This window comes from Pseudomonas sp. MNR3A, assembly GCF_009650575.1.
Classification (GTDB): domain Bacteria; phylum Pseudomonadota; class Gammaproteobacteria; order Pseudomonadales; family Pseudomonadaceae; genus Aquipseudomonas; species Aquipseudomonas machongensis.
Window position 1 is genome coordinate 170,864 of record NZ_VZZS01000016.1, and the last position, 57,671, is coordinate 228,534.

Genomic DNA, 57,671 nt, shown 5'->3' on the forward strand with positions numbered 1-57,671 from the left:
CGGTGTGGCGGTGCCATCCAGGCCACGCGCTTGCAGGCCGTACACCGGCCAGTCGCCGCCCAGGGCCTCGGCCAGGCCGATGAAGCTGGTCACGCTATCGCCGGCCCCCGGCACGCAGAACAGCGGCGCATGACCGCCTTGCCCGCTCTGGATCGCCACCAGCGGCTGATACGCCGCCTGCGGTTTCTCGCCGATACCCGCGCGGGCCGCCTGCAGCGCCGTGCCGAGCGCGCGGCCCAGCACCTGCACGTGCGGCGCCTGCATCATGCTCAGGTGATCGCCCGGCACCTCGATGCACTGCACCAGACCGGCCGGCACCGTGCGCTCCCAACCAAGCAATAGCTGATCACCGTGACGCTGCGCGCCTTGTTCGGCGCGCAACAAGTGGATGGCGATGCCCAGCGGTTCGGGACGGTAATGGGCCATGGCATGGCCGTGGGCAATTTCGCGTTCGAAGAACAGCTTCAGCTCCTCATCGCTTGCAGCGGCAAGTTCCGCATACAGCAAGCCCTGTTCACGGCAGGCCGCGAGCAAGGTGGTGAAGTCGGCCTGGCCATCGTCCAGGGCATTGACCCTGGCCAGTTGCTGCGCGCCTGCCGCGCCGAGCCCCTGCCAGTGTCCGGCACAGTGCAGCAGCAGTTGCTGTTGCAACAGGCGCGCGCCTTGCCAGCGTGCCTTGCCCTGGTCGACCAGACGCGGCTGCCAGGTGTCGATCAAGCCCAGGAACTCCACCTGCTCGTCCGCCCCCAGCAGTTGCGCGGCGATCTCATAGGCCAGCAAGCCGCCGAACGACCAGCCGGCAAGCCGGTAAGGCCCGTGAGGCTGAACCCGGCGGATGCGCTCCAGTTGCGCCCGGGCCAGGGCCTCCAGGGTGTCCGGCTGCGCCTCGCCCAGGGCCAGGCCCGGCACGCCATAGATCGGGAAGTCACCCTCCAGTTGCTGGCCCAGTACCGGGAAGTAGAAGTCCATGCCGCTGAACTCGTGGATCAGGAACAGTGCCGGTGCGTCGCCCTCCGCGCGCACGCACACCAAGTCCGTTTGCGGTGTCGCCGCCTGCAGATGCTCGGCCAATGCCGCCACGCTGGCATGCTGGAACAGCTCGGCGAGCGAGACCTGCAGCCCCTGTTCGCGCAACAGGCCCACCAGGCGAATGGCCAATAGCGAATGACCGCCCAGGGCGAAAAAGCTGTCATGCCGCCCCACCTGCCCGATCTCCAGCACCTGCGCCCAGAGCGCCGCGAGCTGTTGTTCCAGCGCGGTGGCTGGTGCCTCGTAACGGCTCTCGGCAAGGTCCTGCATCGCCGGACGCGGCAGCGCCTTGCGGTCGATCTTGCCATTGTTGGTCAGCGGCAGCGCATCGAGCACGATGCAGGCCGACGGCACCATGTACGGTGGCAACCGTCCCTGTAGCCAACCCCGCACAGCGACGGCATCGAGGGTCGGGTCTGTGCGGGTGAACCAGGCCACCAGCCGAGCCGGCCCCTGCGTCAGGGTCAGCGCCATGACCACCACTTCGCCAATGCCCGGGCACAGCGCCAGGTGCTGCTCGACTTCGCCCAGCTCGATACGGAAACCGCGGATCTTCACCTGGTCGTCGTTGCGCCCCAGGCACTCCAGCTGGCCGTCGTCGCGCCAGCGGCCCAGATCGCCGGTACGGTACAGGCGTGCGCCAGGCTGCGGGCTGAACGGGTCGTCGATAAAGCGCTCGGCGGTGAGTTCCGGGCGATTGAGGTAGCCCAGCGCCACGCCGTCGCCACCGATGTACAACTCACCTACCGCCCCCAGCGGCAGCGGGCGCAGGTGCGCGTCCAGCACATGCACCTGGGTACTGCCGACCGGTCCCCCGATCGGCACCAGCTCGGCGTCGGCCGGCACATGGCGAACCTGCCCGGCGGTGGCATAGGTGGTGGTTTCGGTCGGCCCATAGCAGTGCACCAGGCGCAAGTCCGGTGCCTGCGCCAGCAAGCTGCGGAACGCCGCCGGATCGGCTCGCTCGCCACCGCACAGCAGCACGCGCAACCCTGCCAGCACGTCGGGGATCATCTGCACATACTGGTTGAACAGCGCGGTGGTGACGAACAGCACCGTCGCGCCCCCTTCACGCAGGGCCACGCCCAGACGCACAGGGTCGAGCAAGGTGTCATGGTCGATCACCAGCACCTGCCCGCCATTGAGCAGCGCACCCCAGACATCCATGGTGCTGGCGTCGAACGCGGGGTTGGAGGCGAAAGCGATACGGTCCTGGGCGCTGAAGTCGGCGTAGCCATCGTTGAGCACCAGGCGAGCGATGCCACGATGGGGCACGCGCACGCCCTTGGGCGTGCCGGTGGAGCCGGAGGTGTACATCACGTAGGCGACCGTATCCCCACCCTGGGCCAGCCCTGGGTTATGACCGGGCTGACGGTTAAGGTCCAGGCGATCGAGATCGATGCGGCGCGCGCGGTAGCTCAGGGTCGCCGAGCTGTCGCAGATCAGCGCTACGGCCTGGCAGTCCTGCACCATGAAGCCCTGTCGCTCGGCCGGCGCATGGATGTCCAGCGGCACGTAGGCCGCACCGCATTTGGCGACGGCCAGCTGAGCCTGGAGCAGTGCCAACGAACGCGGCAGCAGGATCGCCACATGATCGCCCGGCGCTACGCCTTGCTCGATCAGGTGGTGGGCCAGGCGGTTGGCCTGCTCGTTGAGCTCGCCGTAGGTCAGGCTGTGCGCCCCGTCACGGGCGGCGATGGACAATGGATGCCGTGCTACCTGTTGTTCGAACAGGCGATGCACTGGCAAGTCGCGCGGATAGTCGCGGGTGGTGGTGTTGAAGGCCTCGTGCAACTGCCGAGCCTCGGCCAGCGGCACCACGCTCAGGCGCTCGAGCCCTTCGCAGGCGCCGGTCTCAAGCGCCTGCAGCAGCAGTTGCAGGGCATGCTCCACGTAGCTGCAGATCCGCCGGGCGTCGATGCCCTGTGCGGTTTGCGCGGTCAGCTCGAACGCCAGGCCCAGGTCATCGACGCTCAACGCCAGCGGGTAATTGCTGCGCTCGTGCGCCTCGACCAGCTCGATGCCCTCCCAGGCCTGGCGCGCCGCCTCGCCCTGCCCGGCCAGCGAGCCATGGCGATAGTTGAGCAATGCATCGAACAGCGCAGCCCCCGTAGGCAAGCCACTGCAGCGCTGGGCTAGCGCCAGGCGAGCGTGCTCATGGGCCAGCAGGCCGGTCAGGCGTTGGTGGGCTTGCTGCAAGGCTGCCAACACGGGCTGTCCGGCAAGGTCCAGGCGCAGTGGCAAGGTATTGATGTAGACGCCCAACGCGCGCTCGGCGCCCTCGCCACCCTGCAGCCGACCGAGCAGCACGGTGCCGAATACCACGCTGTCGCGCCCGCTCAGTTGCCCGAGCACCTGGGCCCAGGCCAGGTGCATCAGGCTGGCAGCGTTGACGTTATGGCGTCGCGCCTGTTCGCGGATCCGCAGGTTCAGCGCATGGTCGAGGCGCTGATGGTGCTGCGCCACGGCATCCTGGTGTGGCGTTGCATAACCGCCGTAAGGCAGGGTCGGTTCGTCGATGTCGGCCAGTTGCTCACGGAAGAAGGCTTCATGGGCCGCCTCGCCCGCCCCGCGCTGCAGTTGGGCGATGTAGTTGCGGTAAGGCACCGCCGCTGGCAGGGCATGGGCCTGCTCTAGCAGGCAGGCTTGCAGTTCGCTGCGCAACACCTCGAGCGCCACGTGATCCATGACCAGATGGTGGAACAGCAGCGTGGCGCTGATTCGGCCGGTGCTCGGCTCGGTACGGTGTACCAGGCGCAGCAGCGGTGCGCGGGCCAGGTCGAAGCGGCGAGGCTCGATGGCATCGCCCTCCTGCACGACATCCAGCGGAGCACGGCGCCAGACCACCTGCACAGGCTCAGCCAGGCCATCCCAGTGGAAGGCGCTGCGCAGGATATCGTTGCGCGCGATCACCTGGTCCAAGGCGCGGTGCAGCGCCTGCAAACGACCCCGATCGGCGAGCAGGAAACGCACCTCCAGCACGTAGGCCGCCTCACCTTCACCGGCCAGATGGTGATAGAGCATGCCGGCCTGCAGCGGCCCGAGCGGATAGATGTCCTGGACATTGGCGGTACCGCCAGCCACCTGGCCGACGATACGATCGATCGCCTCTTGCGTCAGCGTCACCAGCGGCAGCAGCTCAGGCGTGATGTGCGGGCAGTCGGCGGTGATGCGGTTGGCAGGCACCTGCACCTGGTCGAGGGTCTCGACCGTCGCGGCCAGGGCCGCCAGGTTCGGCTCGGTGAACAGCCCCTGGATATCCAAGGCCAACCCGCGGGCGCGCAGGCGAGCGACCAGTGTCACGGCCAGCAGCGAATGGCCGCCCAATTCGAAGAAGTTGTCGTGTCGCCCTACCCGCTCCACACCCAGCAACTCGCCCCACAACTCGGCGAGCAGGCGCTCGTTATCACTTTCGGGGGCCTGGTAGGCCTGGCCTTGCAAGGCTTCGACGGCGGGAATCGGCAGGGCCTTGCGGTCCAGCTTGCCGTTGGGGCTCAGCGGCAGGGCCGGCAGATGCACGAACTGTGCAGGCACCATGAACTCGGGTAGTTGAGCCAGCAACTGCCCCTTCAATGTGTCTGCCGTGTGCACAGCTCCGGTGTAGTACGCCACCAGCCGCTTGCCGGCGGGCGGCAAGTCCAGGGCCAGCACAGCGGCCTCCTTGATGCCTTCTATGCGGGTCAGGCAGGCCTGGATCTCGCCCAGTTCGATGCGCAGGCCGCGGATTTTCACCTGGTCGTCGTTGCGCCCCAGGTACTCCAGGGTGCCGTCGGCCAGGTGCCGGGCCAGATCCCCGGTGCGGTACAGGCGTGCGCCGGGACGGGTGCTGAACGGATCTTCGATGAAGCGCTCGGCACTCAGCTGCTCGCGGTTCAGATAGCCACGAGCAACCTGCACGCCGCCGATGTACAGCTCGCCGGCAACGCCCTGCGGCACTGGCTGGCCCTGGGCGTCGAGCACGTACAGCGTAGTGTTGGCGATCGGTTTGCCGATCGGGGTGTTGTCCGGGGTCTGTTCCAGTGGCTCGGCGCAGTGCCAGGCACTGACGTCAACTGCAGCTTCGGTCGGGCCATACAAGTTGTGCAGCTCGACGCTGGGCAACTGCGCCTTGAAGCGCCGCACCAGGCTGCCGGGCAACGCTTCGCCGCTGCACAGCACCCGGCGTAGCGCTGCAGGCTCGGCATCACCATAGGCGAGGAACACATCGAGCATCGAAGGGACGAAATGCAGGGTCGTTACCGATTCGGCTGCGATCACCTGGCGCAGGTAGCCCGGGTCACGGTGCCCGCCTGGGCGGGCCATCATCAGTTGTGCACCGGTCTGCAAAGGCCAGAAGAACTCCCATACCGACACGTCGAAGCTGAACGGGGTTTTCTGCAGCACTACGTCATCAGCGCCCAGGCCATAGGCGTCCTGGGTCCAGAGCAGGCGATTGACCACCCCGGCGTGCTCGTTCATCACGCCTTTGGGCAGGCCGGTGGAGCCGGAGGTGTAGATCACGTAGGCCAGATGTTGCGGGGTAAGGCCCGCAACCTGGGGGTTGTCGCTGGAAAGCGCTTGCCACACCGGCTCATCCAGATCGACCTGCGGCACGTCGAACGCCGCCAGCATCTCGCGAGTGGCCGCATGCCCCAACACCGCCACCGGCGCGCTGTCGGTGAGCATATGGCGGATACGATCGGCCGGGTAATCCGGGTCGACCGGCACATAGGCGCCGCCCGCCTTGAGGATCGCCAGCAAGCCGATGACCATCGAAGCGCTGCGCTCTACGCAGATCGCCACGCGATCGTCCGGCTGCACCCCGAGTGCAATCAGGTGATGGGCCAGACGGTTGGCCTCGGCGTTCAGTGCACGATAGGTCAACTGTCCGGTTTCGGCACGCAGGGCGATGCGCTCGGGCGTGCGTTCGACCTGGGCCTCGATCATCCCGTGCACCGTCTGCTCCAGGTCGTAGCCTACGGCGGTGTCGTTGTAGTCGACCAACAGTCGACGACGCTCCTGCGCATCCGGCAGGGCAACGCTTGCCAGCACCGCGCCGTCGCTGCCGGCCATGGCCCACAGCAGTTGCTCCAGATAGCCGCAGTAGCGCTCTATCGTGGCCCGGTCGAACAACGCGGTGGCATAGTTCAATGCGCCGCCGAAGCCATCTGCGGTCTCGCCCAGGCTCAGGCTCAGGTCGAACTTGGCAAAGCCCTGCCCTTGGCCGAGGTTGCGCAGGCTCAAGCCGTCCAGCCCGGCGGCGAAATCATGACCGCCCTCCCACTCCAGCGACACCTGGTACAGCGGCGTGTGGGCCAGGCTGCGCGATGGTTTGATCAGGTCCACCACCTGCTCGAACGGCAGGTCCTGATGCTCCTGTGCGGCCAGTACCTGGGCCTTGACCCGCGCCAGCAAGGTGCCGACATCCGGCGCATCGGCCAGGTCCAGGCGGATGGCCAGGGAGTTCACGAACAGCCCGATCACCCCTTCGACCTCAGCCTGCCGACGCCCGGCCACCGGCGTACCGATCACCACCTCGCCCTGCCCCGACAAACGAGCCAGCAGCACCGACCAGGCGCCCATGAACAGCATGAACGGCGTGACCTGGTGGCGCTTGCACAGGGCCTTGAGATCGTCTGCCAGTCGGGCGTCGAGGTGGATACGCACGCTGTCGCCTGCATAATCCTGGCGCACCGGACGCGGCCGGTCGGTCGGCAGGCTCAGCAGCGCAGGTGCACCGGCCAGGTTGTTGCGCCAGAACTCGCCTTGGCGCTGCAGCGCCTCGCCCTGCAGCCAACGGTGCTGCCACATCGCGTAATCGCCATACTGGATCGGCAACGGCGCAAGCCGCGCCTCGCGGCCTTCACGCAAGGCCTGGTACAGCGCGCTCAGCTCACGGGTCAGCACGCCCATCGACCAGCCATCGGCGACGATATGGTGCAGTGTCAGCAGCAGTACATGATGCTGTGGCGCCACCTGCAGCAGGCGAGCGCGAAGCGGCAATGCCTCGCCGAGCGCGAACGGCCGTGCAGCTTCTTCACGCACCAGCGCACGCAGGCGCTGTTCATCGGGCCCAGGCACCTGCTCGCGCTGCACCACCAGGCGCTGCGCCGACAGCCGCACCCGCGGCTCGCCATCGACCTCGAAGAACTCGCTGCGCAGCGCCTCGTGACGCTCGACCAGTGCCACCAGGGCCTGCGCCAAGGCGTCGGCATCCAGCTCGCCGCACAGCTCCAGTGCCAGGGGAATGTTGTAGGCCTGGCTGGCTCCGTTCATCTGTGCCAGGAACCACAGGCGCTGCTGGGCGAACGACAACGGCAGCGCCTGCTCGCGTGCCACCGCCAGCACCGGCGGCAGCTCACTGCGCGCAGCCCCCGCCACCACCTCGGCCATCGCCGCCAGCTCGGCCTGGGCGAACAGTGTCCCCAGCGTCAGTTCCACACCGAGTCGCTGACGAACCTGGGCAACCAGGCGCATGGCCAGCAACGAGTGACCGCCCAGCTCGAAGAAGTGGTCATGCCGCCCGACCCGCTCGACCTGCAGCAACCCCTGCCAGATCTGCGCCAGTGTCTGCTCCAGCTCACCCTGGGGCGCCTCGAAGCGACGCTCGAACAGGTCGGCGCGGGTGGGTGCCGGCAGCGCCCTGCGATCGAGCTTGCCGTTGGCCGTCAGCGGCAGCGACTCGAGCCGCACGAAGGCCACCGGCACCATGTAATCGGGCAAGTGCGCCTGCAGCTGTGTACGCAGTTGTGCCGGCGCGGCCACCTCGACGCTGTCCTGGCCAGTGAAGTAGGCCACCAGCCGCGGCTGCCCCGGCTGGTCCTCGCGGGCCAGCACCACGGCTTCATTGATGCCTGGCAGGGCTGCCAGGCGGCTTTCGATCTCACCCAGCTCGATGCGCACGCCACGGATCTTCACCTGGTCGTCGTTGCGCCCGAGGTAGTCGAGGGTGCCGTCATCCAGCCAGCGCACCAGGTCGCCAGTACGGTACATGCGGGCGCCCGGTTGCGCGCTGAACGGGTCATCGAGAAAACGCTCGGCCGTCATCTGCGCGCGGTTCAGGTAACCCCGGGCAACCCCGGCGCCACCAATGTACAGCTCGCCGGCCACCCCCTGCGCCACCGGCTGGTGGTGCGCATCGAGCACGTAGAGCCGGGCGTTATCGACCGGTGCGCCGATGTGCAGCACGCCGCCAGGCACCATCGCCCCGGAGCTTGCGACCACCGTGGCTTCGGTGGGCCCGTAATTGTTGATCACGGCAAATCCGGGGTGACGGGTGAACTGCCGCAGGCGGTCACCACCGATCAGCAGGGTGCGTAGGGTCGGATGGTCGATCTGGTGGCTGAAGGCGTATTCGGCCACCGGCGTCGGCAGGAAACTGACATCCAGCGGGCAGCCGCGCCACCAGGCGAGCAAGGCGTCGATGTCCTCGCCCTGTTCGCTTGGCGGCGCGATATGCAGGGTCGCGCCGGCGCACAGGGCCGGCCAGACTTCCCAGGCCATGGCATCGAAGCCGAAGCCGGCCAGGCTCGAGGTGTGGCGCCCCTGGCACAGGTCGAAGGCGCGGCAATGCCAGTCGATCAGGTTGTTGAGGGTCCGATGTTCGACCATCACGCCCTTGGGCAGACCGGTGGAACCGGAGGTGTAGATCACGTAGGCAAGGTTGCTAACAGCCAGGCCATTGACCTGCGGGGCGTGCTCGCTCGACGGCCAGTCCGCGCGATCGAGTTCGACCACCGGTGCCGGGCATTGGCCCAGGCGCGCGCGCAGATCGTGCTGGGTCAGCACCACCCTCGGGGCGCTGTCATCGAGCAGGTAGGCGATACGCTCGTCGGGATGCGCGGGGTCGATCGGCACGTAACCCGCGCCGGCCTTGAGGATCGCCACCAGGCCGACCAGGGTGTCCAGACCTCGCCGGGCCAGAATCGCCACGCGGTCTTCAGGCTGCACACCGAGCATGACCAGGCGTTGAGCCAGTGCATTGGCACGCAGTTCCAGCTCACCGTAGCTCAGCGCGATGCCTGCGCAGGTGGCGGCTACGGCATCGGGCTGCTGGCGGGCCTGGAGCTGGATGCGCTGGTGCACCGTGAGCACGGTTTCGGTGGCACCCGGGCGGTCGTTGAAGGTCTCGAGCACTCGAACGCGCTCGACAGCGGGCAGCATGTCCAGCCGATCGACATTCAGCCCTGGGTTCTGTGCCAAGGCTTGTACCAGGCTCTCGAGGGTTTTCTCAAGATAGGCGCAGACCCGCTGTTTCGGCACCTCGGCCGTGGCCAGCAAGGTCAGGCGCAGAGCATCGCCCAGGTCGTCGACACTCAGGGTCAGCGGATAGTTGGTGCGTTCTTCGCTGGTCAGTACGTCGATGCCCTCCCACGCCGCACGGGCCTGGCCATCGGCAACCGGCGCACTGTGCCGGTAGTTGAGCAAGGCGTTGAACAATGGCGTCGGCGCGGCCACGCCGCTGCACCGCTGGGCCAAGGCCAGCGGCGCGTGCTCGTGGCGCATCAGGGTGGTTAGGCGCTGGTGAGTGGCCTTGACTGCCGTGATCAGGTCCAGGCCAGCCAGGTCCACCCGCAGTGGCAAGGTATTGATGAAAATGCCCAGTGCACGGTCGTTGGCCTCCGCGCCCATCAGGCGGCCCATCAAAACCGTGCCGAACACCACCTGCTCGCGCCCGGTCAGGCCACCCAGCACCCGCGCCCAGGCCAGGTGGAACAGGCTTGCCAGGCTCACGCCCAGCGCCCGTGCCTGGCTGCGCAGGCCGTCGCACAGGGCCGGCGCCAGGCTCAGGCTTTCTTCGTGCGGCGCGCTGCCGTCACCCTGCACGTCCTGCAGGCCGTAGGCCAGCGTCGGCTCGACGATATCCCCCAGTTGCTCGCGGAAAAACGCCTCGTGCTGCGCCTGGCTGACGCCCAGCAGGGCCTGGCCGACGTAATTGCGAAACGGTACTGCCGCGCCCAACAGGTGGCCATCGCCGCGCAACACGGCCTGCATTTCGTGACGCACCACCTCGAGGGCGCTGTGGTCCATGGCGATATGGTGGAACTGCAGCGTGGCCTGCACGCGACCGTCGCTGGCCGCAGGCTCGCAGTGCAGGCGGATCAGCGGTGCCTGGCCGAGGTCGATACGCTCGTCCAGGGGCAGGCCGCGGGACACCTGCAGCCGGGCCTCGCGCCAGACCACCTGCAGCGGCGCCTCGAGCCCCTGCCAGTGCACCGAGGTGCGCAGGATATCGTGGCGGTCGATCACCGCCTGCAGCGCCTCGACGAACGCCTGCAGATGGGCCTGGCTGGCAAAGGCGAAGCGCGACTGCATCACGTAAGGGTCGCTGCCCTCTGCGCTGGCGTGATGATAGAGAATGCCCTGCTGCAGGGGCGCCAGCGGGTAGATGTCCTGCACGTTGGCATGGCCGCCGGGAATCTGCCCGACCAGCGCATCGATGGCCGCCTGGTCGAGCTCGACCAGGTTGAGCAGTGCCGGGGTGATCCGCGTGCAGTCGGCCGGGATGGCGTTGGCCGGAGCGCCGACATTGCCGGCCCTGGCCACGTACTCACCGCGCTCGAGCAGCGCGATCAGCGCCGGTTTGTGTTCACGCAGGCGCGCCACCAGGCTCGCATCGGTCAGCGCCTGGCGGTTGCCCTGGACCACCAGCTGGCCATCCTTGAGCGCCAGCTGGATATCGTTGGCTGACAATGTCGCCAGTAGGTCGTTGATGCTCACAGGACGATCTCCATTCTGTCTGTGATGGCGGCATAGCCTGCCAAGGTCGGTTGTTCGAACAGCGCGCGCACATCGGCCTCCAGGCCCTCCTGGCGCAGGCGGGCGGTCAGGGTCACCGCCAGCAGCGAGTGGCCACCCAGTTCGAAGAAGTTGTCGTGCCGCCCTACTCGCTCCACACCCAATAGCTCACCCCAGAGCGCGGCCAGCAACTGCTCGGTATCGCCCTGTGGCGCCTCGTAGGGACGCGCATCGGCCACGGCGGCAGTCGGCAGCGCCTTTCGGTCGAGCTTGCCGTTGGGGCTCAGCGGCAAGGCGTCCAGGTGCATGAACAGCGCCGGAACCATGAATTCCGGCAGTTGCGCCGACAGCTGCTGGCGCATGCCCTCGACGGGCTGCACGGCACCGGTGTAATAGGCGACCAGGCGCTGATCCACCGCCAGCACCACCGCCTCCTTGATCCCCGCAATGCGGGTCAGGCAGGCCTGGATCTCGCCCAGTTCGATGCGCAGGCCACGGATCTTCACTTGGTCGTCGTTGCGCCCCAGGTACTCCAGGGTGCCGTCGGCCAGGTGCCGGGCCAGATCCCCGGTGCGGTACAAACGTGCGCCAGGGCGGGTGCTGAACGGGTCTTCGAGGAAGCGCTCGGCGCTCAGTTGCTCGCGGTTCAGGTAGCCGCGGGCAACCTGTACACCGCCGATGTACAGCTCACCGGCAACGCCCTGCGGCACTGGCTGGCCCTGGGCGTCGAGCACGTACAGCGTGGTGTTGGCGATCGGTTTGCCGATCGGGGTATTGTCCGGGGTCTGTTCCAGTGGCTCGGCGCAATGCCAGGCACTGACGTCCACTGCAGCTTCGGTCGGGCCGTACAGGTTGTGTAACTCGACGCCCGGCAACTGCGCCTTGAAGCGCCGCACCAGGCTGCCGGGCAGCGCTTCGCCGCTGCACAGCACGCGCTTGAGGCGTGCGACCTGCTGGTCGCCGTGGGCGAGGAAGACATCGAGCATCGACGGCACGAAGTGCAGGGTCGTGATGCCACGCTCGGCGATGACGTCGGCCAGGTACTGCGGATCGCGATGGCCGCCCGGGCACGCCATCACCAGTTGTGCGCCGGTTTGCAGCGGCCAGAAGAACTCCCATACCGACACGTCGAAGCTGAATGGGGTTTTCTGCAGCACTACGTCATCGGCGCCCAGGCCGTAGGCGTCCTGGGTCCAGAGCAGACGGTTGACCACCCCGGCGTGCTCGTTCATCACGCCCTTGGGCAGGCCGGTGGAGCCGGAGGTGTAGATCACGTAGGCCAGGTGTCGCGGCGTAAGGTCCGCAACCTGGGGGTTGTCGCTGGAAAGCGCTTGCCACACCGGCATATCCAGATCGACCTGCGGCACCTCGAACGCCGCCAGCATCTCGCGAGTCGCCGCATGCCCCAGCACCGCCACTGGCGCGCTGTCGGTGAGCATATGACGGATACGATCGGCCGGATAATCCGGATCGACCGGCACGTAGGCGCCGCCCGCCTTGAGGATCGCCAGCAAGCCGATGACCATCGCCGGGCTGCGCTCGACGCAGATCGCCACGCGATCATCCGGCTGCACCCCGAGTGCAATCAGGTGATGGGCCAGACGGTTGGCCTCGGTGTTCAACGTGCGGTAGCTCAGTTGGCGTTGCTCGGCGATCAGGGCGATGCGCTCGGGCGTGCGTTCGACCTGGGCCTCGATCATTCCGTGAACCGTCTGCTCCAGGTCGTAGCCTACGGCGGTGTCGTTGAAGCCAACCAGCAGGCGCTGGTGCTCTTCATGTTCCAGCACCGGCAGCTGGTTCAGCGGCAGGTCGGGCTGACGCTCGAGGGTATCCACCAGACCCGCCAGTACCTGCTGCAGCTGCCCGCAGACCCGCTCGGCCCCTACCGCAGGCATTACCTGCACGGTCAGGCGCAGGCCATCGCCCAGGTCATCCACGTTCAGGCTCAAGGGGTAGTTGGTGCGTTCTTCGCTGGCCAGTGTCTCGATACCCTGCCAGGCCTGACGCTGGATTTCGGTCTGCGCAGCGCCGGCGCTGTGCCGGTAGTTGAGCATGGCGCTGAACAGCGGCATGGGTGCGACCACGCCACTGCAACGCTGGGCCAGGGCCAGCGAGGCATGCTCGTGGGTCAGCAGCGCGCTCAGCCGTGCGTGGGTGGCACGCACGCCTTCACGTACGCCGAGCCCCGCCAGGTCAACGCGCAGTGGCAAGGTGTTGATGAACATGCCCAGGCCGTGCCCGCTGCCTGCACCACCTTGCATGCGCCCCAGCAACACCGTGCCGAACACCACGTTGTCGCGACCACTGGCACTGCCCAACAGACGTGCCCACGCCAGGTGCAGCAGGCTGGCAGTGCTCACGCCGAGCTGGCGTGCCTGGCTGCGCAGGCGCTGGTTCAGGTCAGGGTCCAGATGCACCTGGGCCTGCTCGATACGGCGCACGTCACCCTGTGTGTCACGCAGGCCGAACGGCAGGGTTGGCTCGTCGATATCGGCCAGTTGTTCGCGGAAGAACGCCTCGTGCTCGGCCTCGCTGATACCGAGGCGCGCCTGGGCCACGTAGTTGCGGTACGGCACGGCGGGCTCGCTCGGCGCGGGTAGCCCGCGGAGGTAACCGAGCATCTCTGCGCGCACCACCTCAAGCGCCGTGTGATCGAGCACCAGGTGATGGAACTGCAAGGTCGCCTCGATGCGCTCCCCTGCACGGCGATAGAGCAGGCGCACCAGCGGCGCCTGATTCAGCGCCAGGGTGTCGAACCGCTGCGCAGGCTCGTTGGCGATGTCGATCACCGGCAGTTGGGCATGGCGCCAGACCACCTGCAACGGCTGCGCCAGCCCTTCCCACAGCACTGCGGTGCGCAGGATATCGTGACGGGCGATGACGCTTTCCAGCGCGCCGGCAAACGCCTGCAGTCGCGCCGGGCTGTCGAATACCAGCTGCGATTGCAGCAGGTACGGGTCGGCTCCGGCGGCGCTCAGGTGATGGTAGAGAATGCCTTCCTGCAGCGGCGCGAGGGGGTAGATGTCCTGCACATTGGCCGCGCCGCCGGGTACGCTTGCCACCACACGGTCGATGGCGGCCTGGTCCAGTTCGATCAGGCTGAGCAGGTCGGGGGTGATACGGGTACAGCCGGGTGCAATGCGATTGGCCGGCACCTGTACCTGACGGCCCTGGCCAAGCGCTGCGGCCAGCGCCGCCACGCTCGGTTGGCTGAACAGCAAGCGCACATCGGCCTCCAGGCCTTGCTGGCGCAGGCGCTCGATCATGCTGACCGCGAGCAGCGAATGCCCACCCAGTTCAAAGAAGTTGTCATGCCGCCCTACCCGCTCCAGGCCCAGCAGCTCGGCCCAGACCTGCGCCATGACCTGCTCGGTCTCGCCCTGCGGGGCTGCATAGGCCGCCACCGGCAGATCGGCTGGATCCGGGTCTGGCAGCGCCCTGCGGTCGAGCTTGCCGTGACGGGTCAGCGGCAAGGCCTCCAAGCGGATGAACGCCAACGGCACCAGGTGGCTCGGCAGGCTGGCCTGCAAGGCCTGGCGCAGGCCATCGACCGGTGCGTTCGCGGTGTACCAGGCCAGCAGCCGCTCGCCGCGCACCAGTACTACGGCGTCACGTACGCCAGGCTGGGCGGCCACGGCCGCTTCGATCTCGCCAAGCTCTACGCGCACACCACGTATCTTTACCTGATCGTCGTTACGCCCGAGGTAGTCGAGGGTGCCATCGGCGTTCCAGCGCACCAGGTCGCCACTGCGGTACATCCGCGCTCCAGCCCGCGAGCTGAACGGATCGGCGACGAAACGTTGCTCGGTCAGTTCGGGCCGGTTCAGGTAGCCGCGGGCAACCCCGTCACCACCGATGTACAGCTCGCCCGCCGCGCCGACCGGGACCGGCTGGCGGCGTTCGTCGAGCACATAGACCTGGGTATTGGCGATGGCGGTGCCGATGTGCAGTGCGCCACCGACCTGCACCTGACCCGAGGTGGCGACCACGGTTGTTTCGGTCGGGCCGTAGTTATTGATCACGGCAAAGCCTGGATCACGCTCGAACTGGCGCAGACGGTCACCGCCGATCAGCAGCGTCCGAAGGCTGGCGTGCTGACGCTCGCGGCGCAGGGCCTGCTCGGCTACCGGGGTTGGCAGGAAGCTGACCTGCAGCGGTTGCTGCAACCACCAGTCGAGCAAGGCATCGACCTGTTCGTTGGCAAGGGTTGCGGGCGGCAGGTGCACCACGGCGCCGGCGCACAAGGCCGGCCAGACTTCCCAGGCCATGGCGTCGAAACCGAAGCCGGCCACGCTGGAGGTGTGGCTACCGGCGCGCACGGCAAAGGCCTCGCAGTGCCAGTGCACCAGGTTGGCCAGGGTACGGTGCTCGACCATCACGCCCTTGGGCTGGCCGGTGGAGCCGGAGGTGTAGACCACATAGGCAAGCGCATCCGCAGCCAGGCCCGGCACCTGCGGGTCATGCTCGGCAGCGGACTGCCAGTCGCCACGGTCCAGGTCCAGGCGTGCGACGTGTGGCGGCAAGCCGTGCTGGTGCGTGTCGGCGAGCACCAGTGCCGGGGCGCTGTCCTCGAGCAGATAGGCAATACGCTCGGCAGGGTAACCAGGGTCGACGGGCACATAGGCGGCGCCGGCCTTGAGCACCGCCAGCAGTGCCACCAGGCGCTGCGGCGTGCGCGGCAGGCACAAGGCAACCCGGGCGCCAGGCCGCACGCCCAGGCTGATCAGGTGGTGGGCCAGGCGGTTGGCGGCACGATTGAGCTCGCCATAGCTGAGCCCTTCTTCGCCTTGCACCACCGCTTGAGCCTGGGGTGAGCGAGCCGCGCAGGCCTCGACCAGCGCATGCACGGTCTGGCCCTGCGGATAATCACGGGCAGGAGGGTTGAAATCGACCAGCAGGCGGCGACGTTCATCGGCGCCCAGCACCGACAGGTCATCCAGCCGCGTGCCCGGCGCCTGCTCCAGCGCCTCGACCAGTCGCGCGATGCTGTTGGCCATCCACTGCGCGACACGCTCGGCGCCGATGTCCGCGACAGCCAGCACGCTCAGGGTGAATCCCTCGCCCAGGTCATCGACGCTCAAGGTCAGCGGATAGTTGCTGCGCTCCTCGCCGCCCAGAAGGCGAACGCCCTGCCAGATACCCTCGCCATCGCGTGGCGCATCGGCAGCGCTGTGGCGGTAGTTGAGCAAGGCGCTGAACAGCGGTTGCCCGGCCGGTACGCCACTGCAACGCTGGGCCATGGCCAGCGACGCATGCTCATGGCCCAGCAATGCAGACAAACGGGCATGGGTGGCACGCACCGCTTCGGCCACCGCCACCTGGGTGTCGACCCGCAGCGGCAAGGTGTTGATGAACACGCCCAGTGCCCGGTCGGCACCCTCGCCGCCTTGCAGGCGGCCCATCAGCACTGTGCCGAACACCACCTCGCTGCGATTGGCCAGCACGCCGAGCAGGCGCGCCCAGGCCAGGTGCATCAGGCTCGCGGCGCTCACGCCCAGGGTACGCGCCTGGTCGCGCAGGCGTCGGGCGAGCGCGCCATCGAGGGCCTGGTGCGCCTCGGCGATACCGTGGCCTTCGCCCTGCACATCCTGCTGGGCAAATGGCAGGGTCGGCTCGTCGATATCACCGAGCATGTCGCGGAAGAACGCCTCGGCGCCCGCCGCATCGCTGCCCAGGCGCGCCTGGGCCACGTAGTTGCGGTAGGGCACCGGCGCATTCAGCTTGGCTACATCGCCGAACAGCAGGGTGTGCATTTCGGCGCCAACCACGTCCATCGCAGTGTGGTCGAGGGCCAGATGGTGGAACAACAGGATTGCCACGACCTGGCCGTTGCGCAGGTCCTGGCTGTAGACCAGGCGCATCAACGGTGCCTGGGACAGGTCGATCCGATGCTGACGGGCGTCGAAACGCGCCTGCAATTGGTCGATGACCTCGCCTTCGCCCTCCAGCTCGACCGGCACCACGGCCAGCTTCGCCTGACGCCACACCACCTGCACCGGCTGCGCCAGGCCTTCCCAGATCAGCGAGGTGCGCAGGATGTCGTGCCGGTCAATGACCTGCTGCAAGGCATCAGCCCAGGTCTGCAGGCGCTCAAGGGTGTCGAAGGCCAGGCGTGACTGCAGCAGGTAGGGATCGCCCTGGCCGGCACTCAGGTGGTGGTAGAGGATGCCTTCCTGCAACGGGGCAAGGGGGTAGATTTCCTGCACATTGGCAGCCCCGCCCGGTACCGTGGCGACGATGCGCTCGATGGTGGCCTGGTCCAGTTCGATCAGGCTGAGCATTTCGGGGGTGATCTGCGAGGCGCCGGCCGGTACGCGGTTATCCGGCACCCGCACCTCGCGCCCGCTCCCCACCGCCGCGGCCAGCGCGGCGAGGGTCGGCTGGGCGAACAGCACGCGCACATCGGCGGCCAGGCCGACCTTGCGCATGCGCTCGATCAGGCTGACGGCCAGCAGCGAATGGCCACCCAGCTCGAAGAAGTGATCATGCCGGCCAACACGCTCGACCTTGAGCACATCGGCCCAGATCGCCGCCAGCGCGATCTCCACCTCGCCCTCAGGCGCGGCGAAGGCACGACTCACCACCGCGGCCTGACTTGGTTGCGGCAACGCCTGGCGATCGAGCTTGCCGTTGGCGGTCAACGGCCACTGGCCAACATGGACATAGGCCGACGGCAGCATGTAGTCGGGCAACTGGCCTTGCAACTGCGCATGCAGCTCGGTGATCGGCGGGACGCGGCCTTCAGTGATGAACCAGGCCACCAGGCGCTTGTCGCCCGGGGCTTCTTCACGCACCAGTACCACGGCTTCCTGTACCCCGGCGCACGCTGCGAGACGCGCTTCGATCTCACCCAGCTCGATACGGAAGCCGCGCAGCTTGACCTGTTGGTCGTTACGGCCCAGGTAACGCAAGGTGCCATCAGCCTGCCAACTGACCAGGTCGCCGCTGCGGTACAGGCGTGCCCCCGGCGTCTCGCTGAACGGGTCTTCGAAGAAGCGTTCGGCGGTCAAGGCCGGCTGGTTCAGGTAGCCCAGGGCCACCCCATCTCCGCCGATATACAGCTCACCGACGGCACCGATCGGCACTGGCTGGCGCCGGGCATCGAGCACATAGCAAAGGCTGTTGCCGATCGGCCGCCCAATCGGGATCGCCCCCTCGCCCACTGCGAGGATTTCATGGGTGGTACTGAAGGTCGTGGCTTCGGTCGGGCCATAACCGTTGAGCAGGTGCGCCGGAGCGCCTTCGCGCAGTACACGGGCGATCACCTGGGGGTCGAGCACATCCCCTCCGACCATCAGGTAGCGCAGCGAGCGGAACACCGGCAGCAGGTGCGCGGCGTACTGATGGAACAACCCGGCGGTCAGCCACAGCACCGTGACTTGATGCTCCAGCAATGCCTGGCCCAGGGCCTCGTGCGACAGCACCTGATGTTGATCGATCACCACCACGCGCCCGCCGTTGAGCAACGGCGCCCAGACCTCCAGGGTGCTGGCGTCGAATGCCGGGTTGGAAGCAAAGGCTACGCGGTCATCGCCTTGCAGGTCGGCGAAGCCGTTGTTGATGACCAGCCGCACGATCGAGCGATGGGCCACCAGCACACCCTTGGGCAGGCCGGTAGAGCCGGAGGTGTACATGATGTAGGCCGCAGCCCGCGCATCCACGGCAATGTCCAGGCCATGGGCGGGATAGGCTGCGAGCTCCAGCGTATCCAGCTCTACCCGGCGCGTTGCGCCGACCTGCGGCTGATCGGCCTGGGTCAGCAACAGCATGGCGCGGCTGTCTTCGAGCATGAACGCCTGACGCTCGGCGGGCGCATTGGCATCCATTGGCACATAGACCGCACCGCACTTGATCACGGCCAACTGGCTGGCCAGCAGGTCGAAGGAGCGCGGCAGCAGCAGCGCCACACGGTGCCCCGGGCGCACGCCCAGTTCCAGCAGGTGACGAGCCAGCCGGTTGGCGTGCTGATCGAGCTCGCCGTAACGCCAGTGGCGCTGACCGTGCACCACGGCAACCGCATCCGGGGTCTGGGCGGCGTGCGCCTCGAACAAGGTCTGCACCGCGTGTTCGCGTGGGTAGGCGCGGCCGGTGGCGTTGAATCCGTGCAGCACCTGCTCGCGCGCCTCGGGCGACAGGCAGGACACCGCGTGCAGGGGTGTTTCCGGGACAGTCTCCAGGGCATCGGCCAAGTTCGCCAGGGCGCTGCCGAGCATGGCGCACACCTGAGCGCCATCGACCTGCGGCACAGCCTGCACGGTCAGTTCCAGGCCCTGCCCCAGATCGTCGACGTTGACCACCAGCGGATAGTTGCTGCGCTCACGCGAGGCCAACAGTTCGATACCCGACCAACCCAGGCCGTCCCCTGCGCCTTTGGCGCTGCTGTGGCGGAAGTTGAGCAAACTGGTGAACAGCGCCTGGGACGCCGGCACACCGCTGCAACGCTGGGCCTGCGCCAGCGATGCCTGCTCGTGACCGAGCAGGCGTGCCAGGCGCTGATGGGTACGACGCACACCCTCGGCGGCGCCAACGGCATCGACACTGACCCGCAGCGGCAAGGTGTTGATGAACATGCCCAGCGCCCGATCTGCCCCGGCGCCACCCTGCAGGCGTCCCAGCAGCACAGTACCGAACACCACCTCGCTGCGCCCGCTCAGTTGCGCCAATACCTGCCCCCAGGCCTGGTGCACCAGGCTGGCGACGCTCACCCCCAGCGCGCGGGCCTGCACGCGCAGGCGCCCTGCCAGTGTGCCGTCCAGCGCCTGGTGGCTGTCGATCACCTCCACGCCATTGCCCTGCACATCGCGCAGGCCGAAGACCTCGGTCGGCTCGTCGATATCTGCCAGCATCTCGCGGAACATCGCTTCATCGGCCGCAGGATCGGCATCCAGTCGCGCACGCGCCACATAGTTGCGGTACGGCACGCTGTCGATGTGCACTGGCTGGCCCTGCAGTGCAGCACCCACCTCGGCGACCAGCCGTTCGACGGCGGTATGGTCGAGCAGGATATGGTGCAGCAACAAGGTCGCCTCCAGGCGCTCACCCTGGGCATGGCGCACCAGTTGCAGCAACGGCGCGCACGTGAGGTTCAGGCGCTGCAGGTCGGCGTGCTCTGCCACGCGCAGCTGCGCGTGGCGATGCACCACCTGCACCGCTTCCTGCAGCCCCTCCCAGTGCAGGCTGGTGCGCAGGATATCGTGGCGGTCGATCACCGCATCCAGCGCCTTGACGAAGCCTTGCAGCTCCACTTCACCGGCAAAGGCGAAGCGTGCCCGCAGCACGTAAGGGTCGGCCCCGGAACTGGCCAGGTGGTGGTAGAGGATGCCCTGCTGCAGTGGTGCCAGGCCGTAGATGTCCTGGACATTGGCGGTACCGCCCGGGATACCGGCGGTCAATGCGTCGATCTCGTCCTGGCTGAGGTTGGCCAGTGGCAGCATCTGCGGTTCGATGCGCAGGCAGTTCGCCGGAATGCGATTGATCGGCACCTGCGCCGGTAGATCGGCGCTCACCGCAGCCGCCAGTGCCGACAAGGTCGGTTGGCCGAACAGTACGCGCACATCGGCCGCCAGTTCCTGCTGGCGCATGCGCTCCACCAGCTTGACCGCCAGCAGCGAGTGGCCGCCCAGCTCGAAGAAGTTGTCGTGCCGACCGACCTGCTCAAGGCCGAGCAACTGTTGCCAGATGGCCGCGATGCGTTGCTCCACCTCGCCGTGCGGCGCTTCGAAGGCGCGACGGGCAAAGGCCTCGCCATCGGGCTCGGGCAAGGCCTTGCGGTCGAGCTTGCCATTGGCGGTCAGCGGGAAGCTCTCCAGGCGCACGAAGGCCGCCGGTACCATGTACTCGGCCAAGTGGCACAGCAGGCTGTCACGCAGTGCCGCCGCATCGGGCTCGGCGCCTGCGGCGGCGAGCCAGTAGGCGACCAGGCGCTGCTCGCCGGCGCTGTCGCGACGCGCCATGACCACGGCCTCGCGCACACCTTCACAGGCCGCCAGGCGTGCCTCGATCTCGCCCAGCTCGATGCGAAAACCGCGGATCTTCACCTGGTCGTCGTTGCGGCCCAGGTAATCCAGGCTGCCATCGGCGGCCCAGCGCGCCAGGTCGCCGGTCTTGTACAGACGCCCGCCAGGGTTGAACGGGTCGGCGATAAAGCGCTCGGCACTGAGCGCCTCGCGATTCAGATAGCCGCGGGCGACACCGGCACCTCCCACGTACAGCTCGCCGGTGACACCGGTCGGCACAGGCTGACGGCGGGGGTCGAGCACATACAGTTGCAAGTCGGGAATACGCGAACCGATGGGGCTTACCCCCACCAGTTGCGCATCGGCCGCCTGCAGCGGGCGGTAGGTGACGTGCACGGTAGTTTCGGTAATGCCGTACATGTTCACCAGGCGCGTGCCGGCATTGCCGATGCGTGCATACCAGGGCTTGAGCAGCCCAGGCTCCAACGCCTCACCGCCAAAGATCACCTGGCGCAGGGAATGCTGCAGTTCGCTGCGTTCCTGCGCCGCGATCAGTTGGCGGAAGGCGCTGGGAGTCTGGTTGAGGACGCTGACGCCGGTGCGGCAAAGCAAGGCGTAGCACTCGTCCGGCGAACGACTGATGCGTTGCGGCACGATCAGCAACTGGCCACCGAAGGCCAGCGCTCCCCAGATTTCCCAGACCGAGAAATCGAAGGCGAAGGAGTGGAACAGCGCCCAGGTGTCCTGGCGGTTGAAGGCGAACCAGTCGTGGGTCGCCGAGAACAGGCGCGAGACATTGCCATGCTCGACCATCACGCCCTTGGGCAGGCCGGTGGAGCCGGAGGTGTAGATCACATAGGCCAGGTGCGAGGGCAGCAGCCCGGCGAGCATCGGGTTGCCGGTGGGTTGTAGCTGCAGCGACGGGTCGTCCAGGTCGATCACCGGCGCCCTCACCTCACCCAACAGCGCCAGGCTGTCCGCCTGGGTGAGAATGGCCCGCGGGGCACTGTCGCTCAAGGTGAAGGCAATACGCTCGGCGGGATAGGCCGGGTCGATAGGTACATAGCCCGCACCGGCCTTGAGCACGCCCAACAGGCCGACCAGCATGCCCAGGCCACGCTCGACGCAGATCGCCACGCGGTCATCCGGGCCGATGCCCAGTGCGATCAGGCGGTGAGCGAGCTGGTTGGCACGCTGGTTGAGCTCGCCGTAGCTCAGGCTCTGCTGCTCGAAGATCAGCGCCGTATCCTGCGGACGCGCCTGGGCGTGGGCCTCGAAACGCTGGTGCAGCAACGGCGTCAGGGCGAATTCGAGCAAGGGGCGGTTCTGGCCATGGATCAGTTGCTCGCGCTCGTCGGCGGGCAGGATATCGATGCCGTTCAGCGGCGCTTCTGGATCGCTGTCCAGAGCCTCGACGATCTGCTCGAGCGCCCGCGCCAGATAACCCGCGATACGCTGGGCGCCTAGCCCGCCAGCGACCAGGGCGGTGATGCGCAGGTCTTCGCCAAGGTCGTCGATATTGATCGTCAGCGGGTAGTTGGTGCGTTCTTCGGCGCCCAGCACCTGGATACCAGGGGCAATGTCGATGACTTCGGCAGCGTCGGCGGCATCGCTATGGCGATAGTTGAGGACGGTGTTGAACAGCGGCGCAGGCGCCGCCACCGCACTGCAGCGCTGGGCCAGTGCCAGCGGCGCCTGTTCATGGCCGAGCACGCCGGTCAAGCGCGTGTGGGTCGCCTGCAGCCCTTGGCGCACGCTGTGCTCGCCAACATCGATGCGCAGCGGCAAGGTGTTGATGAACATGCCCAGCGCCTGTTCGCCGCCCTCGCCGGCCTCCATGCGCCCGAGCAGCACGGTGCCGAACACCACCGCCTCGCGCCCGGACAACTGGCCCAGGACCCGGGCCAGGCCCAGGTGAGCGATGGCCGCAGGGCTCACACCCAAGCGGCGTGCCTGGGCGCGCAGGCGCAGGCTCAGCCCGCGCTCGAGGGTCAGGCGGGCTTCCTCCACGGCCTGATCCTCGACCTCGGCCACGCCGAAGGCCAGGGTAGGTTCGTCGATATCGGCCAGCATCGCGCTGAAGAACGCTTCATGCGCCGGCACGTCCAGCGCCTGGCGCGCCTGCGCAAGGAGGTTGCGAAACGGCACCGCCGGCCCGACCTGCTCGGCATTGCCGGCCAGCCAGGCGCCGATCTCGCGGCGCACGATGTCGAGTGCGGTGTGGTCCATCACCGTGTGGTGGAACAGCAACAGGGCGACGACCTCCTCGCCCATGCCCCGGCCATGCACCAGGCGCAGCAGCGGTGCCTGGCGCAGGTCGAGGCGATAGTGGCGGGTGTCGTGCAACCGGCGCAATTGCGCCAGCGGCTCGTCCTGGCCAGGCAGTTGCAGTGCTTCGCGCACCAGCGGTGCTTCGCGCCAGACCACTTGCACCGGCTCGTCCAGGCGCTCCCAGTACATCGAGGTGCGCAGGATGTCGTGGCGCTGGATCACCCAGTCCAGCGCATCGGCGAAGGCATCCAGGTGTGCCTGGTCGGCAAAGCGCAGTTGTGCCTGCAAGAGATAGGGGTCGCCCGCATCGGCGGACAGGTGGTGGTAGAGCATGCCCTCCTGCAGCGGCGCCAGGGGATAGATGTCCTGTACGTTGGCAGCGCCGCCGGGAATGCTGGCGACAATGCGGTCGATGGCCTGCTGGTCCAGGTCCACCAGCGGCAGCATCTGCGGGGTAATTTTGAACGCCGGGCTCAGCCAGTCGTCGTTCTGCCGGGCGAGCATCTCCAGCAACGCCGGCTTGTGTGCGGCCAATGCGTCCCACAGGGCGTCATCCAGGGCATCGTCGTCACCATGGACGACGAGGTCCTGATCGTCACGCTGAAGTCGGATCGCACGGGTGGAGAGCACAGCCATCAGTTCGCTGAAGCGCATGGGTAAGCATCCTGCTTTTGCCAGTCGGAAATGGCGCCACGCTAAAGGATCGGGGGTGCGAGGGGTGACAGGGTAAGGGGGGACAAAGCGCGGACTGCTGAAACAGGAATAAGAATATGAATTCTTATTTCTTTTATGCGTTTGAAACTTCCTCTATAACGTTTCGAACTGTACAGCAGCCAACACCGGCCAACTGTTTGCAGCGCAACACCTGATCAACACCCCGCTGCGCTGGCAACACGGCCGTTGTCGCAGAAATCGCGGCAACCCGTTGATTCAAAAGGAATCGAAACTTCGGCACGACGATTGCTCAAGCAAAGTCCCCCGCTCACCCGAACAGGAGACTCGCCATGAGCCCCCCCTTGAACGTCGTTGCCCTCTCCGGTGGTACTTCCCGCCCTTCGCGCACCCTGGCATTGACCGAAGCCATCCTCGCCGAACTTGGCCAGCATCTGCACATCCGGCCGCACCTCATCGAGCTGGGCGATATTGCCCGCCCACTGGGTGCTGCACTGTGGCGTAGCGAACTGCCCGACACCGTCGAGCAGCAACTGCAGCACATCGAACAGGCCGACCTGCTGGTGGTGACCACTCCGGTCTACCGGGGCAGCTTCCCGGGGCACTTCAAGCACCTGTTCGACCTGATCGGCCAGGACGCCCTGGTGGACACCCCGGTATTGCTGGCAGCCACCGGCGGCAGCGAGCGCCATGCGCTGGTGCTGGATCATCAGTTGCGCCCGTTGTTCAGTTTCCTGCAGGCACTGACCCTGCCCATCGGCGTCTATGCCAGCCAGGCCGAGCTGCAGGACTATCGCGTTTCCAGTGATGCTCTGGCTGCGCGCATCGGTCTGGCCGCCGAACGTGCCGTACCGCTGTTCGCCCCTCACCATCAGCTGCGCAAGAGTGCCTGAGTGACCACCATGAATGCACCCGTGACACCCTCCACGCGCCCGGCACTGGCCATTGCCCACGACCTGGCCGCCCAATTCGCCCTCACCGCTGTCGAACGCGACGAACGCGGCGGCACCCCCAAGGCCGAGCGTGATGCCCTGCGCGACAGCGGCCTGCTGTCACTGGCCATCCCCACGGCCTTCGGTGGCCAAGGGGCGACCTGGCGTGAAACCTTCGATGTGGTGCGTGCGTTCGCCCGGGTCGACAGCTCCATTGCTCACGTGTTCGGTTTCCACCACCTGATGCTGGCCACCGTGCGCCTGTTCTCGCGTCCTGACCAATGGCAACCCTGGTTCGAACAGACTGCGCGCAAGCATTGGTTCTGGGGCAATGCCCTCAACCCGCTGGACACGCGCACCCAGGTCAAGCACTTCGAGGGGTGGTGCGAGTTTTCCGGCAAGAAAAGCTTCTGCTCCGGCGCCAGCGACTCGGAAATGCTCATCGCCTCGGCGGTGGACGAACGCGCCGGCGGCAAATTGCTGATCGCCGCAATCCCCAGTGGTCGTACCGGCATCAGCCTGCACGGTGACTGGGACAACATCGGTCAACGCCAGACCGACAGCGGCAGCGCCACCTTCGAACGGGTGCGGGTCGAGCACAACGAACTGCTACTCGATCCCGGCCCGCTGAGCACGCCGTTCGCCGCCTTGCGTCCGCTGATCGCGCAACTGCACTTCGCCAACCTGTTCCTGGGTATCGCCGAAGGCGCCTTCGACGAAGCGCGCCAGTACACGCTGAAGGAAAGTCGCCCCTGGTTCCGTTCCAGCGCCAATGAGAGCCGCGAAGACCCCTATGTACTGCGCCACTATGGTGAGTTCTGGGTCGGCCTGGAAAGCGTGCGCCTGCTGATCCGCCGCGCCTGCGACCAGCTCGATGCGGCCTGGGCCCTTGAGCACGACCTGAGCGCCGAGGCGCGTGGCGACCTGGCCCTGGCCATCGGCACCGCCAAGGTTGCCGCAACGCGCCATGGGCTGGACATCTGCAACCGTCTGTTCGAAGTCACCGGCGCCCGCGCCACCCATGCCTCACTGCGCTTCGACCGGCACTGGCGCAACCTCAGGACCCAGACCCTGCACGACCCGGTGGACTATCGCATCCATGAACTGGGCGAGTGGGCGCTGAACGACAAACGCCCTGCCCCGTCCTTCTATTCCTAAAGGCACGTCCATGCAATTGCTGACCCTCCCCCCTTCACCGTCATTGGCTACCTCGATCAGGGCGACCGCACAGGTCTTCGAAGACCCCAGGTCGCAGGCGCTGCTCGCCCACCTGCAACAGGTCGCTCCCAGCGAGGCCAGCGTCCTGATCATTGGCGAGACCGGCACGGGCAAGGAGTTGGTCGCACGCCACATCCACAACCTCAGTGCCCGCCGCGACGGCCCGTTCGTTGCGGTCAACTGCGGCGCGTTTTCCGAGTCGCTGGTCGAGGCCGAACTGTTCGGCCATGAGAAAGGCGCCTTCACCGGCGCCCTTGCGTCCAAGGCCGGCTGGTTCGAGGAGGCGAACGGCGGCACGTTGTTCCTCGATGAAATCGGCGACCTGCCGCTGCCCATCCAGGTCAAGCTGCTGCGTGTGCTGCAGGAACGCGAAGTGGTGCGCCTGGGTTCACGCAAGAGCATCCCGATCAATGTGCGCGTGCTGGCCGCCACCAACGTGCAACTTGAAAAGGCCATCAACGCCGGGCACTTTCGCGAAGACCTGTACTACCGCCTGAACGTCGTCACCCTCTCGCTGCACCCGCTGCGCGAGCGGCCTGGCGATATCCTGCCGCTGGCGCGCCACTTCATCCGCAGCTACAGCGAGCGCCTGGGCTACGGCCCGGTGGAACTGGCAGCCGATGCCCAGGCCAAGCTGGTGGCCTACAGCTGGCCGGGCAACATCCGCGAGCTGGAGAACGTGATTCACCACAGTCTGCTGACCTGCGGCGACGGTTTGATCCATGCCCGCGACTTGCGCCTGTCGAACCTGCGCCTGGAACGTCAGGACGATCTGCCTTCGCCGGCCTCTGCCAGCAAGGACGGCGGCATCGATGAACTGCTGCAGCAGGCGTTCAGCCGGCTGTACGAGGAGCAGCCGGGAGACCTGTACGAGAAGGTGGAGAATGCGTTGCTGCGCTCGGCCTATCACTTCTGCCATTACAACCAGGTGCATACTGCGCAGTTGCTGGGGCTGTCGCGCAACGTCACGCGCACGCGACTGATCGCCATCGGCGAGCTGGTGGTGAACAAGCGCCGCGCACCGGAGCAGCCGTTGGACAACCGGATGGTGCGCCTGTCGATCTGAGCGCGTCATTATCTGTGCCACCCACCCAGGCGCGCTTTTCGCGGGTAAAGCCGCTGCTGCACGTAAATCTCGCCCCATGCCATTCGTCCACCTGATACCCGAACCCTGCCCGGCGGCTCCTTTGCCCGCCAGGCGGTTGCGATCAGCCCTGCAACGAGATGGCAATGACCAAGACCCGTTCCCGCAAAGCCCTGTACATAGGCCTGCCTCTGGCCCTGGTGGCCGCCCTCGGCAGTGCCGCCGGCTATTTTTACTGGCAACGCCAGGATGCCGGCTACCCGCACAAGATCGTCGAACAGGCCAACGCCCTGCATGAGCACATGCTCTCGTTCGATAGTCACATCACGGTGCCGCTGGACCTGGGCAGCACCGGCAACGAGATCGACAAGGACGGCCCGGGGCAGTTCGACCTGGTCAAGGCCAACCGCGGTCGTCTTTCCGGTGCGGCCCTCACCATCTTCGGTTGGCCGGAAATCTGGAATGGCCCCAACGCCCCGCACCGTCCTACCCCAGGCTTCGTCGACGAGGCGCGCCAGCAGCAGGAAGTGCGCTACAAGATCATCAGCGGCATGGTCCGCGACTTCCCCAACCAGGTCGGTATCGCCTATACCCCCGACGACTTCCGGCGCCTGAACGGCGAAGGCAAGTTCGCTATCTTCATCAGCATGCTCAACGCTTACCCGCTGGGCCACGACCTGTCGCAGCTCGACCTGTGGGCAGCACGCGGCATGCGCATGTTCGGCTTCAGCTACACCGGCAACAACGACTGGGCCGATTCCTCGCGCCCGCTGCCGTTCTTCAACGACACCGCCGACGCCCTGGGCGGCCTTTCGCCCTTGGGTGAACAGGCGGTCAAGCGCCTCAACGACCTGGGCGTGATCATCGATGTCTCGCAGATGTCGACCCTGGCCCTGGAAGACGTCGTGCGCCTGAGCCGCGCGCCGATCGTGGCCTCGCATTCGGCACCGCGGGCGCTGGTGGACATTCCGCGCAACCTGTCCGACAAGGAAATGCAGCTGATCAAGGACAGCGGCGGCGTGATCCAGGTGGTGGGCTTCGGCCAATACCTCAAGCCCCTGGGCAAGCCGGTGCTGGAAAAACTCGAGGCGCTGCGTGCGCGCTTCGACCTGCAACCCCTGCAGGGCCTGGCCAATGCCCTGATGCCGGGCGATGCGGTGATCGCCATCTGGCCTGAATCACGTTTCGGCGAGTACGCCAGCAGCCTGTACGGAATTCTTGAAGAAGAACCCAAGGCGACCCTCAAGCAGTACGCGGACGCCATCGACTACACGGTGAAGAAGGTGGGTATCGACCACGTCGGCCTCAGCTCGGACTTCAACGACGGCGGCGGCCTCGATGGCTGGAAGGATGTCAGCGAGATTCGCAACGTCACCGCCGAGCTGCTCAGCCGTGGCTACAGCGAAACCGATATCGCCAAGCTCTGGGCCGGCAACTTTCTGCGGGTCTGGGACCAGGTGCAAAAAGCCGGTCAACCTGTCGCCACCACCCAACACTGATCAAGGCCTGCCCGCATGAGCAACCGTCGTACCTTTCTCAAGCAGGCCGGCCTGGTCGCCGCGAGCCTGCCGCTGCTGCCTGGCGCCCTGGCTGCAACCTCGTCGCCAGCAACGCTCACCGGCACGGACAAATGGCGCAACCTGCGCACGCTGTTCCCGCTGGACCCGGACATCGCCCACTTCGCCAACTTCCTGGTCACCGCCCACCCGCGGCCGGTGCAGGAAGCGATCGACCGCCACCGCGCCGACCTCGACCGCAACCCCGCCGCCCTGATGGACTGGGAAAGCCAGTACGAATGGCAGCGCGAGGACGAAGTTCGTGACTGGGCTGCACGCTATCTGGAGGTCGGTCCGCGGCAGATCGCCCTGACCGGCAGCACCACCGAAGGCCTGGCCATGATCTATGGCGGCCTGCAGGTCGGCGCGAAGCAGGAGATCCTGACCACCGAGCACGAGCATTACTCCACCCACAAGACCCTGGCCTTCCGCACCCAGCGCGAGGGTACGCAGGTGCGCAAGATCCGCCTGTTCGACAACCCATGGGAAGTGTCCACCGACCAGGTGCTGACAACCCTGGAGCGCAATATCCGCCCAGAGACCCGCGTGCTGGGCATGACCTGGGTGCACTCGAGCAGCGGCGTCAAGCTGCCGGTCGGCGAGATCGGCGAACTGGTGCGCCGCCACAACCGCGACCGCAGTGAAGCCGAGCGCATCCTCTATGTGGTCGACGGCGTGCACGGCTTCGGCGTGGAGAACCAGCGCTTCGCCGACTTCAACTGCGACTACTTCATCGCCGGCACCCACAAGTGGATGTTCGGCCCGCGCGGCACCGGCATCATCTGCGCCGCCTCGACCGGCATGGATCACCTGACCCCCAGCGTCGCCACTTTCTCCCGCGATGAAGACTTCGCCACCATCATGACCCCCGGCGGCTACCACGCCTTCGAATACCGCTGGTCACTGGGCGAGGCGTTCAAGCTGCACCTGCAACTGGGCAAGGCCGATGTGCAGGCGCGCATCCACCAGCTCAATACCCTGCTCAAGGAGCGCCTGCTCGAAGACCGCCGCATCGAACTGGTGACGCCGCGCAGCGCGCAGTTCTCGGCAGGCTTCACCTTCTTCCGCGTGCCCGGCAAGGACCCGGATGCCTTCGCCGCCAAGCTGATCGCGGGCAAGGTGATGTGCGATGCCGTGGAGCGCGACGTTGGCCCCGTCATCCGCCTGGCGCCAGGTTTGCTCAACGACGAACAGCAGATCGACCGGGTCATGCACCTGATTACCCAGCAACTTTGAACAAGGCATCTCCCATGAGCACACCTCTGCACCGCCTCACCCTGGCCGCCGTGCTGGCCGCCTGCAGCCTGCCGGCCCTGGCCGCGCAGCCGTCGGACAAGCCCGGCACAGTGTTCCGCGACTGCGCCAGGACCTGCCCGGAAATGGTCGTGCTGCCTGCCGGCACCTTCACCATGGGCACCCCGCCCGACGAGATGGGTCGCCAGGATGACGAAGGTCCGCAGCACCCTGTGACCTTCGCCAAGCCATTCGCCATCAGCCGCTTCCAGATCACCGCCGGTGAATGGGCCGACTACCAGAAGGCCACCGGCGTCGTCATCGCCGACGGCGACGACCGCCCCGGACGGCGCTGCACCAATAGCAAGCCCAGCTACCCGCAAGGCCCTCGCCAGCCGGCGGTGTGCATGAGCTACGACGACATCGAGCGCTATGTGGCCTGGCTGTCGAAGAAGACCGGCAAGCATTACGCCATGGTCAGCGAAGCCCAGCGCGAATACGCCGCACGCGGCGGCAGCACCGGCATGTTCCCGTTCGAGCCGGACGCCAACCTCGAGATCAGCAAGAACGCCAACGTCTACGGCCCCAAGGATGGCTACAGCTTCAGCTCGCCGGTCGGCAGCTTCCCGGCCAACGCCTTCGGCGTCTACGACATGCACGGCAATGTCTACGAATGGGTCGCCGACTGCTACCACGACAGCTATGTCGGCGCCCCCGCCGACGGCAGCGCGCGCACCGAGGCGGGCTGCACGCAGATCTCCATCCGTGGCAACGACTGGGGTGAAGCGCCGATCTTCTCGCGTTCGGGCAACCGCAACACCACGGTTCGCGACGACCGTGGCGACTGGCTTGGTTTTCGGGTAGTCCGCGAGCTCTGAGGCGCCACGCGGCGGTAAATTCTCCCACCCTCGGCTCGTTCCTATCGGTGTACTTGCGCAGGACTCGGGGCGCCCCACGCGGCGCCCCCACTCGACCATCCAAGGAACCGCAACCATGAGCCAGACCTCTTCGCCCGACAAAATCCACGACCTCATCGGCGTCGGCTTCGGCCCTTCCAACCTGGCACTGGCCATTGCCCTGGAAGAGCTCGCCGAAACCAACGGCCACGCCCTCGACGCGCTGTTCATCGACAAGCAGAGCGACTACCGCTGGCACGGCAATACCCTGGCTACCCAGAGCGAGCTGCAGATCTCCTTCCTCAAGGACCTGGTCTCGCTGCGCAACCCCACCAGCCCCTACAGCTTCGTCAATTACCTGCACCAAAAGCAGCGCCTGGCCGACTTCATCAACCTGGGCACCTTCTACCCTTGCCGCCTGGAGTACAACGACTACCTGCGCTGGGCCGCCGAACATTTCGCCACCCAGGCGGTGTATGGCGAGGAAGTGCTGCGCATCGAACCGGAACTGCGTGATGGCCGGGTCGATCACCTGCGCCTGGTCTCGCGTGACCAGCACGGCCAGGAGCACCAGCGCCGGGCCCGCTCGGTGGTGGTCGGCAGCGGCGGCACGCCCAAGGTTCCCGATGCCTTCCGCCCGTTCAAGAACGACCCGCGTGTGTTCCACCACTCCCAGTACCTGAGCGCCCTGCAGCAACTGCCGTGCAACAGCGGCAAGCCCATGCGCATCGCCGTGATCGGGTCGGGCCAGAGCGCCGCCGAGGCCTTCATCGACCTCAACGACAGCTACCCGTCGGTCAAGGTCGACATGATCCTGCGCGCCTCGGCACTCAAGCCTGCCGACGACAGCCCGTTCGTCAACGAAATCTTCGCCCCCGAGTACACAGACCTGGTGTTCAACCAGCCGCACGCCGAACGCGAGAAACTGATCGGCGAGTACCACAACACCAACTACTCGGTGGTCGACCTCGACCTGCTCGAACGCATCTACGGCATCCTGTACCGCCAGAAAGTCGCCCATCAGTACCGCCATGCCGTGCTGTGCCGACGCACCATCGAAACGGTGGTGGACACCGCAGAAGGCATCGAGCTGACCCTGCGCGACCTGGCCACCGACGTTCGCCAGACCCACCGCTACGACGCGGTGATCCTCGCCACCGGCTACGAGCGCCGCTCCCATCGCGAGCTGCTGGCTCCGCTGCAGCAGCACCTGAAAGACTTCGAGGTCGACCGCGACTACCGCGCCCTGGCCAGCCCCGAGTTCGGTGCCAGCGTCTACCTGCAAGGCTTCTGCGAAGCCTCGCATGGGCTCAGCGACACCCTGCTGTCGGTGCTGCCGTCACGTGCCGCAGAAATCGGTCAGTCGCTTTATCAGCATCTGGGCAAGCAGGCCAGCAACGCCCCCGCCGCGCTGCGCATGACCAGCGCCTGAAGACAGGAACCTTCCGATGAGCAAACAACCCCGTGGGGCCGTGCGTGAGCTGTTGACGCTGCTGCGGCCCTTCTGGCCGGTGGTCGCCCTGTCGATTGCCCTGGGCATGGTCGGTGGCCTGAGCGTCACCGCCCTGTTGGCCACCATCAACAACGGGCTGCACACCGAAGGCGGGCTGAGCCAGGGGCTGGTGCTGGGCTTCGTCGGGCTGTGTGCCCTGGCGTTGGTCAGCAGCATCCTCTCCGACATCGGCACCAACCAGGTGGGCCAGCACATCATCGCCAAGCTGCGCAAGGAGCTGGGCGAGAAGGTGCTGGCGGCACCGATCGAACAGATCGAGCGCTTTCGCAGCCACCGCCTGATCCCGGTTCTTACCCATGACGTGGACACCATCAGCGACTTCGCTTTCGCCTTCGCGCCACTGGCGATTTCGCTGACCGTCACCCTGGGCTGCCTGGGCTACCTGGCGATGCTGTCCTGGCCGATGTTCCTGATGATGCTGGCTGCGCTGGCCATTGGCATCGCCATCCAGTCGGTGGCGCAGTCCCGTGGTATTCGTGGGTTCATGGCGGCGCGCGATGCCGAAGACCAGTTGCAGAAGCACTACAGTGCAATCGCCGCCGGTGCCAAGGAGCTGCGGATCCACCGCCCGCGCCGCCAGCGCATGTTCCAGCACGGCATCAGCGACACCGCCGAACGGATCCGTGATCTGCAGACACGCTCGATCAACACCTTCGTGGTCGCCAAGAGCCTGGGCTCGATGCTGTTCTTCGTGGTCATCGGCCTGGCCCTGGTACTGCAATCGCTCTGGCCCAGTGCCGATGCCAGCGTCATGAGCGGCTTCGTGCTGGTGCTGCTGTACATGAAAGGGCCGCTGGAGCACCTGATCAGCACCCTGCCGATCATTGGCCGGGCGCGCATTGCCTTCCAGCGTATTGCCGAGCTGTCGGAGCGTTTCGCCACCCCGGAACCTCACCTGTTGCTGGCCGACTCCGGTCAAGCCGCACCACAGGTGCACAGCCTGGAACTGAGCGATGTCGGCTTTGCCTTCCCGGCGGTCGGCGGTGCCCGCCCCTTCACCCTCGGGCCGGTCAACCTGAAGATTGCCCAAGGCGACATCGTGTTCATCGTCGGCGAGAACGGCTGCGGCAAGACCACTCTGATCAAGCTGCTGCTGGGGCTCTATGCTCCCCAGCAAGGCCAGATCAAGGTCAATGGCAAGGCCGTGGATGCCGAATCGCGGGACGATTACCGCCAACTGTTCACCACGGTCTTCGCCGACTACTACCTGTTCGATGACCTGGTGCAGGGCGACCAGGCGATTCCCGAGGATGCCAACCAGTACCTGGAGCGCCTGGAAATCGCCCACAAGGTCAAGGTCAGTGACGGCCAGTTCAGCACCACCGACCTGTCCACCGGGCAACGCAAGCGCCTGGCGCTGGTCAATGCCTGGATCGAACAACGCCCGGTGCTGGTCTTCGACGAATGGGCCGCCGACCAGGATCCGACCTTCCGCCGCATCTTCTATACCGAGCTGCTCCCGGACCTCAAGCGCCTGGGCAAGACCATCATCGTGATCTCCCACGATGACCGCTACTTCGACATGGCCGACCAGCTCGTGAGGCTGGAGGCCGGCAAGGTCGTCGAGGAACTTTCACCCGCCTGAAAAAAAACAGAACCGGATTTTTCCGGTTCTGCTGTATTTGTGCGTCTCACTACATGTAATGCAAATCATTATCCACAACATAATCATAGAGTCTGCCAATGCACTTCTTCCCTACCCTCCGCCCGTTGTCAAAGGCCATGCTTGTCCGGCGCCTCATGGCGTCCGGCTTGCCCGCCACCGCTGTCGGCATGATGCTGGCAGCGCCGATGGTTGCCCAGGCCCAGCAAGTGGCCTTCAACATTCCCCAGCAGGCGCTTGGTAGCGCGTTGATTGCGTTCGGGCAGCAGAGCCAGTGGCAACTGCTGTACTCTCCCGAGCAGATCAGCGGCCTGCGCAGCAGCGCGGTCAAGGGCTCGCTGGAGCCCGATGCCGCACTGCGCCAATTGCTCGGCGGCACGGGCCTGGGCTACAGCGTCAACGGCACCACCGTGACCATCAGCGGCCGTAGGGAAGGCGGCGCGGTGGAACTGGGGGCGACCAACGTCAACGCTGGCGTACTGGGCGAGACCACCGAAGGCACAGGCTCGTACACCACAGGCTCCATGAGCACGGCGACCAAGCTGCCGACGTCGTTGCGCCACACGCCGCAGTCGGTCACGGTGCTGACCCGCCAGCGCATGAACGACCAGAACATGCAGACCCTCGAAGACGTCTCGCTGTACACCCCTGGCCTCACCCTGCGCAAGACCGGCGGTGAACGTCCGACCTTCTATTCACGCGGCACCTCGGTCGACAACATCATGATCGACGGCCTGCCAGTGGCCTACGATACCGACACCCTCGGCACCTCGATGCTGTCGATGTTCGATCGCGTGGAAGTGGTGCGCGGCGCCTCCGGCCTGATGGTCGGTGCCGGCAACCCGTCGGGGACGTTGAACCTGATCCGCAAGCGACCAACTATCGAGCCGCAGATGTCGATCACCACCAGCGCAGGCTCGTGGAACAACTTTCGTACCGAACTCGACGCCAGCAGCAAGCTCAACGACAGCGGCAGCGTACGGGGTCGCGCCGTCGTCGCGCTGCAGGACAAGGACAGCTTCGTCGACGACTACAGCAACAAACGCCAGTTGATGTACGGCATCACCGAATTCGACCTGACTGACGACACCACCCTCACCTTGGGCGGCTACTACAACCGCGAGGACAACCCTGGTGCCGATTGGTCCGGGCTGCCGACCTACGCCAACGGCAACTTCCTGCCGATCTCCCGCTCACACCGCATGAGCCCGTCCTGGACCTACTGGGACAAGAAGAACAAGAGCGTCTTCGCCGAGATCGAGCACCACTTCGACAATGACTGGAAGCTGCGCCTGAACACCACCTGGCTGCGCGGTGAGATGGACATGCTCGGCACCAGTTTCTATCGCCTCGACCAGGCGGCCGACACCCTGCAGCTCAACGTAGGCCGCTACACCTACGAGCACACCCAGAAGAGCGTCGATGGCTATGTCAGTGGCCCGTTCAGCCTGTTCGGTCGCACCCACGAACTGGTGCTCGGTGGCAGCTACCGCCACGACCGCACCGACGACGGCCCTGGCGGCGGCCCGCTGGGCACCTTCGATTACCCGGTCGATCCGCTGTCGTTCGACTTCGGCTCGGTGCCCAAGCCCGAGATCGACTTCAACTGGTCGCGCAAGGGCAAGGTCGAGCAGTCCAGCACCTACGCCACCGTTCGCTTCAACATCCAGGACGACCTCAAGCTGACCCTCGGCTCGCGTCTGGACTGGTATGAATACGAACAGCAGACCCAGTCCGGCGACTTCGCCTTTGGCGGCAGCTCCAAGGCCACCCGCGAGTTCACGCCCTATGCCGGCGTGGTCTACGACCTGAACGACACCTACTCGGTGTACGCCAGCTGGACGCGTATCTTCAAGCCACAGGAATCCCGCTCGGCCACCGGCTCCATCCTCGACCCGGTCACCGGCACCAACTACGAGACCGGGATCAAGGGCGAATACTTCGGCGGCGCCCTGAACGTGAGCCTGGCCTACTTCCAGTTGAACCAGGAAAACCTCGCCAAGGCCCTGCCACAGTCGTCCTGCCCGGACCTCTCCGACGGCTGCTACGAGGCGGCGGGCGAAGTCGAAACCAAGGGCGTCGAGCTGGAAGTGCAAGGCATGCTCGCCGAGGGCTGGCAGGCGTCGGTCGGCTACACCTATGCCGCCGCCAAGTACGCCAAGGAAACCGGTACTCAACAGAAGGGCGACCGCTTCGACAGCGACACCCCTTACAACCTGTTCAAGGTCAACACCGTGTACCAGTTGCCGGGTGACCTGAACCAGTGGAGCATCGGTGGCGGCTTCCGTACCCAGAGCCGGGCCTATACCAGCTTCGGTGTGCAACAGGGCGGCTACAGCGTGACCGACCTGATGACCGCCTACCGGATCAACAAGCACTTCACCGTGCAAGGCAACCTGAACAACGTGTTCGACAAGCGTTACTACCAGAACATCAGCAACCCGGCCGGGGCCAACATCTTCGGCGATCCACGCAACTTCACCGTCACCATGAGGTGGACGCTGTAACCTCTGCACCCTCGGGCCTGCCAGTCAGGCCCGATCCATTCTGGCGCGATCGAAACGCCCACCGTGCGAAGCAATCACCCGCTATTGATGACTCCAGGTCAAAAGACCTTGCCCCACGCCCCTCTTAATCAACCCCGCTGCAACCTTCAAACTGCTCCCCACTCGAATGGTCGATGTGTCCAGGCGCCAGCGCCTCCCGATCGATCCCGAATTCCCCCATAGCAGGAGCAGATCCATGAGCATTCCATCCTTCGGCCTCGGCACCTTCCGCCTCACCGGCCAAGCCGTCATCGACTCGGTCAAGTCCGCGCTGGAGCTGGGCTACCGGGTCATCGACACTGCGCAAATCTACAAGAACGAGGCCGACGTCGGCCAGGCCATCGCCGAAAGCGGTGTGCCTCGTGAGGAGCTGTTCATCACCACCAAGATCTGGACCGACAGCTATGCTGCCGACAAGCTGATCCCCAGCCTGCGCGAGAGCCTGGCCAAGCTGCGCACCGATCATGTCGACCTGACCCTGATCCACTGGCCCGCCCCAGGCAACGGTGTCGAGCTGCGCGAATTCATGGGCGCCCTGGCCGAAGCCAAGAAGCTCGGCCTGACCCGCCAGATCGGCATCTCCAACTTCAACATCGAGCTGACCCGCCAGGCCATCGATGTGGTTGGCAAGGGCGAGATCGCCACCAACCAGATCGAGCTCAGCCCCTACCTGCAGAACCGCAAGCTCACTGCTTTCCTCAAGGAACAGGGCATCGCCGTCACGTCGTACATGACCCTGGCCTACGGCAAGGTGCTCAAGGACCCGGTACTGGCCAAGATCGCTGCCAAGCACAAGGCCACGGTGGCCCAGGTCGCCCTGGCGTGGGCGCTGCAACTGGGCTATGCCGTCATCCCCTCCTCCACCAAGCGCGAGAACCTGGCCAGCAACCTGCTTGCCCGTGACCTGCACCTGGACGAAGAGGACATGGCGCAGATCGCAGACCTGGAGCGTAATGGCCGCGAAGTCAGCCCGGACGGCCTGGCGCCGGCCTGGGACTGATGCCTCGTCGCACTTGGGCGTCGACTGCGGTCGACGCCACACCCGACATTCCTGAAGTCGCCATAACCCGGAGTTTCCGATGAGCGCGCTTTCCCCTAAACGGGTCCTGTTTGCCCTGGCCATCGGCGCCTTCGGCATCGGCACCACCGAATTCGCCCCCATGGGCCTGCTGCCGGTCATTGCCGAAGGTGTCAACGCCAGCATCCCCACTGCCGGCATGCTGGTCACCGCCTACGCCATCGGCGTGATGGTCGGCGCACCGATCATGACCCTGCTGTTCAGCCGCTTCGGCAAGCGTGCTGCACTGATGATGCTGATGAGCATCTTCACCGTCGGCAACCTGCTGTCGGCGCTGTCGCCGGACTACTACACCCTGCTGGCCTCGCGCCTGATCACCAGCCTCAACCACGGCGCATTCTTCGGCCTGGGCGCGGTAGTCGCGGCCAGCGTGGTGCCCAAGGACAAGCAGGCCAGTGCCATTGCCACCATGTTCATGGGCTTGACCATCGCCAATATCGGCGGCGTGCCGGCCGCCACCTGGATCGGCCAGCAGATCGGCTGGCGCATGGCCTTCGCCGGCACCGCCGTGCTCGGTCTGATCGCCATCAGTGCCTTGTGGTACGCCCTGCCCAAAGGCGAGCGTGGCAGCGTGCCGCATGTGCGCAAGGAACTGGCGGTGATCGCCCGCCCAAGCGTGCTGCTGGCGATGGCCACCACGGTGCTCGGCGCAGGCGCCATGTTCACGCTGTACACCTATGTGGCCCCGGTGCTTGCGGAATTGACCGGTGCCTCCAATGCGTTCGTCACACTGGGCCTGGTACTGATCGGTGTCGGTTTCACCCTCGGCAACAGCCTTGGAGGTCGTCTGGCCGACTGGTCGCTGGACGGCGCGGCACGGATCTTCCTCGGTACCCTGGCGGTGATCATGCTGCTGATGCCGTTGGTGCTGGGTAGCCATGTCGGTGCTGCGCTGGCCCTGCTGGTCTGGGGAGTATTCACCTTCGCCGTGGTGCCGCCGCTGCAGATGCGGGTGATGATCGCGGCGGCCGAGGCCCCAGGCCTGGCCTCGTCGATCAACGTGGGTGCATTCAACCTTGGCAATGCGGTCGGTGCCGCACTGGGCGGCGCGGTGATCAGCCTGGACCTGGGCTACGCCGCGGTGCCGATGGCCGGCGGTTTGCTGTCGGCGGCCGCGCTGCTGCTGGTATGGCTGGGTGGACGCAACAAGGTGGCGAACAGCACCATCAGCGAAGCGCTGTAAGCGCGGTACAGGGCTCTTCGGAGGGGGACTACAGGTAATGGGGAAACGCTGAACCGCGTCTTCTGCCAGTATCGAATGGCCCCTCTTCAGGACCTTCGCCATGCCACCTGCTGATGTTTTCCTGCGCGGCCAGCGCTATGATGCTCCTCATGCACACAGCCCCTTCGTGGCTGACCGGAGGTACATCACGATGACCGCAAAAGCCAGGAAAGTCTCCGAACCTGAGCTCGACGCTCTTGAGCAGACCGTGCCCGAGCATGCCCGTGAGGCGACACTCAGCGCCTATCAGCGCGCCCTGCAGATGAGCCAGCAGGGGGTGCTGACCACTGACGACGGCGAACTGGTCAGGGTCAGCGCGGATGGCGCCCGGACCGTCCTGGCCAAGGCCGGCCCACGGCGCAGGGTCAAGCTCGGCGAGGTTGTCACCGTTCGCAAGGTCGATGACAGCAGCGCCGGTGAGCGTGCCTAGGCTGCGGGTCTTTGCCGGTCCGAACGGCTCCGGCAAGAGCACCATCAAGGCCAGCCTGCCCGCCGCACTGACCCGCCTGTTCGTCAATGCCGACGAGCTGGAAAGCCAGGCCAAGGCCAGCGGCTTCATCGACCTCTCCCTCTTCGGCATCCAGGCCACGCTGCCTGACTTGCTGGCGTTCCACCTCGAGCACCCCTTGATCATCAGCAAGCGACTTGCCGGGCAGGTCGGGCGACTGGGGCTCGAGGCGCAGCGGATCGACTACCGTGCGGTACGCATGGATGCCTACTTCGCCTCGGTCATCGCCGACTTCATCCGCCAGCGCCTGCTCGAAGCCAGGGCCAGCTTCACCTTCGAGACCGTCATGTCCCATGGCAGCAAGATCGAGTTCATGCGCCAGGCACAAGCCAGTGGCTACCGCACCTACCTCTACTTCGTCTCGACGGAGAACCCGGAAATCAACATTGACCGGGTGGCCATCCGTGTCCGCCAGGGCGGGCATCCGGTCAGGCCTGACCTGGTGCGCAGTCGCTATGGACGTTCGCTCGACCTGTTACCGGAGGCCATCGCCGCTAGCAACCGGGCCTATGTATTCGACAACTCGCAGCAGAGCGCGCTATGGCTCGCAGAGATCACCGATGGCACGCAGTTGGAGTATCGCACCGAGGAGATCCCGGACTGGTTCTTTGAGGCCTATGTGGACGAAGTCGAACCCTGAGGCTGGTCCATGATTATTCCACTTGCCGCAATTATGAACTGCCGCTTGCACTGATTCCCAGCGAACACGCTTGAGCCTACGCTTCATCCATCAGGCCACTTCTTCCGGGCCTGCACATGAGGAGTCCCGCGATGTCCCGCCCACCACTGCCCCCGTTCACCCGCGAAACCGCTATCGAGAAAGTCCGCTTGGCCGAGGATGGCTGGAACAGCCGCGATGCGGCCAAGGTTGCCCTCGCCTACACCCTCGACACTCGCTGGCGTAACCGGGTCGACTTCGCCACCAACCGCGACGAGGCACAGGCCTTCCTGACCCGCAAGTGGAATCGTGAGCACGAATACCGCCTGATCAAGGAGCTCTGGGCCTTCACCGAAAACCGCATCGCCGTGCGCTATGCCTATGAGTACCGCGATGACAGCGGCCAGTGGTACCGCGCTTATGGCAACGAGAACTGGGAGTTCGCCGCCGATGGTTTGATGCAGAACCGTCACGCCAGCATCAATGAGATGCCGATCACGGAAGAAGAACGCCAGTTCCGTTGGCCGCTGGGGCGTCGTCCGGATGACCATCCGGGGCTGAGCAGCTTCGGTTTCTGATCTTGCAGACGCATTCGCCCAGGCCTGTCGTGACAGGCCTGGGCGAAGTGCTTTTACGGTATTCAACCGTACAGGTAGTTGATGTCCTTGAGCGCCAGCGGTGGCACCTGGCCAAGCAGGTAGTCGCGCAGCTTGCTCATCTGCCGGGCCTTGGGGCTGGCCTTGAGCCAGGTCATGTAATAGCCATCGCCAGTCGCCACGGCCTGCTTGAAGGGTGTGATCAGGCGGCCTGCGGCCAGGTCGGCACTGGCCAGTGCCAGATCGACCACCGAAATGCCCAGCCCCTGCTGGGCCGCGGAAATCCCTTGGTCAAGGGTGTCGAACACCTGCCCTTGATCGATGCTGATGTCCAGGGCATCGACCCGCGCCAACCAGCGCCGCCAATCACGGCGGTCGGACGAGGGATGCAGGAATTCACAGTCGCGTAGCACCGACAGGTCTGGCTCAGGATCCTTGAGGTAGTCGGGGTGGCAGACCGGAATCAGCCATTCATCGAACAGCTTCAAGCTCTCCACATCGGCAGGGAAATTGCCGCTGCCCAGCAGGATGGCGCAATCGTAGGGCTCGGAATAGAAATCCACCGTGTCGATGTCCATCCACACGCTCGACAGTTGCACGCTGCAGCTGTCGTCGATCTTCTTGAAACCGTCCAGTGCCTTGAGCAGCCAGCGCACGGTGAGCGTGGAGGCGGCTTTCAGGCGCAGGCCGTAACGGTCCTGGCGCAACAATGCGCAAGCATTCTCGATGATCTTGAAGCCGACCTTGAGCTCCTGGGCCAGCAACCGACCGTGCTCGGTCAAGCGCAGCTTGGGGCCACGGCGCTCGAACAGGTCGCAACCGAACATGGCTTCGAGGGTCTTGATGTGGTGGCTTACCGCCCCTTGGGTCAGGGCCAGTTCTTCCGCTGCGCGGGTGAAAGAGCCGTAACGAGAAGCCACTTCGAAGGCACGCAAGGCGTGCAGGGCTGGAATCCGTTCTGACATCGTCGCCGTCCAAAGCATGAGTGAAACTAATAGTAGGTCATAGTTCCAGGCGTTTTACAACCTTGGGAGGTTCTTCGAAAATGCCGTTAAATAACAATTACAGCTAACCAACACGCCGCGATAAGGCAGAAAAACCACCTTATAGAAACTTCCTGGGGAAACCATGTTTACGGGTTATGGAAACTGCTATCGCCTGGATGCGCTAGAGCTGGCCGATGAACATGTTCGGAACAGGCAGCATTGGACGTACAAGACCATAGAGCACTTCAAGGAAATCCTCGGCAACCCCGGCTTTCCCTGCCTCTTCGGACGCAAGGCAGTCGCTGCCGCCACCTGCCACATCATTTTCGCCCGCGCCGATGATCCGGCCAATGATATCGCCCGCGGTCTCGCCGACTACGTCAGTACCATCGCGCCGATCCCGCTCAAGCAGCGCATCGGCAACCCGCTGCTGGTGTTTCTGGAAACGACCACCGACGCAACGCTGGCCGAACAGCAGGCCCTGGCCTGGAAGATCCTCCAGCAGGTCCACGCCCGCGATCCTCAGCCTTGGCCACAGGATGTGCCACGCGACCCGCATGACACTCAGTGGTCGTTCTGCTTTGCCGGCATGCCACTGTTCATCAACATGAGCTTTCCCGCCCATCGCCAGATGAAAAGCCGCAACCTGGGCAACAGCATCGCCTTCGTCATCAACCCACGGGAAAGCTTCGACGAGGTGGCCAGTGCAGGCACCGAAAGTGGTCAGCGCATCCGCGCTCGGATACGTGAGCGGGTTGCGCAGTACAACGACGGGGTCATCCCCGACAGCCTGGGGTTCTTCGGCCAGGACGACAACTTCGAATGGAAGCAGTACCAACTCCAGGAAGCCGGCTCGCTCAACCCGTCGCGCTGCCCCTTCCATGCCGCTGCAACGCCTGAAAACCAGATCGAGAACTGAATGTGAATACCGCACTGACTGCTACCTACGCCCTCACCGTCCTGCTGCTGATCGCCACGCCAGGCCCGGTAGTGGCGCTGATCGTCAACACCGCTGCCGCCTCCGGTTCGCGCAAGGCCCTGTTCACCGCCGTCGGCACCAACTGGGCGTCACTGGTGCTGATTGGTGCTGCCGCCTGGATCATCATGACCAGCGCCGCCATCGACAAAGCCTGGCTCAGCGGCATGAGCCTGCTGGGCTGCCTGTTCATCGGCTACATCGCCGTGGGCACGTTGCGCGAAGCACTGCAGCCGCAACCGCCGAAGCACACCGCCGAAACCGTCGAAACGCCGCGCAGCGCCGGCCGAGGCGGCCTGCTGCAAGGTTTCATGGTGGGCATTTCCAACCCCAAGGACATCATCTTCTTCATCGCCTTCTTCCCGCAGTTCATCCAGGTCACTGAATCCTTCGAGAAGAGCATGGTGGTGCTGTCGCTGCTGTGGATCGCCATCGACTTCGCGGTGCTGAGCCTCTACATCTTCGCCATCGGCAAGATCGCTTCGCAGCGCAGCAACCGCCTGATCAGCCTGGCCTCTGGCGTCGCCCTGCTGCTGATCGCCGCGGGCGGCCTGCTCTACAACCTCAAGGAGCTGGCCGCCTGAGCCCGCCCGATTCCCAGGAGCGCCCATGACACCGATCGACATCACCCCGGACGTGGGCAGCGCCATTCCCCTGCGAGAAGACTACCAGCGCTTCCTGCTGCTCGGCGGACGCCGCGCGCCGCATACCCTTTACGTGCACGAGCGCGGCTACCGCTCCGACACCATCAATACCGATGCCTTGGGCCTGCGCTACAGCCACTGCGCCGGCAAGCGCTTTTCACTGGCCGAGCGCGGCGGCGCGGCGCGCATCAACCTGCTGGTGGGCGGCTCTACTGCGCTGGGTATCGGCGCCAGCTCCGATGAACACACCGTGGCCTCCTACCTGTCGATGCTAACTGGCGAGATCTGGTTGAACCTGGCCGGCTGCGGCCTGAACGCCACCCAGGAGCTGCTGATGTTCCTCAGCCACCAGCATCGCCTTGGCCAGATCGGCCATGTCGTGGTACTCAGCGGCCTCAACACCTTGGCCCAGGAAGGGCTTGGCGAAATTCTTTCAGGTGACCAGGAACCTGAAGCGGCCCGGCCATACCAGCGTTTTCTCAACAGCTTCAACGAGGGCGTGCAACTGGCCAAACCCGGACGGGCCTCGTTCTGGCAGCGTCTGGGGCAAAGCCTGGCGCCCCGTCGTTCGGCGCCAGCGCCCTGGGCCTGGCCGCTGTCAGCGCCGGAAAAGCGCCTGCTTCGCGCCGCCGATTGCATCGGCCGTACCCTGTGCCAATGGGAGCGATTACTGGCCGACAGCCACACCTCCCTGACGTTCATCCTGCAGCCACTGCTGCCCTGGTGCCGCGAGCAGTTGCCCGTCGGCGAGCAGGCCATGCTCTCGGCGCTGGACCGTCAGCCGGGCAACTTCGACCGGCTGCTGGAGGGTGTCTACGACAGCGAACTGCATTCAACCTTCTTCCGGCGCATCAAGAGCCAGGCGCAGAGCGTACCCTGCTATGACATGAACGGTATGCTCAGCAGCTCACCGGTGTTCAACGAACATCTGTTCATCGATCGCCTGCATTTCAACGACCTGGGCAACAATGCCCTGGCCAAGGTAATCACCGCGAAGCTGGGGTTGGCCCAGGAAAAGTACGCCAACCGCAAGGTCACGCCTTTCAAGCTCGTCTGACAGTCGACAAAGCCTCTTTCGACAGCACCTCGGGATGGCTAGAATAGCCCTTCACCGCTCCCGGTCGCCCGAGGCAAACGCGAATTCGTCATGAACACCCCTGCTGCCCAAACGCTTCTGGTTCGTCCCACTTGGGCGCCAGCCTGCGAGGCCCACTCGTGAGTCCAGCCGTCTTCCTTTCGGGCTTGTTCGCAGCGCTGACGCCGCTTGCCGCCCAGGCGCTCGACGTTCGCATCGATCCCCATGCCGATCTTCTCTACCGCCAGGCATTGCCATTGCTCGAGCAGGCCGACACCGAGGATGACAGCCCCAGCCCACTGCGCACAGCCGAGACCAATGATCCGGAGCTCAGCCGCCAGGGCCAGGCCATGGCCCGCACATTGCCAACGGCGGTAGCGCTACTGGAAAAGTCGGTTGCCTTGGGCCATCCCGTAGCGCAGTACCGCCTGGCGCTGTATTACATGACTTACCTGCCTGCCGGGAAAATTGCCGACGCTGCCTGCCCTTTGCTCGAAGCCAGCCTGCGCCAGGGCTTCGCCCCGCCAGCGACAGCAATTGCTAACTGGTGCCCGTCCTACAACCATACTCCCGCCTACCGCGAGGCGCTGGAAGCCATTCCGAGCATGGCGACCCTTTACGCCGCCTACTATCCGCAACCGGCCACTCGACTGGCTTGCAACCGCAGTCGCCCGCAAGGCCTGGAACTGCAATGGGGGCGTCAGCGCGACTACCAGGCGGAGGTCTACCGCCTGCTCGGCGAGCTCGACCCGCAACGGCGTCAGGTTTTTCTGCAGAAGGCGGTGGAGATCAACGGTTGCGCGGCGGCCCAGCAGCGGCTGACCAGCAATCGCTGACCGTACGACCGCTGAGCATTCAGCCGGCAAATACCGGGTATTCCAACATTTAATTTGTGGATGCCAGGGCCTCGCCCCTATGCTGTCCGTGCATCCCCTGCGCCGCACCGGACGGTGCGGTTCACGGCACGGGGAGAGAACAACAAGTCGAGACTGTCCATGTCGAATCACTCCTACTTCGCCCCCCACGGTGGGCACCCGGCTCAAACCGAGCTGCTGACTGACCGTGCCATGTTCACCGAGGCCTATGCCGTCATTCCCAAGGGCGTGATGCGTGACATCGTCACCAGCCACTTGCCGTTCTGGGACAAGATGCGCATGTGGGTCATCGCCCGCCCACTGACTGGTTTTGCCGAAACCTTCTCGCAGTACATCGTCGAAGTCGCCCCTGAAGGCGGCAGCGAACGCCCTGAGCTGGACCCGAATGCCGAAGCCGTAGTGTTCGTCGTCGAAGGCGAGATCGACATCACCGTCGAAGGCAAGCACCACACCTTGGTGCCCGGTGGCTACGCCTTCCTCGCACCAGGGGCCGAGTGGAGCCTGCGCAATAACAGCAAGGCTAACGTCACCTTCCACTGGCTACGCAAGCACTACCAGAAAGTCGAAGGCCTGGCGGTTCCCGAATCGTTCGTCACGCACCGCGATAACGCCACGGTCATCGAGATGCCGGGCACCGAAGGGCGCTGGGTCACCACTCGCTTCGTCGACATGGCCGACATGCGTCACGACATGCACGTCAACATCGTGACCTTCCAGCCAGGCGGCGTGATTCCGTTTGCTGAAACCCACGTCATGGAACACGGCTTGTACGTGCTCGAAGGCAAGGCGGTATATCGCCTCAACCAGGACTGGGTGGAAGTGGAAGCCGGTGACTTCATGTGGCTGCGTGCGTTCTGCCCACAAGCCTGCTACTCGGGTGGTCCAGGGCCGTTCAGCTACCTGCTGTACAAGGACGTGAACCGTCACGTGCACCTGACGCTCAATCCGCAGCGCTGAGGCGCCCACCTGCATCAACCGATCGGGTCGGCCACGGCCCTGATCGGCGCAACATCATCTTCATGATCGTTCTGCCTGTTCCCGCGCATACTAGGGTGACCCTCTGCGTGGAGCCTGAACATGCCGCAGCTCCTTTCCCGAATTCGCCTCGCCATGCTCTGCGCACTTGTCCTGCCGACGCTTGCGTTGTCTGCCGACAACTGGCACCTCACGCACCAGGAAAGCGGCATCGACATTTATCTTGGCGACGTCCAGGGATCGCCCTACCAGCAATTTCGCGGCGTTGTCCGGATCAAGGCCAGTGTCCGCACCCTGAGCGATCTTCAGGAAAACCTGCGTGTCGCCTGCAAGTGGTTGTACGCCTGCGCACAGATGCGCCTGCTGGAAGTGGATGGCGACAGCACCTGGGTCTACCTCACCACCGAGCTGCCCTGGCCGGCGCAACCCCGGGACATGGTCCTGCGCGTACGTACCGAGCGGCTCGACGACGGCTCACTGATCCGCAGGCTCGGCGCTGACCCGGACAAGGTGCCGGAGGCCCCCGGCTTCATTCGCGTGCGCCAATTGCAAGGTGAGTGGATCATGCACCCGCTGGCCGAACGTGATACCGAGGTCACCTATCGGCTGCAGGCCGATCCTGCCGGTGATGTACCGGGCTGGCTGGCCAATCGTTTTGTGGTCGATGCGCCAATGGTCACGCTGAAAACACTCAGAGCGGTGGCCGAGCGCCAACCCTGACGCTCCTGGCCAAAGCGGTTTAGGAGCGTTCCTACACGCACTTCGGAGCGTCTGCGCCCCTCACCCATCCTTGATGTCCTACCCTGTGCACCTTGCCAACAAGGAGGTGCCATGCGCGCATTTGTTCTCAGTTGCTTCATGCTGCTGGTTGCAGCCCCTGCCACGGCCAAAGAGCAACCCCCTGATCTGACCCCTGTCCACCTCGGCGTCGGTGGCCAGGCCGTCATCTACAACCTGCCGCTGACCGTCGCACTGGAACAGGGCTATTTCCGCGATGAAGGTCTCGATGTGAAGGTCATCGACTTCACTGGTGGCGGCAAAGCGGCACAGGCGCTGGTGGCCGATGCCGTGCAGGTAGTCAGTGGCGCCTACGAGCACACCTTGCGTCTGCAGGCTCGCGGCCAGGCACTTCAGGCCTTCGTGCTGGCAAGCGAGAGCCCGCAGCTCGCCATGGGCATCTCCACCAGAACCCTGGCGAACTACAGCTCGATCGCAGACTTGCGAGGCAAGACCATCGGCATCAGCGCGCCCGGCTCCTCGACCCAGATGCTCGCCAACCGCGTGCTGGCACAAGGAGGGCTCAGCACCGAGGACGTTGCCTTTGCCACCGTCGGCACTGGTGCGACAGCAGTACAGGCGATGCTGAGCGGCAAGATCGATGCGCTGGTCAACGCCGAACCCTTGATCAGCCTGCTGGAGCAACAACAGGCGATACGCCTGATCGCAGATGCGCGCACCCCCGCCGGCACCGCGGCGCTGTTCGGCGGCCCCATGCCGGCTAACACCCTCTATGCCAAAAGCACCTATATCCAGAACAACCCACAGACCGTTCAGGCCCTGACCAATGCCATGCTCAAGGCGCTGACCTGGCTGCACGACGCCACGGATGCGGAAGTCGCCGACCTAGTGCCGACACCCTACCTGATGGGTGATACAGAGCTTTATCGCCAGGCGTTTCGCAACATCCAACCATCCCTCAGCGTGAACGGTCGCTTCCCTGCAGAGGGGGCACGCAACGCTTTGCAGGCGTTGCAGAGTTTCGACCCGGTCATGGCCCAACGCCAGATCAACCTCCAGGCGACATGGACCAATCAGTTCGTTGACCAAGCCACGCAACCATGACCTCCACACTCGCTCTGGAAATGCTCGACGTGGAAGCGCGTCACGATCACTTGCTGGCATTGGCACGGGTCGACCTGACTGTACGTGAAGGTGAATTCGTCTGCGTATTGGGCCCTACCGGTTGCGGCAAGTCGACCCTGCTCGACCTCGCCGCAGGCCTCAAACCGGCCTACAGCGGGCAGATCCGCTGCCATGGCAAGCCCTTGGTCGGGTTGAACCACCACGCTTCCTACATGTTTCAACACGATGCGCTGTTGCCGTGGCGCACAGCGCTCGACAATGTGAGCCTTCCCCTGCAACTGCGTGGTGTGAACAAGCAACACGCCAACCAACACGCCGCGTGTTGGTTGAGGCGAGTCGGGCTGACCGACGTTCCCGATCGCTACCCTCACCAGTTGTCTGGCGGCATGCGCAAACGTGTCGCCCTTGCCCAGGCGCTGATCCACGACACTTCGCTGCTGCTCATGGATGAGCCCTTCGACGCGCTGGATGCCCAAACGCGTCAAGCGATGCAGCAATTGCTGCTCGAATTGTGGGACGAACAACGCAAGTCGGTCTTGTTCGTCACCCACGATCTCGACGAAGCCATCACCCTCGCCGACCGCGTACTGGTTTTCAACGCCGGACCTGCATCCCGGTGCATCGAAGACATTCGAATATCCCTGCCGCGCCCACGCGACACGATGTCACTACGCAAGAATCCCGACTCCGCAGCTCTGTACCAGCGTCTATGGCACACGCTGGGGCACCTGCCTCCCGCCACTACAATCGCCCGAGACTGACATGTCGTGGACCACCCTCTGGCTACTACGCGCCGCCCTCCTGCTCGCACTGTTCTCCTTCTGGTCATGGCTGGCTGCCGACGAAGAGCTGGCGTTCTTTGTCGGTCACCCACACGCAGTCTTGCAGCAACTCTGGCGCTGGCTGAGCACGGGCAACGGTTCGCTGGAGCTGTTTTGGCAAGATCATCTGCTGACTACGCTGAACTTTCCCGGCACGCTCTACCCTCACCTGCTGGTCACACTGACCGAAACGCTCCTGGCCTTTTTGCTCGGGCTCACCTCAGGCCTGGCACTCGGTCTCTGGTTAGGGCTCACGCCCACGCTGGCGCGGGTATTGTCGCCGTTCATCAAGGCTGCCAATGCGGTCCCCAGGGTGGTGCTGGCACCCTTGTTGGTGATGTGGTTGGGGCTGGGCATCGCCTCGAAGGTCGCGCTGGGCATCACATTGGTATTCTTTGCAGTCTTCTTCAATGTCTACCAGGGCGTGCGCGAGGTAAGTCCTGCGCTGTTGGCCAACGTAAGATTGCTTGGCGCCAACCGCTGGCAACTCATTCGTATCGTCTATCTGCCTGCCGCCCTGGGTTGGGTGTTTTCCAGCCTAAACACCGTCATCGGCCTGGCATTCGTCGGGGTCGTGGTCGGTGAATACCTGGGATCGACACGCGGAATTGGCTACCTCATCCTGCAAGCCGAGGCCACCTTCAACGTCAACACCGTGCTGGCGGGCATCATCGTTCTCACCTGCTGCGCCCTGCTCTTCGATGCCCTGCTCGCCAGGCTGGAGCGGCGTCTGTCAGCCTGGCGCCAGCAGTCGGATGATGAACCTCGACGTTGGTAGAAAATTCCAATGGAACATAGTCCGGCTGGCGCCCTCAACATGCCTACGTCCTTCGGAGACTTAGCCATGTCATTGCCCTTGAGTACGCACGATCACCGGCATCACCGGCCGTTCTGGCAACAGCCATGAAGATGCCCGGCCGCGCGCCCAGCTCCTGCCTGCAGCTCGACTATGTTCGCGACACACTGTTCGGCCCAGTGGCGCAGAGTGTCGAATGCCATGCCCAACTGGCCGCGCTTAATTTGCAAGGGCACCCTGCGCTGCGTTTGCACATTCACCCGCCACTTCCGGACAAGGTTGAACGTGCTCATAGCGTTGCCTTCGTCTGGCAGGGACGCCGTTATCGGGGGGTAGTGCGCGACTGCGGCAAATGCGGCGACGGCGGTTTGAATCTGCTGCTTGAGCTGCAGTGAAGCGATCGGCCGCCCGGGATCAGGCTATATAAGAGCCTGCTGGGTAGTCACCTTGAGGTCAGGTGCATGCCCCACTCGTTGCGCGCCACGCAACTGCCCGACCAAACCGACCAGGTCACGACAACTGTTAAGGCTATCGAGCGGTATGCCTGTCAGAGTGTAGCCATCCTCCAGGCTCTCACCCCGTCCCAGGCGAATGGTCAGGCTGACGCCATCGGGGCTACTCACTTCGCACCGATCGGGCAGACAGGCCTGCTCGATCAACTGACGCATCTCCAGCATCGAAACGCCGATCAACGACATGTCATGACCCTCTCTTCAACGGATTGCCTTTGATGGGACTACACGTTGTGCAGGTGTAGCGCCAATTGATAGTGCTCATGTCCCCGCCAGCAGCCCATTCATCCAGGCAATGTCCAACGCGCAAAAGCCTTATCCACTCTAGTGAGTGGAACCATGGCGCGATGGCTCGTTCGATTGGTTGCCTGGGCGATGCGACAAACGGCAGCAAAAGTACCGTTCGTCGTGTGCAACGAAGATTTTGCAAACTTTACCGTCTGGCTCGATTTCACAGCATCAAGCCATGGACCGTCGTGTTGCGCGTTGCGCTGAGGAATCGGGTAGCGATGATTGATGCAAAACTGTTCGTGATCGACTATGCGCTGCACGGCGAGCACAAGTCGTTCATCATTCGCGCCGAACGTATGGATAATGCCGAGGCCTGGCATTGGGCAAGTTGCGATGCCGGCGTCGGCAAAATCGGCCGCTATGGCCGAGAAAAGATCAAGAAAGTCAGTAGACCCATGGCCGAGCGCTATGGCATCAGCGAGGTGAGCTGGCGCGCCTCTGGCTGAAATTGGCTTGTGGCAGCGCCAGATACCCCGCATGACGTGCGTTCAGGATTTCACCATCTGCCCAAAACGCCCTGCGTGGTAATCGTCGAATGCTTCGGCGATTTGAGCCTGGGAGTTCATCACGAACGGGCCATAACCAACGATCGGCTCATCGATCGGTTCGCCACTGAGCAACAACAAGGTGGCGTCTTCCAGTGCAGTCACGCTGGCATGTTCGCCATTGCGCTCCAGCAACACCAGGCTGGCCGGGCTGACGTCCTGCTGGTCGTTAACCCGTATCGACCCGCGCAGTGCAACCAGCGCGGCATTACGCCCCAGCGCAATCGGCAAATGCAGCGTTGCCCCAGCCTGCAAACGCACGTCCCACACATCCATGGACGTGAACGTCCGGGCAGGTCCCCGATGTCCACGGTAATCGCCTGCGATCACCCGCAGGCTGCCGATACCCTCGCCTAGCGCCACTCGGGGAATCTCAGCATCCAGTAGCGTCTGGTAACCCGCCGGAGTCAGTTTGTCGCGGGCAGGCAAGTTGACCCACAGCTGCACCATCTCAAGCACGCCACCGCTGCGGGCAAAGGCCGGCGAATGGAATTCTTCATGGATGATGCCATTGGCTGCGGTCATCCACTGCACGTCGCCAGGGCCGATCAAGCCGCCGGCGCCGGTGGAGTCTCGGTGTTCGAGTTCTCCCTGGTAGACAATGGTCACGGTCTCGAAGCCGCGATGCGGGTGCTGGCCTACTCCGCGACGGGCGTTGGTCGGCGGGAACGTGTGAGGGCCAGCGTAGTCCAGCATCAGGAACGGGCTGATATGGCGTGCCAGTTGATCGTAAGTGAACAGACTGCGCACGGGGAAACCATCCCCAACCCAATGGGCGTGAGGACTACGGTGAATACCCAGAATCTTTTTCACGAGATATCTCCTCTCTTGGCTGGCAAATATTCTACCGATGAACACAATGATGCATTAGGCGGACAAAATAGCTTTATTTGTCTCATATGCAGGACAATCCTTCCCTGCACCTTCCAATCCGAAGGCTTGCCCGGCCCCGTTGCATTTAGCCGCCGGCTGCCCCAAGCTCAGCCCTTCCTGACCCCGGTACCACTAATGCCCAAACGTAGCCGCTACCTGATCGCACTGCTGCTCATCCTGGCGATCCCAGGGGTGATCGGTTATTTGTGGCGCGCGCCGAAACCGGTGCCCTCCAGCCTGCCGCCGCAGAGCTATGCCAAGGCACTGCGCCAGGCGCACGAAGGTCTTCCGGGGGCAGCCCGGGTGCTCTACCAACAGTTGCAACGCAAGGACCTGCCGCCGATCCGGCGCGCTGCGCTCTACGCCGAACTCCCTCACTACCCCTCCCCCCAGGCGCTGAAACTGGCCCAGCAGGACCTCGACCACGGTGATCCCCTTGTACGCCGCGCGGCGATCACCAGCATCCGGCGCCTGCTGCCACCAGCCCAACGCAGTCTGGTCCTCGGCCCTTTGCTCGAGGATGACGACCAGAACGTACGGTTTGCCGTGGTGGATGCATTGCTGGGCCTGGACCCCGATGCCATCGGCCTGTATTTCCGACCGCTGCAGGCGGCCTTGGAGCAATACCAACAAGCACTCGAACAGCGACCCGACGATGCCGAGGCACAAGTCCACCTGGCGCGGCTGTACCTTCACGAACAGGATTACCCACAGGCCGAAGCGGCGCTTCAGCGCAGCCTTGCTCTGGCACCGCAGGATCTGCAAGCGCTTGCAACGCGGGTACGCCTGCTGGAGCGCCAAGGCCAGCACGACGCCTCCCGCGAGGTGCTGGGCAAAGCCCTGGCGCTGCGCCCGGACTCTGCGTTTCTGCAATATGAACTGGGCCTGTGGCTCACCCGCCATGAGCAACAGGAATACGCCTTGCTGGCTTTTTCCCGAGCCGTGGAACTCGAGCCGGACAATGCCGACTACCGCTACACGTTGGCCGTCACCCTGCATGACCTTGAACAGGTCGAAGCAGCACAAAAACAGCTGGAAACCCTGCTCGACCGCCAGCCCGCCAATCGTCGAGCTCGGGTACTGCTGATTCGCTACTGGAAGGAAACCGGGCAGTTACAGAATGTACAAGTCTTGCTCGCCGAACTTGAGCGACAGAACCCAGACGATCCCTATTTGCAACAAGGTTTGTAGAACCGGTTTGAACCTCGGCGGAACGCTGGTGGTCCAGTGGGTAGTAGCACGCTGAACGCACGGCCATTTCCGGCCAGGCCACTGCCCTGGGAGATTCGTCTTGTCCGGTTCGTTGTCGTTGGACGAACGCACCCTGATCCTCGCACCCGAGCAGGTTGCAGCGACCGTCGCCAACCTGTTGTCTGGCAGCGGTATCGCATGCCTGTGTACAAGCGACAAGCAGCGCTTTGGCCTATGGCTGGCAGAGGGTGTTGCCGTGGTAATCGTCGACTCGCAGGCTTTGTCCGACAACCCGCAGTCACCCCTGCACCTGTTCATCGAGGGTCAACCCGAATGGTCCGACCTGCCGGTATTGCTGCTCAACACCCATGCGACGACCGTTAATGTGTCGATGTTGCAAGGGTTGGGTAATCTGTCGTACCTGAGTTACCCGTTCGACGAACAGCAACTTTTGGGCGCTACGAACCAAGCTCTGCGCGCTCGGCGTCGACAGTACATGGCGCGCAACGCGTTGAGCGCGCTGCACCAGCGCCTGGAAAGCCTACAGACTGGCGACCAGGTCCGACACCAGACTCGCAAGATGGAAGCTATTGGCCAGTTGGCCGGCGGCGTTGCCCATGACTTCAACAATCTGCTGACCAGCATCGGCGGTAGCTTCGAATTGATCGACAGGCGTCTGCAGCAAGGACGCACCGAAGGGCTCGACAAAGTCCTGCGCATGGGGCAAGACGCCGTAGCCCGCGGGGCGACGCTGACTCACAGGCTGCTGGCCTTTTCTTCCCGTCAATCGCTGCAGAGCCAGGCGGTGGACCTGCATGCCCTGCTCCAGCCTGCACGGTTGCAGGCTATATTGGGCAGTTCGGTGAAACTGTCCTTGCGCGTGTCGGATGAACTCTGGCCAGTCGAGGCAGACGACAAGCAGTTACGCGAATCGTTGAACAACCTGCTGCTCAACGCCCGGGAAGCCATGCCCAGCGGGGGGCGGCTGTCTATCGAAGCCAGCAACCAGCACATCGACGCTGCACAGTTCCAAGATGCTGGCTTGAGCAGCGGCGACTACCTGCAACTGACCATCAGCGACACTGGCCAGGGCATGTCGCAAGGCACCCTGGAACATGCCTTCGAACCCTTTTTCAGTACCAAGCCCGTGGGCCAGGGCATAGGCCTGGGCTTGTCGATGGTCTATGGGTTCAGCAAACAGTCCCACGGCCATGTTACGGTGGACAGCCAGATTGGCCGGGGCACGCGGGTGGATCTCTACCTGCCGCGCTGCCTGGGCATCCCGCCGCAGGCCTTGGAGGCTGCAAGTACGCCGACGGCAGGGAACTGCCGCGAGGTGTTGATCGTCGAGGACGATCGCGAAGTGCGCGAGCTGCTCTGCCAGGCTCTGTGTGATGACGGCTTCCCCTGCCAAAGCGCCTGCAACGCTACGCAGGCGCTGCACCTTCTGCGTTCCCCACAGCCCATCGCACTGCTTATCAGCGATGTCGGATTGCCAGGCATGAATGGTCGACAGCTGGCCGAGATTGCTCGCACACTACGACCGAACCTGCCTGTCCTGTTCATTACCGGTTACGCGGAAACGGCCATGTCCCGCGAAGGCTTCCTCGCCCCTGGCATGCAATTGATCTGCAAACCCTTCGAGCTGAACCAGCTGAGCCAGCGCGTGGCACAGATGCTCGGCGAAGCATGATCGCCGTCAGGGCTCGAGCATCCGCTGAACCTGGACCGCGAGGCTTTCCAGCGAGAACGGCTTGAGCATGAGTGCGGTGCCTGGCTGGTCGAGAAGGCTGCGTTCGAGAGGCTGCGCGGTGTATCCGGTAATGAACAGGATTTTCTGAAGGGGTTTGGCCTGGCGAATCGTCTTGCCCACCTGGCGTCCGCTCATACCACCTGGCAAACCGATATCGGTGATAACCAGATCGAATACACCACTCTCACGATAGTGCTCCAGCGCCATACCGGAATCACTGGCTTCGATGACGTCAAAACCATGCTCTACCAGCACCTCCTTCATCAATGACCGTAAATTCCCCTCGTCGTCGACCAACAGTATTCGCTCAGTCCTGCCCTGCTTCAACGCAGGCACCTCTCCCTCTTCATTGACTACAGGCAACTCGCCTGGGTGGCGCGGGAACAGGAGTGTGACCTGAGTACCCTTCCCTGGCGTCGATTCGATCCACACATAACCCCCAGACTGGCGAGCAAATCCGTAGATCATCGGCAGCCCAAGCCCGGCGCCACGACCTTTGGGCTTGGTGGTGAAGAACGGCTCGAAAGCACGGCTCACCGCGTCTGCGGGCATGCCCTGCCCATCATCCTGGACGTGAATGGCGACATAATCCCCGGCAGGGATGCTCTCATCGTGTTCCACCCCATTCTCAAATCGTTCGTTGGCCGTCCGAATAGTCAAGCAACCCCTTTCAACCACCGCATCCTGGGCATTGCTGCACAGGTTGAGAATCGCAACCTCCAACTGCCCAGGATCGACCTGCACTGGCCAGGGCGCTACGTCCAGTTGCCAGTTCAATGCGAATTCTGGCCCGAGAGCCTGATGGATCAATGGCTCAAGATCTTGCAACAGGCCGTTCACATCGAGTAGTCGCGGTTGCAATGGTTGGCTGCTGGAAAATGCCAGCAACCGATGGGTCAGCGCCATCGCACGCTGTACCGACTCGCGCGCCACATGGACGTACTCATCGATGCGCTCCAAGCGTCCCTGGCCCAAGCGACGCTGGAGCAACTCGAGGCTACCGCCAATGCCCGCCAATAGATTGTTCATCTCATGCGCCATGCCGCCCGCCAATTGGCCAACGGTTTCCATTCGCTGCCTATCACGCAGCAGGCTTTGGGCCTCGCGCAAGATCGTGGTGCGCTCCTCGGTAATATCCCGCCCTACTGCAATCAGCACGTCGCCCTCGGGCCGCGCACTCCAACTCATCCAACGGTAGTACCCATCCTTGTGCCTGACCCGCGACTCCACCTGTTCGATCACCTTGCCCAGCAGCAGATCATTGATCGCCAGGCGGACCTCCGCACGATCAGCGGGATGCACAAGATCGACGAGCGCAATCGCGTTCAGTGACTGCTGTTCCCATCCCAGCACCCGATGCCATGCGTCGTTCGCGGCCAGCAGTTCGAGATCGCGGCTGACGATGATCATCGCATCCCGTGACAGGCGCCAGAGAGGATCACTGTTGGGTAGATGACACCCGACCTGTTGCTCGAAGCTCTGCGCCAGTTCACGCCACTGGCGGATTTGCTCCAAGCTGGCAGTGGTATCGATCGCGGTGTGCAAAAACCCGGCAACCGTACCTTCCTCATCGCGCACGGGGGCGTAACCGAACGCGAACCAGGCATGTTCACCGCTCTCACGATAACGCACCTGGATGGGCGACTCGTCGACAAAACTGGCCCTCCCCTCCAGCGCCTGGAAGACCCGTGGGCCCATTCGCTCCCATTCAACATGCCACAGCTGATCAAAACGTTCCCCTACCTGGCGCTGGTCGTCAGCCAGCAACGCCAGGTAGCTCTGGCTGGGAATCAGAGTCAGTTCCTTGCCCCAGGCCAGTGCGCAGGGAAAGGGCGACAAAAGCATGATATCCACCGCGATACGTAGCGAGGGAGGCCACTGCGACAATGGGCCCAGCGGAGTGCTGCCCCAATCGAAGTGGAGAATATGTTCAGCGCGCACCTCGACCGAGGGTGACGGCGAAACCAGATGTATGACTTGTGTGGCGCCCTTTCGCGCCTGTTCATCGGCAGCCAAGAACAATGCTCCCGGCAAAGGCACCAAGTGGCATGAGCACGTTGGCTGGCAGGGTTTCCGAATCCATGGCAACTCCTGAAGATCATGAAATACCTGAAGGCTAGCACATTGCTATAGAGAACAGCCCGAACACGATTGCACTGATCAGCCTGCACCTTTATCGGCCAGCAGGCTTTTTCAAGGCACGGGTCAAGGAGCAAATAATCTAGCGACTCCATCAACCGTAATCAATCGCACAGGCAAGGGGTGGTTTGTCTCCCCCCATTCACGACATGACTTACAGCGTCACTGGATACACAAGAGCAAGCTTCTTCATTCATCGAAACGATAGGGAGAAGTCAATGAGCATTTCCAGGTATCTGAACCACCGCGTGACCAATCTCATGCTCTCCGTATTGATCGGCACAACCCCCGTGATCTCGGGATTGGTGGTCATGGACTACCAAATGCACAGACAGCTTGAGAAAAAATCGAAGGTCTCCATCGAAGAAGCCGTGTTCGCTATCGATCGTGTACTCGATAGCCTACATAGCGCGGCACTGCAGGCGCAGCCGCTGAGTACCCAGCCATGCAGTGAAGTTCAACAAGAACTGGAGAACCAGGCCAGGCGTAACCCGCGGATTCACTCGTTGGTGTTGGCCCGCAACGACATCGGATTTTGCAGTAGCCTGGGCACAATGCCTTTGTACACGCCTCACTTCGCAAAGGGCGAATACCTGAAACTCAACATGAATTCACCGACCATCCCCAACGGTATTCTCGTGGAGTACCGCTTGGTCGCCGATAACCATTCAGTTATCGCCAGCACCTACGGGCTCGAGCTACGCAACGAACTGCGCGGCTTCAAGGACGGGGTCGTGTTGGAACTTGAGTTTGGCGACCTTTACATCTCGGCCAAAGGTGACAGCCGTAACGAAGTACGCCCCTCGCTGTCGGAGTTCTCGCAGAGCGGCGTATCGGAAAAGTACGGTTACCTCGTCAGAGCGGGTTATCCTGATGGTTTTACGGCTCGCGAGTCACACTATATCAGGACAAATATCATGCCCTCCCTCGTACTTATCGGCCTGTTCACCTCGGTGCTCGTACTTTGGAGCCTCTTGCGTAAACGATACCCTGTCAAAGGGGTGTTGCCGGTCACTGACCGGTAACACCCTGTTCACAAGGCTAGTCGACGTTAAGCACGCCGCGCCG

At 64.5% G+C, this 57,671-nt stretch carries 35 protein-coding genes (2 of these 35 running past the window's edge); 28 read left to right on the top strand and 7 right to left on the bottom strand.

The window, feature by feature from the left end:
* Together F6X62_RS12495 and F6X62_RS12500 are read right to left on the bottom strand one after the other, a co-directional pair.
* Positions 1–10,728 carry the 5' portion of a non-ribosomal peptide synthetase gene (locus F6X62_RS12495; protein ID WP_153773690.1) on the bottom strand. Its footprint begins 675 nt before the window's first position, so only the first 10,728 of its 11,403 coding nucleotides appear in the window; its start codon is at positions 10,726–10,728; its stop codon lies beyond the left edge, outside the window.
* Positions 10,725–23,627 carry a non-ribosomal peptide synthetase gene (locus F6X62_RS12500; protein WP_153773691.1) on the bottom strand — a complete coding sequence of 4,301 codons (12,903 nt, stop codon included), beginning with the start codon at positions 23,625–23,627 and terminating at the stop codon, positions 10,725–10,727. The genes F6X62_RS12495 and F6X62_RS12500 overlap by 4 nt, the downstream gene beginning before the upstream one ends.
* 350 nt (positions 23,628–23,977) lie before the next feature.
* Between F6X62_RS12500 and msuE the strand changes: the two genes are divergently transcribed.
* From msuE to F6X62_RS12570, 14 genes are all read left to right on the top strand, one after another.
* Positions 23,978–24,538, top strand: coding sequence for an FMN reductase (gene msuE / locus F6X62_RS12505; RefSeq protein WP_153773692.1), 561 nt, complete (start codon positions 23,978–23,980; stop codon positions 24,536–24,538).
* A gap of 9 nt (positions 24,539–24,547) precedes the next feature.
* A complete protein-coding gene (locus tag F6X62_RS12510) occupies positions 24,548–25,735 on the top strand; it encodes an acyl-CoA dehydrogenase family protein (protein ID WP_153773693.1) in 1,188 nt (395 codons plus the stop codon).
* 10 nt (positions 25,736–25,745) lie between these two features.
* Positions 25,746–26,861 (top strand): sigma-54-dependent Fis family transcriptional regulator, encoded by a 1,116-nt coding sequence (locus F6X62_RS12515; RefSeq protein WP_054890660.1) that lies wholly within the window; start codon positions 25,746–25,748, stop codon positions 26,859–26,861.
* A 164-nt stretch (positions 26,862–27,025) separates the two neighbouring features.
* The gene (gene pvdM / locus F6X62_RS12520) at positions 27,026–28,378 is read left to right on the top strand and encodes a pyoverdine-tailoring dipeptidase-like protein PvdM (protein ID WP_153773694.1); all 1,353 of its coding nucleotides are present in this window, start codon (positions 27,026–27,028) and stop codon (positions 28,376–28,378) included.
* A gap of 15 nt (positions 28,379–28,393) precedes the next feature.
* The gene (locus tag F6X62_RS12525; protein ID WP_153773695.1) at positions 28,394–29,671 is read left to right on the top strand and encodes an aminotransferase class V-fold PLP-dependent enzyme; all 1,278 of its coding nucleotides are present in this window, start codon (positions 28,394–28,396) and stop codon (positions 29,669–29,671) included.
* 14 nt (positions 29,672–29,685) lie between these two features.
* Positions 29,686–30,546 carry a formylglycine-generating enzyme family protein gene (locus F6X62_RS12530; RefSeq protein WP_153773696.1) on the top strand — a complete coding sequence of 287 codons (861 nt, stop codon included), beginning with the start codon at positions 29,686–29,688 and terminating at the stop codon, positions 30,544–30,546.
* Positions 30,547–30,661: 115 nt separating this feature from the next.
* Positions 30,662–31,996, top strand: a complete 1,335-nt coding sequence (locus F6X62_RS12535) for a lysine N(6)-hydroxylase/L-ornithine N(5)-oxygenase family protein (protein ID WP_153773697.1) — start codon at positions 30,662–30,664, stop codon at positions 31,994–31,996.
* A 16-nt stretch (positions 31,997–32,012) separates the two neighbouring features.
* Positions 32,013–33,662 (top strand): cyclic peptide export ABC transporter, encoded by a 1,650-nt coding sequence (locus tag F6X62_RS12540; protein WP_153773698.1) that lies wholly within the window; start codon positions 32,013–32,015, stop codon positions 33,660–33,662.
* 167 nt (positions 33,663–33,829) lie between these two features.
* Positions 33,830–36,187, top strand: a complete 2,358-nt coding sequence (locus F6X62_RS12545; RefSeq protein WP_256674032.1) for a TonB-dependent siderophore receptor — start codon at positions 33,830–33,832, stop codon at positions 36,185–36,187.
* Between the two features lie 235 nt (positions 36,188–36,422).
* Complete coding sequence (gene dkgB, locus F6X62_RS12550; RefSeq protein ID WP_153773699.1) at positions 36,423–37,226, top strand: 2,5-didehydrogluconate reductase DkgB; 804 nt, start codon at positions 36,423–36,425, stop codon at positions 37,224–37,226.
* Between the two features lie 79 nt (positions 37,227–37,305).
* Positions 37,306–38,487 (top strand): MFS transporter, encoded by a 1,182-nt coding sequence (locus tag F6X62_RS12555; protein ID WP_151924633.1) that lies wholly within the window; start codon positions 37,306–37,308, stop codon positions 38,485–38,487.
* Between the two features lie 190 nt (positions 38,488–38,677).
* Positions 38,678–38,956, top strand: a complete 279-nt coding sequence (locus F6X62_RS12560) for a hypothetical protein (protein ID WP_153773700.1) — start codon at positions 38,678–38,680, stop codon at positions 38,954–38,956.
* Entirely contained in the window at positions 38,943–39,674 is a 732-nt protein-coding gene (locus F6X62_RS12565) for a zeta toxin family protein (protein WP_153773701.1), read from the top strand. The genes F6X62_RS12560 and F6X62_RS12565 overlap by 14 nt, the downstream gene beginning before the upstream one ends.
* A gap of 131 nt (positions 39,675–39,805) precedes the next feature.
* Positions 39,806–40,270 carry a DUF1348 family protein gene (locus F6X62_RS12570; protein WP_063544979.1) on the top strand — a complete coding sequence of 155 codons (465 nt, stop codon included), beginning with the start codon at positions 39,806–39,808 and terminating at the stop codon, positions 40,268–40,270.
* A gap of 62 nt (positions 40,271–40,332) precedes the next feature.
* Here F6X62_RS12570 and F6X62_RS12575 read toward each other — a convergent pair whose 3' ends face one another.
* The gene (locus F6X62_RS12575; protein WP_063544980.1) at positions 40,333–41,253 is read right to left on the bottom strand and encodes a LysR substrate-binding domain-containing protein; all 921 of its coding nucleotides are present in this window, start codon (positions 41,251–41,253) and stop codon (positions 40,333–40,335) included.
* Positions 41,254–41,416: 163 nt separating this feature from the next.
* Here F6X62_RS12575 and F6X62_RS12580 point away from each other — a divergent pair, with 163 nt between their 5' ends.
* The 10 genes from F6X62_RS12580 (at position 41,417) to F6X62_RS12625 (ending at position 49,694) form a co-directional block, all read left to right on the top strand.
* A complete protein-coding gene (locus tag F6X62_RS12580) occupies positions 41,417–42,193 on the top strand; it encodes a YqcI/YcgG family protein (protein ID WP_063544981.1) in 777 nt (258 codons plus the stop codon).
* 2 nt (positions 42,194–42,195) lie between these two features.
* Positions 42,196–42,834 (top strand): LysE family translocator, encoded by a 639-nt coding sequence (locus tag F6X62_RS12585; RefSeq protein WP_153773702.1) that lies wholly within the window; start codon positions 42,196–42,198, stop codon positions 42,832–42,834.
* A 25-nt stretch (positions 42,835–42,859) separates the two neighbouring features.
* Positions 42,860–43,951 carry a hypothetical protein gene (locus F6X62_RS12590; protein ID WP_054890673.1) on the top strand — a complete coding sequence of 364 codons (1,092 nt, stop codon included), beginning with the start codon at positions 42,860–42,862 and terminating at the stop codon, positions 43,949–43,951.
* 158 nt (positions 43,952–44,109) lie between these two features.
* Positions 44,110–44,805, top strand: coding sequence for a sel1 repeat family protein (locus tag F6X62_RS12595; protein WP_153773703.1), 696 nt, complete (start codon positions 44,110–44,112; stop codon positions 44,803–44,805).
* Positions 44,806–44,964: 159 nt separating this feature from the next.
* Positions 44,965–45,801: a bifunctional allantoicase/(S)-ureidoglycine aminohydrolase gene (locus F6X62_RS12600; protein WP_054890674.1), complete on the top strand. Its 837-nt coding sequence runs from the start codon at positions 44,965–44,967 to the stop codon at positions 45,799–45,801.
* Positions 45,802–45,921: 120 nt separating this feature from the next.
* On the top strand, positions 45,922–46,539 hold the full coding sequence (locus tag F6X62_RS12605; protein ID WP_153773704.1) for an START domain-containing protein: 618 nt from the start codon (positions 45,922–45,924) through the stop codon (positions 46,537–46,539).
* Positions 46,540–46,650: 111 nt separating this feature from the next.
* Positions 46,651–47,661 (top strand): ABC transporter substrate-binding protein, encoded by a 1,011-nt coding sequence (locus F6X62_RS12610; RefSeq protein ID WP_153773705.1) that lies wholly within the window; start codon positions 46,651–46,653, stop codon positions 47,659–47,661.
* Positions 47,658–48,443 carry an ABC transporter ATP-binding protein gene (locus F6X62_RS12615; RefSeq protein ID WP_218572552.1) on the top strand — a complete coding sequence of 262 codons (786 nt, stop codon included), beginning with the start codon at positions 47,658–47,660 and terminating at the stop codon, positions 48,441–48,443. The genes F6X62_RS12610 and F6X62_RS12615 overlap by 4 nt, the downstream gene beginning before the upstream one ends.
* Before the next feature lies 1 nt (position 48,444).
* On the top strand, positions 48,445–49,281 hold the full coding sequence (locus F6X62_RS12620; RefSeq protein ID WP_153773706.1) for an ABC transporter permease: 837 nt from the start codon (positions 48,445–48,447) through the stop codon (positions 49,279–49,281).
* A gap of 125 nt (positions 49,282–49,406) precedes the next feature.
* On the top strand, positions 49,407–49,694 hold the full coding sequence (locus tag F6X62_RS12625; protein ID WP_063544989.1) for a hypothetical protein: 288 nt from the start codon (positions 49,407–49,409) through the stop codon (positions 49,692–49,694).
* A 24-nt stretch (positions 49,695–49,718) separates the two neighbouring features.
* On the opposite strand, the gene F6X62_RS12630 is transcribed toward F6X62_RS12625, so the two are convergent.
* Positions 49,719–49,997, bottom strand: coding sequence for a DUF1652 domain-containing protein (locus F6X62_RS12630; protein WP_153773707.1), 279 nt, complete (start codon positions 49,995–49,997; stop codon positions 49,719–49,721).
* Between the two features lie 323 nt (positions 49,998–50,320).
* Between F6X62_RS12630 and F6X62_RS25515 the strand changes: the two genes are divergently transcribed.
* A complete protein-coding gene (locus F6X62_RS25515) occupies positions 50,321–50,548 on the top strand; it encodes a DUF6555 family protein (RefSeq protein WP_054890681.1) in 228 nt (75 codons plus the stop codon).
* A gap of 42 nt (positions 50,549–50,590) precedes the next feature.
* On the opposite strand, the gene F6X62_RS12640 is transcribed toward F6X62_RS25515, so the two are convergent.
* The gene (locus F6X62_RS12640) at positions 50,591–51,460 is read right to left on the bottom strand and encodes a pirin family protein (protein ID WP_153773708.1); all 870 of its coding nucleotides are present in this window, start codon (positions 51,458–51,460) and stop codon (positions 50,591–50,593) included.
* 195 nt (positions 51,461–51,655) lie between these two features.
* Between F6X62_RS12640 and F6X62_RS12645 the strand changes: the two genes are divergently transcribed.
* Both F6X62_RS12645 and F6X62_RS12650 read left to right on the top strand, forming a co-directional pair.
* Complete coding sequence (locus F6X62_RS12645; RefSeq protein WP_153773709.1) at positions 51,656–52,711, top strand: HEAT repeat domain-containing protein; 1,056 nt, start codon at positions 51,656–51,658, stop codon at positions 52,709–52,711.
* Positions 52,712–52,811: 100 nt separating this feature from the next.
* Complete coding sequence (locus tag F6X62_RS12650) at positions 52,812–54,404, top strand: response regulator (protein ID WP_153773710.1); 1,593 nt, start codon at positions 52,812–52,814, stop codon at positions 54,402–54,404.
* A gap of 6 nt (positions 54,405–54,410) precedes the next feature.
* Here F6X62_RS12650 and F6X62_RS12655 read toward each other — a convergent pair whose 3' ends face one another.
* Positions 54,411–56,480 (bottom strand): PAS domain-containing sensor histidine kinase, encoded by a 2,070-nt coding sequence (locus tag F6X62_RS12655; RefSeq protein WP_153773711.1) that lies wholly within the window; start codon positions 56,478–56,480, stop codon positions 54,411–54,413.
* A gap of 341 nt (positions 56,481–56,821) precedes the next feature.
* On the opposite strand from F6X62_RS12655, the gene F6X62_RS12660 reads away from it, so the two are divergent.
* Positions 56,822–57,628: a CSS-motif domain-containing protein gene (locus F6X62_RS12660; protein WP_178117548.1), complete on the top strand. Its 807-nt coding sequence runs from the start codon at positions 56,822–56,824 to the stop codon at positions 57,626–57,628.
* A 16-nt stretch (positions 57,629–57,644) separates the two neighbouring features.
* Here the strand turns inward: F6X62_RS12660 and hppD are convergent, their stop codons facing one another.
* A protein-coding gene (gene hppD / locus F6X62_RS12665) for a 4-hydroxyphenylpyruvate dioxygenase (protein WP_063544992.1) crosses the window boundary here: on the bottom strand, positions 57,645–57,671 show its final stretch. 1,050 nt of this gene lie beyond the right edge of the window; 27 of the gene's 1,077 nt are visible here — the last part of the coding sequence; its start codon lies beyond the right edge, outside the window; the stop codon is at positions 57,645–57,647.

Bases quoted from the DNA above. Each gene is read 5' to 3' on its own strand.
- F6X62_RS12500 (WP_153773691.1), bottom strand. From the start codon at position 23,627: ATGCGCTTCAGCGAACTGATGGCTGTGCTCTCCACCCGTGCGATCCGA.
- msuE (WP_153773692.1), top strand. From the start codon at position 23,978: ATGAGCCCCCCCTTGAACGTCGTTGCCCTCTCCGGTGGTACTTCCCGC.
- F6X62_RS12510 (WP_153773693.1), top strand. From the start codon at position 24,548: ATGAATGCACCCGTGACACCCTCCACGCGCCCGGCACTGGCCATTGCC.
- F6X62_RS12515 (WP_054890660.1), top strand. From the start codon at position 25,746: ATGCAATTGCTGACCCTCCCCCCTTCACCGTCATTGGCTACCTCGATC.
- pvdM (WP_153773694.1), top strand. From the start codon at position 27,026: ATGACCAAGACCCGTTCCCGCAAAGCCCTGTACATAGGCCTGCCTCTG.
- F6X62_RS12525 (WP_153773695.1), top strand. From the start codon at position 28,394: ATGAGCAACCGTCGTACCTTTCTCAAGCAGGCCGGCCTGGTCGCCGCG.
- F6X62_RS12530 (WP_153773696.1), top strand. From the start codon at position 29,686: ATGAGCACACCTCTGCACCGCCTCACCCTGGCCGCCGTGCTGGCCGCC.
- F6X62_RS12535 (WP_153773697.1), top strand. From the start codon at position 30,662: ATGAGCCAGACCTCTTCGCCCGACAAAATCCACGACCTCATCGGCGTC.
- F6X62_RS12540 (WP_153773698.1), top strand. From the start codon at position 32,013: ATGAGCAAACAACCCCGTGGGGCCGTGCGTGAGCTGTTGACGCTGCTG.
- dkgB (WP_153773699.1), top strand. From the start codon at position 36,423: ATGAGCATTCCATCCTTCGGCCTCGGCACCTTCCGCCTCACCGGCCAA.
- F6X62_RS12555 (WP_151924633.1), top strand. From the start codon at position 37,306: ATGAGCGCGCTTTCCCCTAAACGGGTCCTGTTTGCCCTGGCCATCGGC.
- F6X62_RS12560 (WP_153773700.1), top strand. From the start codon at position 38,678: ATGACCGCAAAAGCCAGGAAAGTCTCCGAACCTGAGCTCGACGCTCTT.
- F6X62_RS12570 (WP_063544979.1), top strand. From the start codon at position 39,806: ATGTCCCGCCCACCACTGCCCCCGTTCACCCGCGAAACCGCTATCGAG.
- F6X62_RS12575 (WP_063544980.1), bottom strand. From the start codon at position 41,253: ATGTCAGAACGGATTCCAGCCCTGCACGCCTTGCGTGCCTTCGAAGTG.
- F6X62_RS12580 (WP_063544981.1), top strand. From the start codon at position 41,417: ATGTTTACGGGTTATGGAAACTGCTATCGCCTGGATGCGCTAGAGCTG.
- F6X62_RS12590 (WP_054890673.1), top strand. From the start codon at position 42,860: ATGACACCGATCGACATCACCCCGGACGTGGGCAGCGCCATTCCCCTG.
- F6X62_RS12600 (WP_054890674.1), top strand. From the start codon at position 44,965: ATGTCGAATCACTCCTACTTCGCCCCCCACGGTGGGCACCCGGCTCAA.
- F6X62_RS12605 (WP_153773704.1), top strand. From the start codon at position 45,922: ATGCCGCAGCTCCTTTCCCGAATTCGCCTCGCCATGCTCTGCGCACTT.
- F6X62_RS12610 (WP_153773705.1), top strand. From the start codon at position 46,651: ATGCGCGCATTTGTTCTCAGTTGCTTCATGCTGCTGGTTGCAGCCCCT.
- F6X62_RS12615 (WP_218572552.1), top strand. From the start codon at position 47,658: ATGACCTCCACACTCGCTCTGGAAATGCTCGACGTGGAAGCGCGTCAC.
- F6X62_RS12620 (WP_153773706.1), top strand. From the start codon at position 48,445: ATGTCGTGGACCACCCTCTGGCTACTACGCGCCGCCCTCCTGCTCGCA.
- F6X62_RS12625 (WP_063544989.1), top strand. From the start codon at position 49,407: ATGAAGATGCCCGGCCGCGCGCCCAGCTCCTGCCTGCAGCTCGACTAT.
- F6X62_RS12630 (WP_153773707.1), bottom strand. From the start codon at position 49,997: ATGTCGTTGATCGGCGTTTCGATGCTGGAGATGCGTCAGTTGATCGAG.
- F6X62_RS25515 (WP_054890681.1), top strand. From the start codon at position 50,321: ATGATTGATGCAAAACTGTTCGTGATCGACTATGCGCTGCACGGCGAG.
- F6X62_RS12645 (WP_153773709.1), top strand. From the start codon at position 51,656: ATGCCCAAACGTAGCCGCTACCTGATCGCACTGCTGCTCATCCTGGCG.
- F6X62_RS12660 (WP_178117548.1), top strand. From the start codon at position 56,822: ATGAGCATTTCCAGGTATCTGAACCACCGCGTGACCAATCTCATGCTC.